The following is a 57671-nucleotide window of genomic DNA, read 5'->3' as shown; positions in this document are numbered from 1 at the left end:
ACAATTTTCTTCAGCCTCACGCGTGGAAGCGCCGAGATGGGGCAAAGTAACGACTGCCTGCTGTTGCTGCAGTTTCCGGCCGGGAAAATCACAAACATAGTACCGGATGACCCCGCTTTTGATACCAGTCAGCACGGCGTCTTCATCAACGATCGCGTCACGCGAAAAATTGAGCAGAATGGTGTTCTTCTGCATGCAGGAGATCAGTGAATCGTTGATCAGATGACGAGTGGAGTCGTTGAGTGGCACATGCAGCGAAATAAACTGACTGCGGCGTATCAGATCCTCGATCTGGTTTGCTTTCTGTACTTCGGCGGGCAAACTCCATGCAGAGTCGATGGTAATTTTCGGGTCATACCCGAGCACCTTCATTCCAAGTTTTATTGCGATATCGGCCACCTGCCGTCCGATCTTGCCCAGACCGATGACACCCAGTGTCCGCCCCGGCAATTCCAAGCCGGAAAACTGTTTTTTGCCTGCTTCAACCTGAAGGTTGAAAGACTGATCATCGCCTTCCAGTGTTTCGACGAAGCGTAAAGCCGGTATCAGATTACGCGATGCCATCAACATGCCTGCCAGCACCAGTTCCCTGACTGCATTGGCATTGGCGCCCGGCGTATTGAAAACCGGGATGCCGCGTGCGCTCATCTGGTTGACGGGGATGTTATTGGTTCCGGCACCGGCGCGCCCGATTGCAATGACGCTTTCGGGTATTTCCATATCGTGCAGGTTATGAGAACGTACCAGTATCACGTCAGGACCGGTAATGTCGCTGCCGATCTGAAAAAGATGCGGAGGAAAACGCTTGAGCCCGACCTGGGCAATCGAGTTCAGTGTAAGAATTCGGGTGATTCTTTGGGCATCATCAGGCATGGTTTTTCTCGAATTCCCGCATGAAGGTCACCAATGTCTGTACACCTTCCAACGGCATGGCATTATAGATCGAGGCTCGCATACCGCCGACCGACCGGTGCCCTTTCAACTGAATCAGGCCATGCGCCTGAGCCTGTTTCAGGAATGCGTCATCAAGACCGGGATCACTCAGTGTAAACGGAACATTCATCCTGGATCGATCTGCCTGGTTGACCGGGCAATGGTAAAAACTGCTGACATCGATCAGATCGTAGATCAGTTTGGCTTTGGCAATGTTACGCTGTTCAATCGCAGTCAGTCCGCCCTGTTTTTTCAGCCATTCCATGACGAGCCCCATGATGTAAATGGCATAAGTGGGAGGCGTATTGTACATTGAAGCATTATCTGCATGCGTTTTATAGCGGAACATAGCGGGCGTTCCGGCAAGCGGTGGAATATCCAGTAAATCCTCACGAACGATCACCACCACCAACCCGGCAGGACCGACATTTTTCTGTGCTCCGGCGTAAATCAGCCCGAATTTGCTGACATCGAAAGGACGCGACAGGAAATTGGAGGACATATCGGCAACCAGCGGAATGTTTTTGTTGTCACCGGCTACTGCGGATAAATCAGGCGTCCACTGAAATTCGACTCCGCCGATCGTCTCGTTGGACGCGTAATGTACATAAGCCGCATCAGGCGAGATATGCCATTGCGCCAGCGGTGGAACCGAGTTGAAACCATCACTTTCCGACGAAGCTGCGATCTGGACAGAACCGTAATTTTTGGCCTCACTGATGGCCTTTGCCGACCATTGACCGGTATTGACATAATCCGCTTTGCCCTTCTTGCCGAGCAGATTCATCGGCACCATGGCAAACTGGCTGGATGCCCCCCCCTGAAGAAAGAGTACTTTATAGTGATCCGGAATGCCCGCCAGCTCGCGCAAAGCAGATTCGGTTTCGTCCGCGATGGACATGAATTCTTTCCCGCGATGGCTCATTTCCATGACTGACATGCCACTGCCGTGCCAGTCCAGCATTTCTTCGCGAGCCTGCTCCAACACTTCCTCCGGCAGTACTGCCGGACCTGCACTGAAATTGTAGATTTTTCTCATTGGTTCACCAGGTTGAGCTAATCCTCATCCGTTTCGACGATTCTCTCCAGTCCGGCCAGTTTCTCACCTGCATCCAGATTGATCAGTGTCACTCCCTGAGTTGCCCGGCCCATTTCACGAATCTCACTGACGCGAGTGCGAATCATGACGCCACCCGTGGTAATCAGCATGATTTCATCACTGGACTCAACCAGTTGTGCAGCGACGACTTTACCGTTACGGACGTTGGTGTTAATCGCGATCATACCCTGAGTACCCCGGTTATGCCGGGTATATTCGGTAATAGGTGTACGTTTGCCGTAGCCATTCTCAGTCGCGGTCAATACCGCCATATTTTCATTATCTGCAACCAGCAGTGAAATGACCTGCTGCCCTGCTCCAAGCTTCATACCCCTTACCCCGCGTGCATTACGCCCGGTGGGACGCACATCGTTCTCATCGAAACGCATCGCTTTGCCAGCATCAGAAAAGAGCATGACATCATGCTTGCCTTCGGTCAGCGCAACACCGATCAGATAATCTCCCTCATCGAGGTCGATTGCAATGATTCCATTGGTACGCGGCCGTGAAAACTCTGACAACGGTGTTTTCTTGACCGTACCACCGGCAGTTGACATAAATACGTAACGGGTATCGTCAAATGATTTGACTGGCAGTACAGCATTGATCTTTTCATTCTGTTCCAGTGGCACGAGATTATTCACCGGCCTGCCCCGCGAAGTACGGCTGCCTTGCGGCACATTGTAAACCTTGATCCAGTAGACGCGCCCAAGGCTGGAGAAACACAGAATGAAATCATGCGTATTAGCGATAAACAGATTGTCGATGAAATCGTCCTCTCGGGTGGTAATTGCCTGCTTGCCGCGCCCTCCGCGTTTCTGCGCACGATAATCGTCCAGCAACTGGGATTTGATGTAGCCCGCATGTGACAGGGTCACCACCATATCGGCAGGCGTAATCAGATCTTCAGTATTCAAATTTTGCGCATCTATCACTACTTCACTGCGCCGGGGATCCCCAAACTGCCCTTTGATGGCCGTCAGCTCTTCCACAATGATGGTGGTAATCCGTTCCGGATTTGCCAGTATGTCGAGGAGATCCCGGATCTTGTCGAGTATTTCTCTGTATTCCGAAACGATTTTTTCCTGTTCCAGTCCGGTGAGTCGCTGCAATCTGAGATCGAGAATCGCTTGGGCCTGTGCATCGGATAAACGATAACCCTGGTCTGACATCCCGAACCCGGCTGCCAGCGTTTCAGGGCGAAATACTGCTGCATCGATCATTGCACGGAGAAGCATTTCTTCAACCAGCGAGGATCGCCATGTTCTGGCCATCAGGCCTTTTTTAGCCTCTGCCGGGGTCGGAGCAGCTTTGATCAGCGCAATGATTTCATCGACATTGGATAAAGCAACCGCCAGTCCTTCCAGCAAATGGCCGCGTTCCCGCGCCTTTCTGAGTTCGAATAAAGTACGCCGCGTCACGACTTCACGACGATGGCGCAGGAAATGATCCAGCATCTGCTTCAGATTGAGCAAACGGGGCTGTCCATCGACCAGCGCAACCATGTTGATGCCGAATGTATCCTGCATCTGTGTCTCTTTATACAGATTGTTCAGGACGACTTCGGGTACTTCTCCACGCTTGAGTTCGATGACCACGCGCATACCGGATTTATCCGATTCATCGCGCAGATCGGAAATACCTTCTATCCTTTTATCTCTTACCAGCTCACCGATACGCACCAGTAAATTGGCTTTATTCACCTGATAAGGCAGTTCATCGATGATGATACTGTGGCGATTACCTTTATCGAGCTCTTCAAAATGCGTTCTGGCGCGCATGATGACACGCCCTCTTCCGGTCTGGTACCCGTCTTTGATGCCGGATATACCGTAAATGATGCCTGCAGTTGGAAAATCCGGTGCCGGGATACAAGCCATCAATTCGGCGATATCCACGTCAGGATCACGCAGCAGCAACAGGCAGGCGTCAATGACCTCACCCAGATTATGAGGTGGGATATTGGTCGCCATCCCCACCGCGATGCCGGATGATCCATTGATCAGCAGATTGGGTATTTTGGCCGGCAGGATCAGTGGCTCCTGCTCGGAACCATCGTAATTGGGCCCGAAATCGACTGTGTTCTTGTCGAGATCAGCCAGTAATTCATGGGCGATACGTGACATTCTGATTTCGGTATAACGCATTGCCGCGGCATTATCACCATCGATCGAACCAAAATTACCCTGTCCGTCGACCAGCATGTAACGCAGAGAAAAAGGCTGTGCCATGCGCACGATCGTGTCATAGACAGCAGTATCACCATGCGGGTGATATTTACCGATGACATCCCCGACGATACGTGCGGATTTTTTATACGGGCGATTCCAGTCATTGGATAGTTCATGCATGGCATAAAGTACACGACGGTGTACTGGCTTCAGCCCATCGCGCACATCAGGCAAGGCCCGGCCTACGATGACGCTCATCGCATAATCGAGGTAAGAACGCCGCATTTCGTCTTCGAGACTGACGGGCAAGGTTTCCTTGGCGAATTGTTCCATGTATGAATCGCTTTAGTGGTGTGGTGAAATGGTTATCTCAGGATAGAGGCAGCAACTGTCCTGTTGGAATTACTGTTGATTCTGCTCTATACGGGAAGTTTTCTGCTCCAGCATGTCGATCAGCGCGGTAACGCCATCTTTCTGCAATACAGCACTGTATTCAGCCCGCTTCAGGGCCAGATCACTGACCCCGTCGACTACGATATTGATGATGCGCCAGCTTCCACCGGCCTCATGCATCACATAATCAAAATTCACCGGGCTGCCATCAGACCGGATGAGCTGGCTGCGAACCAACATCCGCCCTCGCGGAAGCTGTGTCTGTTCGATGATCTTGAATTGCTCTCCATCGTACTGGTTAAACCGGTCTGCATAAGTTGCAATACTGTTGGCCTGGAATACCCGGGTGATCGCCTGTTGCTGATCGGAATCGAGCTTGGCCCAGTGCGTACCCAGTACAGAGCGGATGATTGCCGCAAGATCATGCGTCTGCTCAATAACAGGAGTCAGAAGCTTCAGACGGCCGCTGTAACCAATTTCCTGACCCTGTTGCATGGCCTGGATCAGCGTATTCTGCAGAGTGATCACCACCCGTTCAGCACCCTCATTTTCGAGTGATTCTGCTCGCAATCCGGAAATCATCACCAGCATGGCGATTACCCATAGCGTCACTATTCTGCTAATTGTGTTCAGAAGTTTCATAACGTCGATTTTTCCAGTGCGCCCGCACTCCTCGCCAGTATCTGAAGGCGGAAGTCCAGGTCATCATGAGATAGAGTGTGCCGATCAGGGGCAATACAATCACCCAAAAGGGTGAACTCCGATAAAATCTGAGCACGGGTGTATAAACAATGAGCATAGCCAGCCAGGCAAGAATGCTGCTGACCACAAAAATCGTATCCGTATAAATGATCGCGGACAATGGCGCACACCAGAACATGCTGGACATGATCAATGTACACAGCAACAGTAATAACGATGAATAGTGCAGTTGCGTGAATGCAGTACGAGCAACGGTATTCCAGATAGCCGCCAGGCTGTCATAACCCCGATGGCTTTGTACAGCATGACTGAGTCCGATCCAGGTTTTGAAACCAGCCTGTTTGACTTGTGCAGCCAATGCACAATCATCGATCAATGCGTGGTGGATACTGGTAAAAGCATCGATGGATCGCAGTACACCAGTTTCAACCAGAATGCACCCACCCGCAGCAGCAGCCATGCGGGATTTCGACTCATTGGACAATTTAAACGGATATAACAGCTTGAAAAAAAATATAAAAGCAGGTACCAGCAGACGTTCGGAGAAACGCTGGACGGGCAACTCTGCCATGAGCGATACCAGCGACAAATTTTCCTGACGAGCCTTATTCAGTAACGCCCCCAAGATACCGGACGATAGACTGATATCTGCATCCAGCAGCAAAGTGTACCGGGTGCGTACCTGTTGCAATCCCTGATTCAGCGCCCACAGCTTTCCACTCCAGTTTTTTGGTGGAGTCGTCCCGGAAATGACTTCAACACCTCGTCTGCCTGCCAGGGATGCAGTATGATCTTCCGACTGATCATCGATTACGATGATTCGTAAACCCTCGCCTTGCGCCTGAAGCCTGTTCAAGGTCTGATCGATGAACTGCGCCTCATTACGGGCAGGAATCAGAACAGTAACGTCATCAAAAGATTGTTTCGCTTCCGGACTTGATGATGGTTCAAGCTGCTCCCGGGTACTCCATGCTCGCCATGGCGCCAGCAGAATAGCCCACCAGCATAACATACCCGCCAAAGACAGATACATTACCAATACAGCCATGACCTTCGATACGCGGGAATATGAATATCTTCAGGCAAACAAAGAAGTATCAGTTATCCGGACCAGATGAATGATCCGATGACGGTGCAACCGTTTTATGTTCAACAGTCACCGGTATGGGAAAAGGTTTCCGTTTATCGGTATTGTGCTGCGACTCACTGCTCGTTTGTAGCGGATCAAGTGCCATAGGCCCTTCTACGCGCGGACCACGCATGCTGACCCGTAATGCTTTAAGCGGATGAGCAAAGGTATCGTTGATGGCAGTGGGCTCAAACCCGCAGTGTGCCATACAGTTTGCACATTTGGGATTGTTGCCGACACCATAGCGATCCCAGTCGGTTTCTTCCATCAGCTCACGGAAACTTGTTGCATAACCTTCATCCACCAGCAGGTAGCAGGGCCGCTGCCAGCCAAACAGATTACGCGTGGGGTTTCCCCACGGCGTACATTTATAACTCTGATTACCTGCGAGAAAATCCAGATACAGGCTGGAATGATTGAATTTCCAGGGAAGCTTGCGTTTTTTGCCGATTTCAAAAATCGAACGGAACAACCGTTTGCTTACCGACCGCTGCAGGAATACATCCTGCCGCGGCGCATGCTCATAACTGAATCCCGGGGAAACATTGATACCTTCAACGCCGAGCTTGGTGGCTGTATCAAAAAACTCCGCCACTTCTTCTGCTGTTTCACTCTGGAACAAAGTGCAATTGACCGTCACCCGGAAACCACGCTGAAGCGCCTGTTCGATCACCGGAATAACCTTGTCATACACACCCTCTCTGCATACCGATGCATCGTGGCGCTCGCGATTGCCATCGAGGTGAATGGAAAATGTAAGATAGGGCGAAGGCTGATAGTCGTCCATGCGAGTATCCAGCAGCAGTGCATTGGTGCACAGATATACAAACTTTTTGCGCTGAATGATGCCCTGCACGATCTGCGGCATTTCCTTATGGATGAGCGGCTCCCCTCCCGCAATGGAAACGACCGGAGCCCCGCATTCATCCACGGCATGCAAACATTCATCCACACTCAGGCGACGGCGTAACGTTTCTTCCGGGTAATCTATCTTGCCACAACCCGCACAGGCCAGATTGCACTGGAACAGTGGCTCAAGCATCAGCACCAGCGGATAACGTTTGTTGCCTGCAAGTTTTTGTTTCAGGATGTAACTGCCCACCCGGTATTGCTGCAAAAAAGGGACGCTCATCGTTAAATTCTCTCCATTTTTTCATACCAGCCAATGTGCTGATCTTTTCCCTGATACAAAACCTGCAAAGCCATCTCTCTTCATCTCTTCAGATTTTGAGAGCAGATAATAAAAACAGGAAATTACTGCGAATGGCGGAAGCGGTGAGATTCGAACTCACGGATGGTTGCCCATCGCTGGTTTTCAAGACCAGTGCCTTAAACCGCTCGGCCACGCTTCCCTGTATCCGGTCAACTAAAAGCGGAATGATACCTTTCAATTGGCTATTTTACCAAGCCATTTCCTTTAAATTCGGCCAATGATCAGAAGAAATGAAGAAATTACAACCTGTATTGTGAACTATCCGGACTTAAGAGATAATGGTCACTTTTGTCGGCTTTTGTTGTCATGTGGTGCATAACATTGAGCTATGGTTTTTGAACAATCGAGGATGAAAATAAATGAAGGAAGCATTTAAAGATTTCAGCGCACCAGTGTTCAAGAATTTGACCAGTGCGATTCGTGCACTGGCCATGGATGCCGTCCAGAAAGCAAATTCCGGCCATCCGGGTATGCCAATGGGTATGGCGGAAATTGCAGAAGTATTGTGGAACCACCACATGCGCCACAATCCGACAAATCCTGACTGGGTGGATCGTGACCGGTTTGTACTATCAAACGGCCATGGTTCCATGCTGATCTATGCTCTGCTCCACCTGACCGGCTACGATCTGTCCATCGAAGACATAAAAAATTTCCGTCAGCTTCATTCCAAAACTCCAGGACACCCTGAATACGGCTACACCCCCGGTGTGGAAACCACCACAGGGCCGCTGGGACAAGGTATCACCAATGCCGTAGGGATGGCGTTGGCAGAAAAAATTCTGGCAGAAGAATTCAACCGGCCTTATTTCCCGATCGTCGACCACTACACCTACGTATTTCTGGGCGATGGTTGCATGATGGAAGGCATTTCCCATGAAGCCTGTTCACTGGCAGGAACATTGAAGCTGGGTAAACTGGTCTGCTTTTATGATGATAATGGAATTTCCATTGATGGACATGTCGAAGGATGGTTTACGGACAACACCCCCAAACGCTTCGAATCTTATGGCTGGCACGTCGTTCCAGATGTCAACGGACATGATCCCGTAGCAATACAGGCTGCCATCGAAGCCGCGAAGAAAGTACAGGACAAACCCACACTGATATGTTGCAAAACAGTCATTGGAATGGGTTCGCCCAACAAAGCCAATACCAGCCATGTTCATGGTGCTGCGCTCGGAAATGACGAAATTGCTGCAGCCCGCCCTCACATCGGCTGGAATTACCTGCCATTCGAAATTCCGCAAGAAGTTTACGATGCATGGGATGCGCGTGCCAAAGGTCAGGCGCTGGAATCCGCATGGAACAGCATGTTTGCGGAATACGGCAAAAAATATCCGGCAGAAGCCGCTGAATTTACCCGCCGCATGGCTGACGAGTTACCCGTCGGGTGGGCTGATCACGTTGAGGGCACTATTAGCCAGATCAATGCCAGGGAAGAAACCATCGCGACCCGGAAAGCATCACAAAATTCAATTGAGGCACTGGCACCGGTATTACCCGAACTGATTGGCGGATCAGCAGACCTGGCCGGCTCCAACCTCACCATGTGGTCTGGTTCCAAGGGAATTAGCACAGAATCTACCGGTAACTATGTTTTTTACGGTGTCCGGGAATTTGGCATGAGCGCCATCATGAATGGCCTGTCGTTGCATGGCGGAATCATCCCCTACGGCGGTACTTTCCTGATGTTTTCCGAATACGCCCGCAATGCTCTGCGCATGGCGGCATTGATGAAAATTCGTAACATTTTCGTGTTCACTCATGATTCGATCGGGCTAGGGGAAGATGGTCCGACCCATCAGCCGGTTGAACAAACTGCCACACTGCGCATGATTCCCAATATGGATGTATGGCGTCCGTGCGATACCGTTGAATCGATCGTTTCATGGGTATCCGCCATTGAGCGCAGAGAAGGTCCGTCATCCCTTATATTCAGCCGCCAGAACCTACCCTTCCAGAAACGGGATGCAGTAACGATCAGCCTGATCAGAAAAGGGGGATATATCCTCTCTGAAGCAGCAAACAGAAAGCCACAGGCCATTATCATTGCAACCGGCTCGGAAATCGGGTTGGCAATGGCTGCACAGAAAACACTGGCAGAAAGCGGTATTGCAGTTCGCGTCGTATCCATGCCTTGTACAAATATTTTTGACAGACAGGATCAGGCGTACCGGGACAGTGTTCTGCCCAAGGGAATTGCACGTGTAGCTGTCGAAGCAGGGGTTACCGATTACTGGCGTAAATACGTCGGCCTTGAAGGAGATGTAATCGGAATCGACAGATTCGGTGAATCGGCTCCTGCAGAAAAATTATTCGAATATTTCGGATTTACCGTTGAGAATGTCGTAAATGCCGTGAAAAGGGTTATATAAGGTAAACAAAATTCGTTTTTACTCGTAAAACAGATTTTTTATTAAAAATGTGGAGATAGAGGAATGACAATCAGAATTGGCATCAATGGTTTTGGTCGTATTGGCCGGATGGTTTTCCGGTGTTCCATAGAGGAGTTTGATGACATTGAAGTTGTCGCAATCAATGATCTGCTGGAACCGGATTATCTGGCTTATATGCTGACACATGATTCCGTCCACGGGCGCTTCAGAGGAGATGTATCCGTCAGCGGAAACAATCTGATTGTAAACGGCAAACAGATTCGTCTGACCGCCATCAAGGACCCGACCGAATTAAAGTGGGATGAAGTTGGTGCGGATATCGTGGTGGAGTCTACCGGACTGTTCCTGACCAAGGAGCTCGCTCAAAAACATATCCAGGCCGGTGCCAAGAAAGTTGTTTTGAGTGCTCCGTCCAAAGACGATACGCCGATGTACGTTTATGGTGTAAATGATAAAGCATACGGCGGAGAAGCCATTATTTCCAACGCATCATGTACCACTAATTGCCTGGCTCCGATTGCCAAAGTACTGAATGATACCTGGGGTATCAAGCGTGGCCTGATGACGACGGTTCATGCTGCCACCGCTACACAGAAAACTGTTGACGGTCCTTCCAATAAAGACTGGCGCGGTGGACGCGGAATTCTTGAAAATATCATCCCTTCCTCTACGGGTGCAGCCAAAGCAGTTGGCGTAGTCATCCCTGAACTGAATAAAAAGCTAACAGGTATGGCATTCCGCGTTCCTACCTCTGACGTTTCAGTAGTGGATTTGACAGTCGAGCTTGAGAAAGACGCATCTTATGAAGACATTTGTAATGCGATGAAAGAAGCCTCAGCTGGTTCAATGAAAGGCATACTGGGATATACCGATCAGAAAGTGGTTTCCACAGATTTTCGCGGAGAAACCTGTACATCGGTATTCGATGCAGAAGCGGGAATTCAGCTCGACAAGAATTTTGTAAAAGTGGTTTCCTGGTATGACAACGAGTGGGGATATTCCTGCAAGTTGCTGGAAATGGTACGAGTAATCGCCAGTAAATAACCGAAGAAATTTTTCTTCTCATAAACCGAACAACCCTGTTTTCATGGTTGTTCGATGGCCATGCTGTAATTGTCCTTGTGCCAGTTACAGCATTATTGCTTCTATATCGGAAATATCTTTGTACTGTGCAGAAAGCCTGGAAGGATATGAATGTTCACTAATCCGTAAAAACATATCTGTAAAAACATTTGTGATGGTCGCTCGTTCTGGTGTGGAGACCATGCCCGCAATTTTTAACCAAGCGATCAGAAGAATTTCTTTCTCTCACATTTTTGAAACCCGTAACCCGGCTAACTTGGAGTCAACGTGTCCGTTATTAAACTTGTCGATCTTGATCTGAAGAACAAACGCGTCTTTATCCGCGCTGATTTGAATGTTCCTGTAAAAGACGGGAAAGTGACATCAGATGCGCGCATTACTGCCTCGATGGCAACGATCAACCACTGCCTGAAACAAGGCGCAAAAGTCATGGTGACCTCTCATCTTGGACGGCCGGAAGAAGGGGTATGGACAGAAGAAAATTCTCTCCAGCCGGTTGCCGATGATATTGCCCGGAGACTGGGAAAGCCTGTCCGGTTGATCAAAGACTGGGTAGAGGGTGGATTTGAAGTTGCATCTGGAGAGTTGGTAGTCCTGGAAAATTGTCGGATCAATAAAGGTGAAAAAAAGAACCTCGAAGAAACCGCCAAGAAATATGCCAGTTTGTGTGATGTATTCGTCATGGATGCTTTTGGTACAGCACACCGTGCAGAAGCTTCGACACATGGTATCGCCAAATATGCACCGATTGCCTGTGCAGGTATTTTGCTTACCGAAGAACTCGATGCGCTGACAAAAGCCCTGCATCAGCCAGCACATCCGCTGGTGGCAATCGTAGGCGGATCAAAAGTTTCCACCAAACTGACCGTGCTGGAATCGCTTGCTGAAAAAGTTGATCAGCTCGTAGTCGGCGGGGGAATTGCCAACACTTTTCTCAAGGCCGCAGGGAACAACATTGGAAAATCCCTGTGCGAGGATGAACTGGTACCCGTTGCAAAATCCCTGATGGATAAAATGAACAAGCGTAATGCAACGATTCCCATCGCAGTAGATGTCGTCGTCGGAAAGAAATTCGCTGAAGATGAAGCTGCTGTTCTAAAAGCAGCCAACGCTGTTTCTGATGACGACATGATCTTTGATATCGGGCCTGAGAGTGCTCAAGAATTGGTCGACATCATCATGAAAGCCGGTACGGTAGTCTGGAATGGCCCGGTCGGTGTATTCGAATTCGATCAATTTGGAGAAGGAACACGCGCCATAGCCAAGGCAATTGCTGAAACGGATGCCTTCACCCTGGCGGGGGGCGGTGACACAATCGCTGCCATCCAAAAGTACGACATCTACGATAAAGTTTCCTATATATCCACTGCCGGAGGAGCATTCCTGGAGTTTCTGGAAGGGAAGAAATTACCTGCTGTCGAGATTCTGGAATTACGTGCGAAGTGAGGTCTGAGAAGATTTTCTTCCGGAAATTCCAGAAATGATGCGAAGAACAAAAATTGTAGCAACGTTAGGACCGGCTTCCAGTAATGCTGAAGTTCTGGGGCGAATGCTCGAAGCTGGTGTCGATGTTATCCGTATCAATTTCTCACACGGAACAAAAGATGAGCACATCGCTTCCGTAGAACTGGTTCGTTCGCTCGCCCGCTCGCTTGGCCGTACAGTCGGTGTACTGGCTGATTTACAGGGGCCAAAAATTCGTATCGGTAAGTTTGAACAGGGAAAAATTCGACTCAAAACCGGGGATGAATTCATACTCGATGCAGAATGCCAGCTGGGAAACCAGGAACGGGTCGGACTGGATTATCGGGAACTTCCTAATGATGTCGAAGCAGGCGCCACGCTCTTATTGGATGATGGACGTATCGTTCTGACGGTGGCCAAAGTCAGAGAAAGTGAAATCTTTTGTGAAGTGTTGCAGGGCGGGATTCTTTCCAACAATAAAGGTATTAACCGGAAAGGCGGAGGGTTGAGCGCACCTGCACTCACTGCGAAAGATTTACTGGATATCAAGACTTCCGCAGTCATTCGAGCAGATTATCTCGCAGTATCCTTCCCTCGCTCCGGTGACGATATCAGACGCGCGCGCGCACTGATGCAGGAAGCTCAGGGGCATAGTTTGCTCATGGCAAAAATCGAGCGCTCAGAAGCCATTCTGGCACTGGATGATATTCTGGAAGCGTCTGATGCCATCATGGTGGCCCGTGGAGATCTGGCAGTCGAAGTAGGAGATGCCGCTGTTCCCGCCTTGCAAAAACGCATGATACGATCTGCACGTGAAGCAAATAAGCTGGTAATTACCGCTACGCAAATGATGGAATCCATGATTTCCAACCCTATTCCGACACGCGCAGAAGTATCAGATGTTGCCAATGCCGTACTGGATGGTACCGATGCAGTCATGCTGTCCGCTGAGTCGGCCGCAGGGCAATACCCGGTTGAAGCCGTCGAAGCCATGGCCAGAGTTTGTCTCGAAGCAGAAAAGGAATATACACCCAGTTTGAGAGCACGCCGTTCCCCCGATACACAGTCAATCAGTATTGAAGATGCCATTGCGCGCGCTACCATGTACGCAGCCGGTTCACTCAATATCCAGGCAATTGCAGCATTGACACAAAGTGGTGTAACAGCGTTGTTCATGTCACGCAGAAGTTCGAAAGCACCCATCTTTGCACTCAGCCCGCAAGAAGATACCCTGGGTAAAGTCACCCTTTTCCGAGGCGTTTATCCCATAGAATTCGGACAAGGACTGTGTGATCCCGAAATCATCCTAGGCATGGCTGAAGACGAGTTACTCAAGCGTGGTGCGGTACGCGACGAAGATCTGATAATCATGACGATCGGTGAACCGGTTGGCAAAGCTGGCGGGACGAACACCATGAAGATCATCAAAGTAGGCAGTTCCAAGAAAGCTGCACAAGCAGTAAGAGAAGTGGCGCAACAACCCTTTTCTGATCCGCAGAATCTGTAAAAAGTAAACATATCACTGCCAGGCAGTGCCAGACTGGTGATGAAAGTAATTTATAATCAGCAGGTTTATAATTTTGATTCAGGCGTACCATTCATTATTTTTACTGCCACCTGCTGCTGAATGATTTTATTTCAGGAAATATAAAGCTCTAGTTTCGTCAGGAAATCAATACATTAATTTTATTTAAAGGAGACTTCAATGGCACTCGTATCTTTACGCCAGTTACTGGATCATGCAGCTGAAAATGGGTATGGACTCCCGGCTTTCAACGTCAATAACCTGGAGCAGATCCATGCGATCATGCAGGCCGCTGATGAATGCGACAGCCCGGTGATCATGCAGGGTTCAGCTGGTGCGCGCAAGTACGCTGGAGAAGCATTCCTGCGTCATCTGATTGCTGCTGCGGTCGAAGCCTATCCGCATATTCCCGTGGTAATGCATCAGGACCACGGTGCTTCACCTGCTGTATGCATCAACGCTATTCGCAGCGGCTTTTCCAGTGTAATGATGGATGGATCGCTGGAAGAAGATGGAAAAACTCCTTCATCATACGAATATAACGTCGATGTCACTTCCAAAGTAGTTGCAATGGCACATGCCGTAGGTGTTTCCGTGGAAGGTGAGCTGGGCTGCCTGGGATCGCTGGAATCAGGTCAGGGTGAAGCTGAAGACGGTCATGGTGCCGAAGGGCAGCTGTCACACGATCAGTTACTGACTGACCCCGAGCAGGCAGCCGATTTCGTCAAGCAAACTGGTGTGGATGCATTGGCAATTGCAATCGGGACCTCCCACGGTGCGTATAAATTCACCCGCAAACCCACAGGTGATATCCTCGCTATCCAGCGAGTCAAGGAAATTCATGAGCGTATCCCCAATACCCATCTGGTCATGCATGGATCCAGCTCCGTTCCTCAGGAATGGCTGGAAATCATCCGTGAATATGGCGGAGATATGAAAGAAACCTATGGAGTGCCGGTAGAGGAAATCCAGCAGGGTATCAAATATGGTGTGCGTAAAGTCAATATCGATACGGATATCCGTCTGGCAATGACGGGAGCAATCCGGCGCCATCTGGCGAAAAACAAAAGTGAGTTCGATCCGCGCAAATTTCTGAAAGATGCTACTGCAGCTGCCAAGGATATCTGTAAAGCCCGTTTCGAAGCTTTTGGGTCCGCTGGTCAGGCTGGCAAGATCAAACCCATCTCACTGGAAACCATGGCAAACCGTTATCTGCGTGGTGAACTGAAAGCCATCATCAAGTAATCCAAGAAAATCTTCCCACACCCCCGCAGACTTCCGGAAAAGCAATCAAACCGGACTGCGGGGTATTTTTTGCCTGATTTCATTACAGTTATTCGACAGCGTCCTGTTTTACTGCTGCAAGTTTCTCGAGTAAAACTTCCTGCGCACTGAATCTGTTGTTCTTCCTTGCAGATTTTCGTTTGTAGTGGCCGTCACCATTCATCTCCCATGCCTGTACGTTATCACGGAGATAGGGCTTCAGCCCCTCCAGGATTACCCGCTTCTTCAACCGCGGATCGAGTACCGGAAAACAAATCTCCACCCGACGAAAAAAATTCCGGTACATCCAGTCAGCACTTGCCAGATAGACGTTATGCTGCTTTGCATTGAGAAAATAGAAAATGCGGGTATGTTCCAGAAAGCGCCCGACGATGGAGCGCACACGAATATTCTCTGATAATCCCGGCACACCGGGGCGCAGTGCGCAGGCACCTCGCACAATCAGATCAATTTTTACGCCTGCACCGGAAGCCGCATAAAGTGCCTGAATGACAGACGGCTCCAGTAATGCATTCATTTTAGCGATGATGGCAGCAGGTTCTCCCGCGTTGGCATGCTTTATCTCCTGTTGAATGCTGTTCAGTATCTGCCCATGCAGACTGAATGGTGATTGCCAGAGATGCTTCAGCTTGCTCGCTTTGCCCAACCCGGTCAGTTGCAAAAATACTTCACTGACATCGGTACAAATTTCCTCATGGCAGGTCAGCAAGCCAAAATCCGTGTAAACACGGGCTGTGCCAGGGTGGTAATTACCTGTACCCAGATGGACGTAACGTTTCAACTGCCCCGCCTCACGCCGTACTATCATGGCCATTTTGCAATGCGTCTTGTGACCAAACACACCATAAATGACGTGGGCACCCACCTCTTCCAGCCGTTTCGCCCAGTTGATATTGGCTTCTTCATCGAACCGGGCCAGCAACTCTACCACTACCGTAACTTCCTTGCCCAGCCTGGCCGCTGCCACGAGCGCTTCCATCAGCGTTGAATCCGAACCGGTGCGATAAACAGTCTGCTTGACAGCAATCACATCCGGATCTGCATAAGCCTGCTGAATGAATTCAATGACCGGCTGGAACGACTGGTAGGGATGATGCAGTAATATGTCACCCTTACTGATCAGCTCGAAAATGTTATGTGCTTTCTTTTTCTGAGAAAAAAAAGGCAGACCGGGAATGAAACGTGGAAATTTGAGGTCAGGTCGATCGATCAGATCAAAAACCTGTATCAGCCGCACCAGATTGACTGGCCCGTTCACCTGAAACAGATCTTCGTTCCCAAGAGAAAACTGCCCCAGCAAAAATTCAACCATCTGTTGCGAGCAACTATCTGCCACCTCGAGCCTGACCGCATTCCCCAGATGACGTTGCGACAATTCACCCTGCAATGCAATACGAAGATTCTTTATTTCCTCTTCATCAACGAACAAATCACTGTTACGGGTGACACGAAACTGGTAACAGCCCACCACCCGCATACCCGTAAAAAGTTCACCCACATGAGCATGGATAATGGATGACAGGAATACGAAACTATAGGGGCTGCCACTGATTTCTTTTGGCAGCCGTATGACACGAGGCAAAATACGCGGCGCCTGAACGATTGCAACACCTGAATTACGGCCAAAAGCATCTTTTCCTTCCAATGCAACCGCGAAATTCAGGCTTTTATTCAATATACGCGGGAAAGGATGGAAAGGATCCAAACCGATGGGGGTAAGCATCGGCATCAGCTCGCGAAAGAAGAAATCCCTGATCCATTCGCGCTGGCCATCATTCCAGGAATCGCGCCGCAGGAAACAAATACCCTGTTCCACCAGTGCGGGAAGAATATTGTCATTGAGCAACTGATATTGCCGGGAGACCAGTTCACGCACCTGCTCGGATACCCGTTCGAATGCCTGGCCAGGCGCCATGCCATCCGCACCGGAACCAGGTGCATCCAGCTTGATTTGTTCTTTCAGCCCGGCAACACGAACTTCAAAAAATTCATCGAGGTTACTGCTGACGATACAAATGAAACGCAGGCGTTCCAGCAGAGGTGTTTCCTCATTCTCTGCCTGCGCCAATACCCGGCGATTGAATTCGATCTGACTAAGTTCACGGTTCAGAAACTGTTTGGCAGCGGGCATCTCCGGCTTGGCTACCGGTGCCATCTCTGGTTCATTATTTATCACAAAATCACTGCTCAAAATTGCTGGAATACGGAGAACTGATCACTATCGCCCGATGATCCGGCTTGATTTATTTATCAGGAGGAATATAGCCTGCCGGCTGGTCGGCACCTTCACCAAAGAAATAGGCTTCCATCTGGCTGGCAAGGTACTTGCGTGCCTTGATATCCGCCAGATTCAGCCGCATTTCGTTGACCAGCATAGTCTGGTGTTTGATCCACTGGCTCCAAGCCTCCTTGGAAACATTATCAAAAATCCGTTTTCCCAGCTCTCCCGGATAAGGAGGAAAATCCAGCCCTTCTGCCTCACACCCAAGTCTGATGCATTTCACACTTCTAACCATACTATTAATTTATTTAAGATTTATTACACACCCGTTTTTTATGAAATACGGATACTGTGTCGTGCAGGGTAAAGAGTGTATAACATTTTCCTAAACCGGATTCCTTTTCATTCGGGCGCTGGAAGTTACTCCTGGCTGCCTGCATGGAATCTGTCGGTTTTCAGATATTTTGCGGATCGAGTATTTTCCGGGTAACCGGGTGGCGAGCGGGCATACTGAGGCGGGCTGCCTGTTTCCTGATCCAGATGATGATGCCGGTTACTGGCAACAGCACGATGATCAGTCCGAGTGCACAAATAAAAATACGGTAAGAATCAAGCGCTCAAGTCGACCCGATTTGTCCGGCACACCTCCCGGTTTCCGATCAGAAGTCGAGTTTCACTGCCACCTCATAGCTCCTGGGTGCACCAATCAGGTACATGGGCGCGGAGGTTGCCCATTCGATGTAATCGGTATCGGTCAAATTCATGATCCGGCCGATGATTCTCGCGTTGCGATGCGCCTGCCAGGCAAGTTGTGTATCCAGGCGAACATGAGACTTGACCGGTACTGTATTCGCAGCATTGGCATAACGATCACCCACGTATCGTGTCGCCAGCATCCACTGGAAATCCGGATGAAAGTCCCAGGTCAGCCAGGTATTGGCGACCCATTTCGCAACGTTTTCCGGCCGGTTCCCTTTACGGGAAACACTGACACCACTCACCAGTTCGTTGAAATCGTCGTAACGCGCATCGACAAAAGCCATATTGCCCTGGAAGCTCCATTGCGGAGATAAACGGACACCAAGATTGACCTCCACACCGCGTGAAGATTGTGCACCGATCGGTATGGCATTGATCGGATTATCGGGATCTCTCGTCGATAGATGCTTGCGTTGCAGATAATAGCCGGCAATCGTTGCGGTTCCGCGCTTTCCCCAGAAATCGAATTTCATTCCACCTTCGATTTGTCTACCCGTACTCAGGCCGAAATCGCGGATACTGTTAAGGTTGGTAGTGGTCAGAACACCTGCCGGAGGAGAAGCAGCCGTACTGTATTGGGTATAAAAATTGAAACTGTCCGTGACATCGTAGACAAAACCTGCCCGCCAGGTAACCGGTGTCCAGTTGCGTGAAAAAGCAGCAGGTTCAGTGGCCGTTGCCGGGCTAAAATATCTGGAATCCAGTTGGATACTATCGATCCGGATCCCGCTCACAAGGTTGAAGCCGGGGAACAGCGTCAACCGGTTTTCAGCGTAACCGGCAACCGTAAACAACTTGTTGCGACGATCCTTGATCGGGCCGCTGGCACGAGGGTTATCAAAATAATCGCCAACGGTAAAATTGTAAGGGTCTATCGTATCGACGGCCAACCCACTTTCCGTACTTGGGAAGCGAGTCTGGTCATTGAACGCAATATCAGTTCCCGCCAGCCACCTGGCCGGGAGGCCGAATAAGTTCTGCTGATGGGAAAGTTCCAGGCGGTTACCGATCAGATTTTGTTTATGGTCCACTGCAAAAGAGGCAGAACGGTTGATGAGCGTGTTATCGCCATTCCAGCGATATACCTCCACATTCCTGTACTTGCGGTAGGCGTCATACCAATAAAAAGTATTTCGAACTTGCGTTGCCTCACTCAGGCGGAAATCCACAATATCCCGCACCCAAATGACCTGCTGATCGAAAACAGAATTTTCAGCGTTATAGTTTCTGAAACGGGTTTCCGGATCATATTTTCCTGCTGTAACAGGGTTCAGTATCGGCGTTCCCCAGTACCCTTCACGCGCCTCTATCTGATATTCGACTGCCACCGTGTTGGAAATCCGGCTGGTCAGATCGCTCAACAGAGAAAATGAAAAAACACCGGAATTATGTCGGGTCTTGTCGATGTAACCGTTTGAGCCCTTATAGCCCGCATGTATTTGCAGCCAGTTATTCGTATCACCGATACGGCCGTTGTAACCATAGGCCGCACGTCGATTCAGCCAGGAACCAAGCAGAACGAGTGATTCATGACCCTGCTGATCACGATTGGCAGTCCGGCTGATGTAATTGACCGATCCTCCCACGGCTCCCTGGCCATAGAGAAAGCTCGATGGCCCGCCCAGGACCTCCACGCGTTCGGTAATCCAGTTATCGATCGGGCGAGCGGCCACTGCGTCATACTGCACGGTAATCCCGTTGAATAGCTGGGTGATCTGAGCACCGCAGAAGCCGCGCATACAAACGGTGCCGGCAGCACCAGGCTGATCGGAGACGGTTACCCCGGGAGAACGCTCCAGGATTTGCTGAGTCGTTTGCGCGCCGCGTAACTCAAAGGTAGCGCGATCGATGATATTGATGGAGGCGGGGGTTTCACGCGGCGTCAGTCCAAGACGGCTGCCGGTAGTCGTGGGCGTGTCCAGCAGCAATCGTTCGTTGGGAATGGCAAGGGCTTCACTGCTGACAGTGATTTCCTTCATCGTTACCTTTGGTATATCCCCCGAATATTCCTGGCCGGTTGCATCTGGTTGTGCAATGACATCTTTGCAGACAAACAAGACGACCCCTATCCATATTGCGTATGTTTTGTACATACTCGTTTCCCTGGATAAAAAAGATCGCCGATTTTTACATACACTTACTATCGTGAGAATGTGACAAATTGTCGCACTTTCACATCACTCGCCGGATTGGAAGCTTACTGAACCAGTATCCTCCTGGCATATCTGGCAAGGCTGTTATCTGCAAAGGCAGGCAGGCAAACGACTTGAATCGGGACGAACGAATCAGTGGATTTCACAACGTCAATCCCATGACGTAGTCATCACATTTCTGTCCGCCCATATTGAATTTTCGGTATCCCAGCTTGCAAAAACCCATCCGGGTATAAAAACCGATTGCGGCATCATTACGAACATATACCCCGAGCAGCAAGCGCTCTGCCTTGCGAATACGGGCTTCGGCGATGGCTTCCTGCAGCAGCCTTCTGCCCAGACCATTTCCCTGAAACCTGCTGAAAACATAAATGCGTTTCAACTCCAGATCCCGAAGGGAAATATCTGCCAACGGCAATTCAGCCGGCGATACGACCATGTAGCCGATGGGCGCATTACCTGGACTGATTTCAGCAAGCCAGAGCTTATAACGGCTGTCGGCCAGCCAGCTCCGGTAACATTCGACAGAATGAGCACGGGCACAATGCGCCAGGATGTTGGATCCTGCAAGAACACCTGCGAAGGTTTCAAGAAACGTTGCCTGGCCAATAAGTGCAAGCGCTTCTTCATCACCAGATGAGCAAACCCGCACCCGGATTTCGGAACTCATCATCAGCACTTTTCTATGGAAAATTACTCGGTGCCGTTGGAAAACCGGGGAAGAATACTGCCTGCTTCCCGGTATTCCGGCCGTATCAGGCTGTGACCCCGCAATGCCGGAACAATCTGGTGTTCATCGGTACGGAAGGGCTCCACCGCCGGCCGCAACCCTGCCCGCCAGTCTTCCATGGATTCATCCATCAGAGACGCTCCCTGCCCGAATACCGGTTTAGGCTGTTGCCGTTTCTCGCGCCGCTTATATCTGCGGTATTGCTGCAGCTCCATGCAACTGACAAAAGGAAAACAAGGATATGCCCACTGCACGCCCGGATAGATCAGAATCGGCTGAACAGGAAAATAAGAATGAGGAAAATACTGCAAACTACTACTGATCCGGAACTCCTGGAACTGAGATTGTAATATCTGTCTGTTGCCAAGAGGGGCCTGACCAATTTCCGATTCACCAAAGCATGAACTGGAAAGAATCATCCCCGGAAACAATACTGACATCAGCTTGTATCTAAATTCCGGTGATCGCCAGATGCAAAACCGTCCATTCATGACATATCCTCCTCGGTACTCGATCCAGGCCCTCATTCATACCAACCGGAACTGAAATATTACCTGCCAGTATACGATTTCCCGGCCGAATATCTGTTCCGTATTGTTCTGCAGTCAGATTAACCGGACCCACCAGACAGGGATGAAATATGCGGAATTACAGCAAAGACGGCTCGTGCTCTGGATCTGCGTTATTTGAATAATGCTGCTAAAGATCAGGAAGTTACATTTGAGAAATGATCGGCTCAAGGATCGCTACAGATCAAATTTTCCAAACTTGAACGGCAGAATTTTTCCGAACACGTTGAATGCTGCAGCTTCTTTCTGACTGTACGTTTCTATACCAAAATTATGACTGTTATCGCTCCTGATCTCTATCGAGCCATCCAGTCTGAGCCTGATACGTTTTATCCGTAACATATCACCCTGCCGAATTGCATAAATTGCATCATCCACGAATCGATTGCAGGCAGTGTCTACCAGCACCTGATCACCATGCTGCAAAGTGGGCTTCATTCCATCTCCCTGTACATCGATGATTTTGATATGCTCCGGATTTAATCCGGCATATCGCCTCCAATCAGCCGGATTGACAGCGATACTGAGGATCATTTGATCATCAGGAATCATCTCGGTAACCTCACCTGGCGTATCACATAACTCTGTGTGAGCTACATAAACAACCTCTGAATTTTCCAGATCAGTATGGTTTCCAACTATGGATTGCCCATATTTCCCGTTTCTGCTCATCGGCTGCCTTGCCTGATACATTCCGGGTTGAGTTGCGTTCTCAGGTGAACTTCCTGCCTCAGCGAAGAAATCCGGATTCCTGCTCAGAAACTGGTGAATTTCAGACAGGATATTCTCGGGTGGAAGAAATTCTGTTTTCTTGCCACGCGGCCCACCTTTACCAGCAACTTCTCTGGATAACCATTTTTCACGTTTTGCCCGTTCCCTGCACTGACGTGGTGAAACCGGAATTCGTGTGACGAGATGCGGTGACAACTTTGCCAGCTCATCAGCCGAAAACCACACTCTAATGTTCGGATTCATGAAAGACGAACGAGAATGATAAACTCAGGAATCCTCAGAACATATATAATTTTTATTGTTTATAATCATGCCTATACATATGAAACTCAAAGAATGATGAAATTTCTCCTGGAATCCCTTGACAAGTAAGGATAAATATCCGAGCGTTGCGACGTACAGAGAGTGTGAAGTTATCAAATAGGTAAAAGAATTAAATTTAGTCTCAAAGAGACGATTTACTGTCGTCACAACTCTGGTGCGCGGTAACAGTCAAGTTCTGCCGCCATGGTTTTTATGTGCACGTAATTAATTCTGTCCAAGTCGATAGCACAATCGGTTACTGATTTGGCAAGTGACCGATATCCTTTCAAGAGACAAAAATATCTACATACATCTATTCATAGCGCAATGCCCGGTTGCAATATTTCCGGTTTCCCGGACTTACAGCAACAATGGACACTCTGCTCGTGTAATAGCGCAAGAGAGAACACAGTCCAGCTTACTAAGCTGACTGGTTCAATTTAAAAAATGACCTTATTTATTCACCTCATCCAAAAATTGCTCTGATACACCACATTATCAATGTCCGTAACCAGACTATAAATTGCGCTATCGGCACATACACCCTCTGTTGCCGGATCGGATTCATACAATAATAACCATAAAGCTGCAGCTTCCACAAATACTCAAGTTCAGCTTTTACTTTTCAAAAACAAGTGTGAAGGTGGGAGGTCTTCCATGTTTCCCGGTAATTACACCTCTGGCCACTAAAAAGTGGCCATGGTCGTACAAATCCACAGTTTCGGTCCACTGGCAGTAGAAGTAGCAGGGGAATCGGTCATACAGCCTGGCCGAAACCAGAAAAAAATACTGGAATTACTGGCGACGATCATCGCACTGGGTGGCCGCAATGTTAATGGTAACCTGCTCAAAGAGATTTTATGGCCCGATGCGGAAGGTGATCTGGCTGACCTTTCCCTGGGAACTTCACTACACCGGCTGCGCAAGCTCATTGGCAAGGAAGCTGTACTATTGAATACTGGTATGGTTTCATTGAATGACGGCTGTTGCTGGCTGGATTTATGGATATTCGAAACAATTTCCTGCAAACTTGAGAATGTACTGAAATGCAGCGATCAGCAGCCTCTGGCGACAGAACTGGTTGATCAGCTGATGACGCTTTATCGCGGTACCTTTCTGAAAAATTACGACTCCGGCTGGATCCTGCTAAAACAGGAACAGTTACTCGACAGGCTGATCCGCCTGCTCAATCTTTCAGCAGATTGTTATGAACAGCATGGTGAAAATGAACGTACCAGCCAGTTACTGAGCAAAATACTGGAACTGAGGCCATTGTCGGAAGCCAATTACCGGCGCCTGATGCAGCATTACATCAAACTTGGCTGGACAGACCAGGCGCTGCATATTTATCGTCAGTGTCAACGGATCCTGTCCGGGGGATTCAATATCCCGCTTTCCAGTGAAATCCATCGGCTTGCCAAACAATTGCAGACAGGGACATAACAGAGTGTTCCTTTACCCGAAAATTACGGGAACCAGTTCCGGCCATAAAAAATATCAATCTCCTGGAATGACCAACTTCTTTCATCTCGCAGCCATATTTGTGCAATTCTGAACCCCACCAATAAACTCGACTGTAATCATGCAATACCACGAGCCTGTCTGGATTCCCGCGCACCTGACAACCGGAGAACCCGATTCCTTCGCAGCATTCACACTGGAAGAACGACTGCCAGCCATTCTGGATAATCTGGCAAACCACGCTGACGCCCGTACAGATCAGGCTCTGCAACAACTGGCAGTAGAAATACGGGAAGGAGAAATCACACCGCTCCCTCCGGTAATTCTTGGCCTGTTTGATCAGGTGATCAAACCGTATACCGGGCGACGCTGGACAGACATGCCATTTCTGACAGTCGAACTTTATTTTTACGCCCGGATCCTGTTGGCCTTCGGCCATACAGCCACTACACTGGTGGATCCTTTTCACCCGATCAAAAACACTGTCAGCCTGCAGGCCATCGAATCCCTCACCACCATGACCGGTTACTGTGATTCCGATTGCGATATTACCGGACTGCTTCGCTGGTCGATGACCGGGAATACCGCCGATCTCAGTCAGCAGGTTGTCACTGATGCCGGTCAGATTTCATTGCTCGTAGACGAAAGTTATGTAGCAGGCGGATTGTTTGATTCCGGCTTGAACCGGATTGATTTCGTGTTTGACAACGCCGGAATGGACGTATTGACAGATCTGCTGCTGATTCTCCGCATCAGCAGGCATTGTTCACGCATCGTTGCCCATGTCAGGCCCTGGCCGATGTTTGTTTCGGATGTAACCATGACTGACATGAAATACCTGATCAGAAAACTGGTGACTTCATCCATTCCGGCAGCAAAAAAACTGGGAGAAGATATCACGCAGCTGTTACACCAGAATCGGTTGATCTTCCGCAGCAGCTCTGCTCTGGGCCTGCCTGTCTGCTTCTGTGAAGAGGAAGCGCTTACTCGTGAGACTTTTGAAAATACAGAGCTGGTCATCTTCAAGGGTGACCTGAATTACCGCTATTTCGTCGGCGACCGCCGCTGGCCACATACCATGGAAAAGCGCTACTTCTTCGAACGATTCAGCCAGCCGGCCATATGCCTGCGAACACTGAAATCAGAAGTGCTGGTCGGCCTCCCGGCTGACATCGCCACCAGAACCCTGCATCTGCAACCCGACTGGCTTACCAGTGGCCGCTACGGAATCATTCAGGTCTTCGCCCACTAACAACCATGACCCGGTATTCTGAATCACCAGCCAATAAGACTGGTGATTACCCCAGTTTCCGCTGTACTCACAACCCCTCATAACTTGCAGGGATCTCGCATTTCAAAGTGGTACCATCAGCCGGACTCACCCTGAAATGCCCCCATACGCCACTTGCAAACATATGCATCGGGCCATCGCGGTAGATATAACATCCTTCTTTTGCAGATCCGGATAAAGTAGCCGTCATCGCCTTGCCAGCAGATATCAAAGCAGAATGTGGTGAACCAAATCCGGGCATCATATCTGCATAATCAGCACCAAAACTTACGAACGCACGTTGACGGGCACGACCATATGGCTGCGATACACGGAAACGTACTTCTTCCCCCGCTTTTGCCTGAAAAACCGGGGTTGGAATATCCGCCCAGGAACTTAGTAAAAAGTTTTTTGGGAATTGAACCTGGTTTAAATCCGCCCCTGCACCAATATCGTTGAAGACACGGCGACCGTTACTGTCCATTCCTTGCCGTAACCTTGCCCAGAAAGGTGCTGCACGATAGTTGATCCCCTTCTCGCCATGATCATATGAATCATCACAAATCGGGCAATCCCCAACTGGCTCGGTTTTCCTGCTCCATGGTGATGGCCAGTGCCAATTAAGGCCATCCTGGTAAGCCAGGACAAATTCACGAAACATCTTTTTCTTGCGCTGTTCATCTTCATACTTAATCAGTGCTTCCGAACCCAGCTTCCATTGATCTTCCTCTGGAATCTCTTTTTCAGTTACCGGATCAAGATAAACAGCACCTTCAGGTTCTATCACCAGCGTGCCAATCAGGCCATGTGCCCCATGGTTGATTACATCACCAAAGGCCTTGATCGGAAGAGTGCCGAAAACGTAGGGCAACTTGTTAAGTTTGAATTTGCACTCTCCTCCCGCACAAGCCGGGCCATCTTTGGTTTTAGCCTCTGACTCCAGCTCCAGTTTTCCCGCGTAAAATGTATAAATCCGCTTCTGTCCGTTGTTCAGAGGCTCTGCACTGCGGTTCATACCAATACCCAGGTTACGAAAATAGACGGGGTCTCTGGTTGCCAGTAACGGGATCGATAACGATAATTTTGTCGATGGTTTGACATCTCCAGCAGCTGAACCGGTCGGCTGATCAACATTCAGCGGAACAATTCTCGGCATCAAGGCATCGCCAGCAGTGTCGGGCAGCTCCGTTTCACCTTCAGCCAACAGCAGATTATATAATTCCAGTGCTATACAATCGTTGGCGTTGGCACGTAAAACCAAGGGTTCCAATACTCCGGCATCCGCCTTTTGCTGATATATATTTTTAACATCCTGCAGTCTTATATTTGCCTCCCCCGGCGGCATAGTCAGCAGAATCAAGGCATCTGGATCAAAAAGCTTATTCTCCTTGTCGTAAAACATTTTGTTCTCTTTAGAAGAAACAAGCAGATCGACTCTCGTGGCAACCACTTTGAAGTTCTTCAATCTTGAACCACCAGGGCACCCAAGCGGTAATTCTCTACCCGTTTCAGGATCAGGCGCCGAATCTTCACCAAATATTTCCTTCTCATTGGTTATGACAATTTGGCCGTCTCCATGCCCTGGCAGTGGCTTCAATCTGTTTCCCACCAGCTTCTTGCATGATACCGGTACGCCTTCTACATCCCTTCCAAACAGATTCCTGCGTGCAAACCATTTATCAACTGCCGCAGCAAGATTCTCATCGGGTTGGCATCCTGCTGGATCCGGTGCAGATACCCCGTTATGTATTCTCAACAGACCCCAGGCTCCATTCCATAACGCATCTGCCGTACCAAGATGGTAGAGGTAATCATTCACGCTTGCGCCATTCGAAACATTCTGGAAAGGTGGCATCCGCATCTCAAAATGCTCTGAGATACCGATTTCCTGGGCAGAAACCAGTGCTGACGGGTTATCCTGTTTTTTTTGTACTTCTTCTGAGAACTGATGACTGGTTGAATAATCAATTATGCGTGGCCAGTACAACCCCTCAATTGCAAAGGTATGCTGTACCTCCTGGGCTCCCTGAACCATGCGGATTTGTATGTTCTCACCTTCATAAGCTTCCAGAATCGGTGTACAAGGGTCACCATGTTCACGCGAAGCAAAAACATAGGCCATATCACCGTTATTTCCTTCCTGCTGTTGAGAAACACTCATCCGTTTTTTGAAATACCCTTTGGAATCACGTTCCTGTGCATGCTCACCACAGTGGGTTTCCTCTGGAGTTTGCAGTTTTTTCTCCATTTTTCCGATACGCAATGGAATCGGTTCATGCTTATAGTTCACCAGATAAGGATTATGGTGATCCTTGGAGATTGCTTCCGGTTTAAAGGGCGGATCAACCGGTTTACCATGTTGCTTCCACCAGTGTTCAGCATGTCGCTTCAGATCCCGGAATAAGGCTCCTGTTGCGGAATTACGCACATTGGATTGGGTTTCACGGAGTAACCGGGCCATACCATCTGTGGAATGATCCCGCCAGGGCTGATATAAGGCAGGCTCATATAGCAAAGCAAAATCGGCCACGGCAAGTGCATATTCCCGGTGATTCTCATGCGTCAACCAGTCGACTGCTTCAATTATGGTCGCTTTTGAACCTACACCCTCTTCAAGAGCTTCTCCATTCGGTTTCAACCATGTCGAACCTGCCGGCTCTACGAGTAAAGCAGAATAAAAACCATGCTGCTGTATGGAAGAAGGTGCAAAATGGTCATGAGTAAACACCGTCCGTAAAGTACGGTCTATGCATTCCTTGTCAGCATGAGCCGGACAGGTTCTGTCTGGCGTAGCAGCACCATGCATGGCATGGGAGGTGTGGCCCTCATTTTTGCTGTTGACTGCCAGCAAAGGATCAGCAAACCAGCGTTGAACGGTTGTCTGATACCGATCAATCTGTTTGCCGTCCAAATCCTTACCAATTGCCAGTCGCTTACGTTCCCCGGCAGAGGTTACTGCCAGCCCGCTGGCTGCATGGATCCTTTCTTCGACTGCACCATGAGAGAAGGTGCCATCTTCATAATTAAACCCATTCCCTGAACCATCTGAAGAAGTAACATCAAATTTCACCAGATGAATATGCTGGCCGATGGTATCGGTTGGGGTAGCCACTTGAAAGTCATCCAGCTCAAGCTCTTTTTCTGTTCTGTTTTGATGCTTGAATTCGATGCACTCACCGGATGACGCGCGGAAAAAGAAAGGTTCCATATCATGCCGGCGCTGTCCTTCGATCTGTTCTGCATCCTTTGTCAACATATTGATGCGCGCCTGAGGATCATGCCAGCCTGCCCGGTTTACCACCAGATCGAGACCGATTGCAGATACCTCGTATTGCCGGTTTCCCTTGAATGCAGGATCGTGGCAAGGGTCTGCATACGGGGCACCTGGTGCAGATGGTGCACCATTCACATAAAAACGTGCACGCCGGCCTTCCGGTGTCAAAGACGGGTACCCGGATTTATCTGGATCATGATTAACATACGAACCATCCGCCAATCGGATTCTGGCAGCCTTCCCGGCATGAAAATCCATCGCCTGACGCTCGATCGATTCACCATCATGATCGAGCAAAACAATATCCGCCCGGGTCAGCTCCAGACGAAAATCACCCAGTGCAAGTGATTGTCGCAATACCATTGCTGCACGTTCATCAGCATCGGCTGGTAACTGATTCAATAAATCGTCAGACATAAAAACAGGCTTGCGTTCGCCATTTCTGATTACGTGCCGCGGCAAACCACCGTGCATCAGCAAACCATTCTCATCCCTGGCAAAATCCAGCGGTGGTTGCGGTGCTCTATGCCCTGGCTCTCCTGGAATATAGAAGGGATAACCCGGCATAGCGTACTGCTCCGACTGACCGACACGCGGATCCTGTGCATAAGTAGGAAGTGGCGGCAGCCCCTGATCAGGCAGTGGCAAGATGGCTGGCACCGGCGTACCAGCACCTGCAGCACCCGTTACCGGATCGGTTCCTGGCCGCTTTCCGCCAATTTTTGTCTTTTCTATGGATAGAGCCACCCGGGGCTGGCCGTAGAAATGGGCTTCAGGCTGTCCGTCGGGTAATGTACGGGTGCCGTCTTCGATTACGTCATGCACGCGCCACAGTCCCCACATACCCTGTGCAAAATGTGGATAAAGATGGCAATGAAAGATGGAATCACCGACTGTACGGTTACGGTTTCCGCTACCCAAGGTTTGATGTACGTTCTCGCCCTTACCGGCCCACTCTGACAAACCACCATCATAAATGCTATAGGAAAACCCCTGATGCGGTGCGATGGTCTGTGAATCGAGATAGGTGCCGGAATTTTTATCAGTCGAAGACAACCATTGATGCGCATGCAGATGAAAAACATGGGTTTCCTTCGGGCCTGCATGCAAGTTCCTGAATTTGACACGATCATTGAGATAGGAATGCGCTACGTTGGAAGGATCATCTTCAAAATGCTCCAGTAGCGCCGGATCTCCATTCGCCCACGATTGCAGGAAAAATTCCTCATAAAAACATTCTGCACACCCGGCAGCGGGCCCGATCCCTTTCCGGTTTGCCAATAAAATGGATCCCATTCCGCTGGCACCATAATTGATACCAAAACCATCTCCTACACCACTCAGCTGACGGCTTACAGCCAGTTCCTGAAAATTATTGGCATAAAACGTTTTGAGTTCATCATGAAAGACAACGGTAAATTCACGGAATGCGGGTGCATCAGGATTTTCCGGTTTATCTTCCCGAACAACCGCATTCAGGTCACCATAAATCAATTCATAACGCATACTGCCGGATTGATCTCTGCCAGCAGGCTTGAGCATATTCAGATACGGTGTGCCTTCTGAATCTGACGCGTCGTATTGCAAACTGCCTTTGCGCACGATGTCATCCTCTTTAAGGCGCGGCCATACCTTATCAAGAACAGAAGCAGTTACCTGGCTCCGGTACCATTTGCTGTTTTCGGGTTCGACGATGACCACACCGAAAAGCCCGTGCGTCAAACTGCCACCATCCCCTTCACCACCCGCCGGGGCCCCATGACTGGAAAACAAATGTGTCCCTTCATTTTCAAGTTTCCATCGGCAGGTAACCGATTCACCGGGATCGATCGATTGCAGTCCGTTACACCTCGGGTCAGTACCCGACAAACTGACCAGCCCGGGAATAACGAGATTGGCCGATCTTGTTTTTGGCCAATCAGCAGGGGGCAGATGCTGTGTCTCTCCGATATCTGTTCGCAGCTCTGCTTCATGTTCCGGAGGATCAATCGGGTCAATTCTTCCTTTTGCATCGACAAGATGCGCATAAGGCGAGTGTTTATCGATCAAGGTACATCGGCTGATATCCGGCTGCACTTTCATCAGTTTGTTGGTAAAAGTAATCTCCAGTACATCACCGGCGTTACCGCGCAACACCAAAGGCCGAGGTCTTTTACCTTCAAGCAGACGTACTTCTGAGGGACATGACAACCCTGGCAGCCACTCTTCACCTTGTTTAACGACCGTTATATCGCGCTTCAGGGCATAAACCATACCGTATGGATTCACCGATCCAAACCGGTTGTAATAAATCGGCTGGTCGATTGCCACAACATCAGCATGAACGATCCGCTTTCCTGATGGACCGAACGCACTGTTGTGATCTGTCACTTTACAAGCAGATATAAAAATACCCGCCAGGCATATCAGTGCAGTGCTGAAATTAAAATTTTTCATCATTGCCCTCCACTCGGTTAGCGAATATCAATGGCGTCAATCAACAGACAGCCAGGTCTGGTAAAACGAGTATTGTCAGGTATCGAATTCTGATCGGCTAGGTTATGTCCTGTTGCCACAACCCATCGTAGCGTCCCATGAAAATCGGCATTCTTATCAATTTCAACAAAGCATTCAGTCCAGTCGGTTTGATTGATATTACCCCTGTTCTCCTGTAGCTCCTTAACGCTGCAAATCCAGTAAGGAGGCAGTGGAGGGACACTTGTATCATCGTTTGGGAAACATAAAAGCACGGAAAATGAATCGGCGGGCAATGAAGAAAAACGTAAAAATGCATAACGAAACCATAACCGCTTATTCTTGGGGATCGTTACATTTGTACATTCCAGCCATGCACATTTGCCACCGCAGGTCAAAGTGCCATCTGCATGAAGTCGGGGCAACCAGGTATTTCCTGTCTCCAGACTTATTGAAGTGTTGCTTGCGTCAGCCGTTCTAAGGCCATTTGAATCGACAGCTCCGGGATCATCGATGCGAACAAACTTTCCACCTCCGGGAGATATAAATTTTTTCCCCTTCACCCCCTTATACTGCTGCTCTATTTTGACAAGCTTGGTCGACGAAACATTGAATCCAGTCAGACCCGTATTAGAAAAATCCGAAGGAATGCCCATACGCCCTCCTTTTGCGATAACTGAAAAAAGATATCTGCCATTACATTTTATTCATATGTACTATTTTTTAGTAAATATCTATAAATAAAATGTGATGAAAATCACAAGCCTGCAAATATAAAAAGGAGAGTGAAGAAGTCGTGTATTTCCCATATTCAACACTTACAGGAAAACTTGGGGAACCTCTGAAAAACGTCAGCGAGGCAGTCAGTACTGCGCGCATACGTATCAAAAGATATTACGGTAATGTGATATGGAAACGTCGATAGACTGCAAGGAAGGCTGTTGGGAAAACAGGCACAGTTCAGTTGTGCGAGATGAGGCGTTTACATGTGCCTGCAAACACTGAAATCAGAAGTGCTGGTCGGCCTCCCGCCTGAGATTGCGGCCGGAACTCTCCACCTCCACCCCGGCTGGCTTACCAGTGGCCACTACGGAATCATTCAGGTGTTTACTGGCTGAAGGAACCACTATCATCAGGACAAGCAGCCATGAAAAAAACATCAGCGCTGCTGTAATACCTCGCTTGAACTCCCATACACCTGACTTCCTGAAATCATCACCAGACAGTTGTTTGAAAGAAGGCTCACTGAAATCTGATTCAGGCACCCGTTTATCTTCAGCCCCGGCTTCGATCAGAAAATCTGCAGATTTACCTTTCAGAACGAGCTTTATTGCTTCATTCTGCATACGCTGGTAGCGGTTACGCTCCGTGACGAGACTGTTGTAATTCTTCTTGCAGAATTTATAGAGGTATAAATACCAAAGCCACACATAAATGCCCCCCATCAGGGACAGTATGACAACGGGGCCAAGGATGCCTCCCATGGCGACAGCCGCCTGCTTCATTTTGTCTGCATTGGCCAGGCTCACCATTGCGACACCCGCAACGAATGTCCAGAGGCTGAACGTAATTCTCCACTCAACCGTTTGCAGAATTTCCACACGCTTGAGATGGAGTTCCGCGATCTTCAGAAAAAAATCTTCCCGGTCCATATCATGCTCAAAAAGTAAACTGTCGCCAGTTTACCGGATATGCCGGGAATTTACTGAAACCGGGCGATTGACAGAAATCAAATAAGATTGAACAGCGACAATCCTGATACGCGGGTAAAGGTTTTCTGCGCCGCTTCGAGCAGTGCCTGCTGGCGTGTCATGTCGGATATGGCCTGTGCAAAATCCAGATCCTGCAGACGTGAGAGCGACTGCTGGTACTGAATCGCCGTGTCCTCACCGATCTGCTGCAGCGCATCGACTTCCTGCAGCCGTGATCCGACCGCTGCCCGTTTAGCCAGCACATTATCCAGCGCAATATCGAGATCCTGCAAAGCGGTACTCACTGCACCACCCAGAGCAGCACCACCGGGGGTTTCCAGTTCATCAATAAAATCCTCGATAGTCTGAAATAGACTCAAGCCCCCTGGCTCAAAAATGGCATCACCCGTTTCACTGACCGGCAGCTGTCGTGAACTGGAAACCTGTATCAGCCGCTGCTCCTGATCCCCCTTGTATTCCACGCCATTAGCCGTTTGTTCGAACGGTCTGGTGTTTCCCTTAAAACCGGAGAACAGATAATTCCCCTGCTCATCCTTGGTATTTGCCAGTCCCAATAATTCATCGAAATGACCACGCAGCTCAACAGCCATCATCTTCCGTTCACTGTCGGAAAATGCCGAGTTACCGACAGCCACCGCCATGGTGCGTACACTCTGGATCAGATTGGAAACGCTGCCGAGCGTGCTGTCAACCTGCTGGAGACTGTCGGCCGCCCGGTAGCGATTGTCAGCATATTGCGTGTTCAATGAAAGCGACTGCGCCAGTTCATGGGCACGCGCCGCGCCGATCGGATCATCCGAAGGCGTCATGATGCGTTTTCCGGTAGAAAGGTGCTGCTGCAGTCTGAATAGCGAATCCTGTTGCTGCAGCATGGATCGGGTGCCCTGGTCGTACAATGTGCTGGTGCTTACGCGCATGATAAATTCCTTTTTCTGTCAAAAAAGATCAGATTCTGAGCAGTGAATCGAACAGTGAATTACCAATTTCGATCACTTTGCTGGATGCCTGGAACATTTGCTGGTAACGCAACAGATTGGCAGCCTCCTCCTCCAGATTGACACCGGACAATGACTGTAATGCCTGATCTGTCTGATTGAGCATACTTTCCTGCGCCTTGCTGGTCACTTCCAGCTCACGCGTTTTGTTACCTACCTGACTGACCAGCCTGGCATAAGCAGACTGATAGGATGCCGTTCCACCCTGCAGGGTATTTTCCGTCTGCAGCCCAGCCAGCTTCAATGCGTTGATGTTATTCGTCACACCACCATCATTATTGTCTGCCGCGGCAATCTTAGCAGGATCACTGATTGCCACCCTGATGTTTCGGGCAGCTTGGGACGGGTCAGATGGATCCGTTCCCTCAAAAAAATTTGACCCCGCCACACTTTGCAGATCAAATCCTACTTGATGCTGGGTATTGAACGTATCGGCAATTCCCCATGCAAGCTGGTCAAAACTGTTTTGCACGGAATCCAGTGTTTCACTGCGGAACGCCAGCAGCCCACCCAGGCTGCCTCCCTGCAACTGGTGTTCTGGCAGTACTATTTCTCCACCCTGCTGATCCATCGCCACCACCAGACGCTGTGGATCACTCGATGAAGGCACCGCCTTGAGTGTCATGGCGCTTGAACCCACCACCAGTGACTGACCATTGCCGATGAATACGTTGTAATGGCCATTATTCTGACGCACGACATCGACATTGATGATCCGGCTAAGATCGCGCACCAGTGCATCGCGCTGATCAAGCAGATCATTGGCCGGTTGCCCGTTGGCGGAGCTTTCCACTGCCTGGATATTCATATTCAACCCGGCAATCTGTTGTGCGAGTGAATTGATTTCAGTCACGCTGCCGGTAATCTGGCTGTTCACCCCTTCACGCATTTCCGATAGCCGCTGATCCATCTGCTGAAACCGGGCTGTCAGTGCTTCAGCATTGCTCAACATCGCCTGACGGGAAGAAATGGAAGCAGGATTGGAAGCTACGTCCTGCACCGCATTGAAAAAATTATGCAGCGCCGGCGTCAGCCCGGAAGTCGTATCGGCCAGCAGGTTGTCGATCTGTTTGATCTCGTTGTAATGGCTGTCAAGCTGGCTGCTCTGGCTCTGCGCCTGCAACGACTGACTGACCAGATGCTGGTTGTAAATACGCTGCACCGTAGTAATCTGCACTCCCCGGCCAATGAATCCATCACTGTTAGCCAACGGAGTACTGGCGCTCTGGATAGCCTGCTGGCGGTTATAGCCTGGTGTTGTTGCATTGCTGATATTGTGGCTGGTCGTCAGCAACGCAACTTGAGCCGCCCGCAATCCGGAAACACCTACATTCATAATACCGTTTGCCATTTTTATCCTCGATTTTCGTGAATCATTTCTATCTGTTTACGGCAGAATTCCGACGGAATTGAGATAATTGTCATCACTATCCAGGCCATTTCCCCTTAATCCATCGTCATTACAGCACCGCGGAATACCGCATACCGACACAGCTTGCAGGAAATGTTTTTCCTCCCCCACTCCAGTTCCGCTATATGCTCAACGCATCACTGTTGATGATCTTCAAGAGTTTCTCCGCGTAGGATGGATCAGTTGCATAACCAGCCTGCTGCAATCCCCAGGCAAACGCGGTAGCACTACGGCTTTTCAGCACGGCTGCGTAACGGGGATTGTTCTGCAGTAATTTTGCATAATCACGAAAAGCATCTTCATACGAATCGTAAGTCCTGAATTTTTCCCTGAGCTTTTGTGGTTTACCATCCACGTACTCAGTAGTTACCGTTTCTACCACTCCCCCACGCCAATTTCCGCTTGCCTTGATACCAAACAGATTGAAACTTGGCTGATTATCCGCGCGGCGAATCTGATGTCTGCCCCAGCCGGTTTCCAGTGCGGCCTGCGCAATCATGAAATGCTCAGGAATCCCGGTCTCACGCGCCACCTTGCGTGCATGCGGCAACACATCCCGGACAAATTCTCTGGGATGAGCGGCGACTGACTCAGCAGAACCGATCCCTCCTGAGCTGGAAGCAATTCCCACTCTGCCTGCCGGCATTGTCGGTGAAACAGTAGAAAAGCTGGGTTTGACGGAAGACCGGTTGAGATTCGACCAGAGCTGAGAAGGCAAATCCTTTGTTTGCCCCGGCGCCAGTGAAACCAGCGGCTCCCCGCTCTTTCCGGTAATGGTCGTCAATAATGATTCCGCCTGATCGATAGCATTGCCCGGCGATTGTTCCTCACCCATCGTTTTCGACAGTTGCTGCACGAGCACATCAGCCAGACCGATGCCCTTCTCGGAAAGATTCTGTACCAGTTGCTGGTCGAGCATCTGCGTATAGAAACGCGACTGATCACTATCAAACAATCCGCCTTTGGGAGTTGCCTCGCGCATGCTCTTGACCATCATGTTGAGAAACAGCGCCTCAAACTGTTTCGCTGTTTGTTTCAACGCTTCCTGCGGGTCGTGCCTGGCTCGGGTACGTAATTGATCGACTGCCTGTGCATCGATGGCCAGTTGACCGGAAAGATCGGCTGAATTGATCATATAACTGTCACCATCAGAGGATTATCAAAGACACCTCTAAAAATCCGGTTATGCAGGATGAAGCGCAAGGCGCACGGAGCGCAACAACGAGGCATATCAAATAGATAGGCGAGGCAGCGAGCACCACGCAACGCCGCGATTCGCCTGAAAAACCAATTCTTAGAAGTGTCCATCAGATGATTTCCAGTTCCGCCCGTAAAGATCCGGATGCCTTGAGTGCCTGCAGAATTGCCAGCAGATCCTGCGGTGTGGCGCCAATGGCATTGAGCGCTTTCACCACATCGGCCAGACTGGCCGATCCCGGCAGCAGCATCAGATTTCCTTCTTCCGAACGCACCTCTATCTGCGACTGCGGCACCACAACCGTTTCTCCACGTTGTGCAAACGGCCCCGGCTGGCTGACGATCGGCTGGGTATTGATGATCACTGAAAGATTGCCGTGTGCCACTGCGCTGGATTCAAGGGTCACCATCTGATTCATGACAACCGAACCCGTGCGGGCATTAATGATGACCTTGGCTATACCCTGCGCCGGGATGACATCAAGATCTTCGATCTGTGAAATAAACGTAACGCGCTGATTGTTGTTCAAGGGTGCCCGCAGCTGAATGACGCGCCCATCCAGCGCCGTAGCGGTACCATACGAAAAGCGGCTGTTGATTGTATCGACGATACGCCGTGCGGTCGTGAAATCAGTGTCGCGCAGCTCCAGGTTGATGTACTCCCCCTGGCCCAGCACAGTCGGTACGGCACGTTCCACAATGGCACCGGCACTGATCCGCCCTGCTCCCAGATGATTGATCTGCACACTGCTGCCCGCTGAACTGGCGCCTGCTCCGCCAATCACCAGGCTGCCCTGAGCCACGGCATAAACCTGATTATCGATCCCTTTCAGGGGCGTCATCAGCAAGGTTCCGCCACGCAGACTCTTGGCATTTCCCATGGATGAAACGGTCACGTCGATCTGCTGTCCTGGTTTGGCAAAAGCCGGCAGCGTTGCCGTTACCATCACCGATGCCACGTTACGCAACTGCAGGTTGGTACCAGGCGGCAAGTTCACGCCCAGTTGCCCCAGCATGCTGAGAATACTCTGTACGGTAAACGGCGTTTGCTGGGTCTGGTCACCCGTGCCATCCAGGCCCACCACCAGACCGTAACCGATCAACTGATTGGCACGTACCCCCTGGATATTGGCCAGATCCTTGATACGTTCAGCAGAAACCGGATGAGAAACGATCAGGCAGACCGATAACCCGAAACTCAGGATCCATTTGGATAATGTCATGATGATATGTTCCCGTTATGCTCAGAAGGGTGAAATCGACAAAAAGAAGCGTGACAGCCAGCCCATGGTTTGCACTTCATCCAGATAACCGTTGCCCCGGTATTCGATACGCGCATCGGCCACCTGTATCGATGACACGGTGTTATTGATGATGTTGATCGGGTTGATCACGCCGGAAAGCCGGATGAATTCATGCCCCTGATTGATGCCGATCTGCTTTTCTCCACTGACCAGCAGATTGCCGTTAGGCAGAATGTCCAACACCGTAACGGCGATCGTGCCGGTAAAGTTGTTATTACTGGAGCTCTCCCCCTTGCCATCAAACTTGTTGCTCGAGGTGGCTTCCAGATCGAGATCCTGAAAAATCGACTTGAACGGCAAGCCAAGAAATGACGGTACCGAAAGCCCGATCTCACCTGCACGCTGAGCATTGCTGCCGGTTTTCTTGCTTGCATTGGTTTTCTCGTTGAGCGCAACGATGATGGTATCGCCGATACTGCGGGCGCGCCGATCCTCGAACAGAGGGATATAACGTCCTCTTCCCTGGTAGTCGAACACTGCCTGATAAATCCCTCCGCTGGTCTGGCTCGGAGGAATGACCGGCAGATCGGGCGGCCGCACCGACATTGGCTGCTGTACTTTCGGAGTGGGCGTTATCGCACAACCCGAAACCACACAGATCATGACGATAAGCACGGGTAACACCAGATGACCACGATTTCTCATAAACGATTCCATGACACCTGAACACTGTCCATCCACAAACTCAGGCGCTGCACGATCCGGTGAAAACACCGAAAAGCCTGAGTCTCCCATTGATATATCCGATCGATAAAATCTGACATCAGATGGATCAAAGCTGAGTCAACCGGGCCAGCATCTGATCGGAAGTCGAGATCGATCTGGAGTTGATTTCATACGCACGCTGCGTCTGGATCATCTCGACCAGTTCTTCCACCACGTTCACGTTGGAAGTTTCCACGAAGCCCTGATTCAAAAGCCCGATGCCATTGGTACCCGGAATACCGGGATTGGGCACGCCACTGCTCATGGTTTCAAGATAGAGATTCTCGCCGAAGCGCTGCAACCCGGCCGGGTTGATGAAGGTGGTCAGTTGAATGTTACCCACTGGCACTGGTAAAGCCGAACCCGGCGTCAGGACGGATACTGTGCCATCCCGCCCGATCGTGATATTCAGTGTGTTCGGCGGAATGGTAATGGACGGTTGCAGCGGAAAACCGCTCGCAGTCACCATTTGACCATCCTGATCGGACTGGAATGCACCATCACGGGTATAAGCCAGTGTGCCATCAGGCAGCAATATCTGGAAGAATCCCTCTCCCTGAATCGCCACATCACGCGTATTGCCGGTCTGCTGCAAATTTCCCTGCAAGAAGATATTCTCGGTTGCCACCGGCCGCACCCCGGTTCCCAACTGCAGGCCGGAAGGCAGGCGAGTCCGTTCGGATGACTGGGCACCCGGCTGACGGATGGTCTGGTACAGCAGATCCTCGAATACCGGGCGCATCCGTTTGAAGCCGTTGGTACTGATATTGGCCAGATTGTTTGCAATTACATCCATTTTGGTCTGCTGGGCATCCAGACCCGTTTTCGATATCCATAATGAGCGAACCATATCGTTATCCTTTCAGCGTAATTAAAAATTTACCAGCAATGTCACGACATCCCGGCATCTACCCGTATCAGCCTCTCAGTGTCATGATTTCACCTGCCTGCTGGGCATTCTGCTGGGCATTTTCGAGCATCTTCATTTGCATATCGAACTGCCGCGCAAGAGTGATCATCTTCACCATCTCGCTGATTACATTGACATTGCTGCTTTCAAGCGCGCCATCGATCAGGGCCACTTTTTCACTGACAGGCGCCTGACCTCCCTCTTTCAGCCGGAACAGGCCATCCTCTCCCCGAACAAGCTGCTCTGCCGGCGGATCGACCAGCTTGATCCGTCCGACGATCGAAACGGCGGTCATTCTCGAATCTGACGGCAGCACTGAAACACTGCCATCCTTGCCAATCGCGATGCGACTATCGGGTGGAATGGTAATGGGACCGGATTCTCCCTTGATGTTGAAGCCCTGTTGCGTCTGGAGAATGCCATTGGCGTCCATTTTGAGATTGCCGTGCCGGGTATAGGCTTCTTCCCCATTTTCAAGCTGTACCGCAATCCAGCCGGAACCCTGCACCGCCACATCCAGCGGGCGGTTGGTCTGCTGGATCGCACCCGGCGTGAAATCCGCACCCGTCGTCGAATCCAGCACGAATGCCCGGGTGGGCAGTGATTCCCCATAAACGGGCACTGCCCGAAAAGCGTCAGTCTGAGCCCGGAAACCCGTAGTCGAAGCATTGGCCAGATTATGAGAAACCGTTGCCTGCTGAGTCATCGTGTGCAATGCACCGGTCATCGCGGTGTAAATCAGTCTGTCCATTTTTGAATCGTCACCTAATCAGGGTTAAACAGAAAGCCATCAGATATTCATGATGGTCTGCATTACTGCATCCTGTGTCTCGATGGTCTTGGCATTGGCCTGATAGACCCGCTGCGTCATGATCAGGGTGACCAGCTCGGTCGTCAGATCAACATTGGATTCTTCCACTGCTGAAGATTGCAGTGAGCCCAGCACACCCGTCTCCGGAGTCCCCACCAACGGCAATCCGGATTCAGCCGTCTCACCCCACTGATTGCTTCCCAGCGGCTTGAGACCGTTAGGATTGGAAAAACCTGCCAGTACAAGTTGACCGACTGTGCGCGTGACGTTATTGGAGTAACTGGCTCTGATCTGGCCATCATCAGAAATGCTGTACCCGGCCAGGCGACCCGAAGCAAATCCATCCTGGCTCATCACATTCACCCCGAATTTGCTGCCAAACTGGGTGGAACGGGTTAAATCAAGCTCAAAAGCAAGCGGTGAAACGCCCGCACCCAGTACAGAAGCAGCCACATTAATCGTACTTGACCCGGTTGATGTCATGATCCCGGATGGATTAAAGCTCAAAGTGATTGGGCTATCCGTACCAGATAATCCAGTAGAGGGATCTACTACTGTACCATCCACGGCTGTATATACGCCCCAAGTGGATGCAGCTGTTTTCTGGAAATATAAATTTAATATATGGGAATTACCAAAACTGTCAAAAATTTCTCCCGAAGTAGAATGGGTATAGGTATCTGGATTAGCTACATTAAAAGGATCAGTCACTACATCAGCACGCGCATCCAGATTGACCCCTGTCATGAAACTGGTAGTCGGATTAGGCGTCATATCTGCTGTAGGCAACCGCAGATTGACCGGGATATTGGGGATAATCTGGCCGGATGCATCCGCTCCGAAACCAGTAACGTTGTAATTGCTCGCATTGACCAGAAACCCGTCCTTATCCAGATGAAACTGGCCGTTACGGGTAAAACTGATCGAACCGTTGTTATCCATCCGAAAAAAACCATTGCCGGTAATTGCGACATCCAGCGGGTTATTGGTAGGTGTCACATTCCCCTGATTAAATTCCTGCGCGACAGCTGCCAGTTGAGTACCAATCCCGATCTGATTCCTGCCGCCTCCCAGCGCATTGGCGTAAACATCAGCAAACTGCGCTTGTGATTGCTTGAATCCAACCGTGTTGGCATTGGCGATATTGTTACCCGTGACATCCAGCTTGGCTGAAGCTGCCTTTAATCCACTCAATCCGTGTTGAAAACCCATGATTTACTCTCCACTCAGAATATTTTCTTAACTGCATCCATACCGACATATCCCAGCCGGCCCACTTCCAGCAAAGCGCCATCCTTACCTGCCTGAGCGCTGCTGACTGAACCGAACGCCAGGGCCGAGGAAGATACTTCCTTGTCAGCGCGTATCGCCTTCAGTGCGAAGCTGTACTGTCCATCCGCCGCTGCGTTCCCGTTATTGGCCATACCATCCCAGACGAAGGTGCCTACACCTGCAGCCTGTGCGCCAAGATCGATTTCACGCACGGTAATGCCGGCACTATCCTTGACGGTGACGGTAAGCTTGTCCACCGACTCAGCCAGCTCAAACCCGCCTATCGCCGCCTGATTTTCCAGTTGCATGTCGGTTCCCGGAACCAGCACACCACGGCCGATCATAGTGGCTGCTTCAAACGAACGCCGAGCATCGGAATCCGCCACCAGTTTCTCCAGCGTGGTATTGAGTTTGTCGATACCGCTCACGGTGCTGATCTGCGCCATCTGACTGGTCACTTCCGCATTGTCCATCGGACTGAGCGGATCCTGGTTTTGCATTTGTGTCACCAGCAGCTTGAGAAACCGATCCTGAGGATCCTCCTCGTCTTTGCGATAAGACTTGATACTGCCGCTATTCGAAGCCAGCAGCTCGGATACGCTGGAATTGTTCTGTACCTGACTCATGGTGCGTTCTCTCCTTTTATTGACCGATTGTTAACGCTTTCTGCAGCAGTGTTTTGGTCACGTTCATCATGTCGACACTGTTCTGATAGGAGCGCGAAGCCGACATCATGTTGACCATTTCATCCACCACGTTGACATTGGGCAGAGTGACGTACCCCTTTTCATTCGCCATCGGATGCTTCGGGTCGTACACCACCCGCATGGGTGAAGGGTCGTTCACCACACCTGCCACTTTTACTCCCTTCGCCTTATCTGCCGTGACATCGATCGTGCGAAACACCACTTGGCGGGAACGATAGGCTTCTCCAGTCGAACTGGTAGCACTGTCTGCATTGGCAAGATTGCTGGCCACGACATTCAGTCGCTGCGACTGGGCTGCCATGGATGAACCGGCTACATTGAATACGCTGAATAGGGACATGGCTGTTAATTTCCTTCTTTGATGGCTGATAACAAGGTACGGAACTGGCCGCTGATAAATGTCAGCCCGGCGTCATAGCGCATGGCGTTATCCATAAACTGCATCCGTTCGGTGTCCATATCGACGGTATTACCATCGATACTGGGTTGCTGCGGCACACGGTACTGCTTTGGTACGGAGGTGATCGACCTGAAATCTGCCATACCGATATGTCCGGGTGCTGTAGTCGCCAGAGAGGAATGTTGTACCCGCTGCGGCGATTGAACGTTTTGCATCGCTTTGGCAAAATCGAAATCTCTTGCCTTGAAACCCGGGGTATCGGCATTGGCGATATTCCCGGACAGTAATTCCTGTCTGGTTGCCCGTAATCCCAGTGCTCTCTGGTTAAAACCAACCAGATTTTCCAGTTTGCTGATCATGCTTTCCTCCTGCAAAGTAGTCACTAATCATTAAGCAGGAATCGTGCCAGGCTGAATCGACCGTTTCCTTACGGTCAATGAATCAAACTGGCACATGATCACCCTTCAATTTCCAGGTTAACCGGGGCGGGGCAGCGATACCATGCGGAACGTAGCGGCAAAAATTGCCGCTGGCGGCAAAAATTGCCCGTAACCAGTCCTCTGGTATCAACCTTGTCCATCATGAAAATAAAATTTTTACTGATCGTTCTCGTGTATGCCCTGACCCCGATGGCGGCAACCGCCAGCGAAGATTCATCCGCATCGACGATACTCGAGGTCGTAAACGACTTTGTGCGCAATGAAACCCGCCATCTGCCCGGTAAAGTCATCATCAAATCGAACAGACCGGATACACGCCAGACACCGCGCTCATGCCGCCAGCCCCAGCCGTTTCTGCCGACGGGAGGACGGGTATGGGGAAAGTTCTCAGTGGGGGTACGCTGTCAGGATGAAGCCACCTGGACACTGTATGTTCCGGTTGAAATCGAAGTGATTACCCGTGTCGTGCATGCTGCACAGCCGGTCAGTATGGGAAAACAGCTGGAGGCTCAGGACATCGTTAGTAAAGAAGCAGATCTCGTGCGTATTCCCGGAGAAGTAGCCACCGATCCCGATCAGGTTATCGGCAAAGTAGCAACGACATTCCTCGCTTCCGGACAACCCATCCGCACGCACCAGTTACGTGCGCCGCACGTCATCTCGCGCGGGCAGAAAGTACGGCTCACTGCAACCGGAGCAGGATTTGCCGTCAGCATGGAAGGCGAGGCGCTTGCTGCCGCGGCCGCAGGAGAAGTCGTCCAGGTGCGCAACCACACCGGACGTATCATCAGGGGAATAGCACGGGCAGGGGGAGTAGTAGAAATAAAGCAGTAATCGTCCTTTTTCGTTATTTGTGCGAAAGATATCCAGGGAAAACAGTCAGCTCGATCATAAATGGTATAACCGATCCATCAGGCAAGACAGGTACAATGAAAAGTATTGCATTTCCTGTTTTGAGAAATAAGGAGGCTCGATATGACGATAAATAATGATCCGATGCGTGATGCAATCGTCGATACGGCAGTGGAGCTGGCTGCTCATACATCCTGGGAAGCGGTGCGGTTGTACGATATAGCAGCCAGGCTGGCTGTTTCCCTGGATGAAATCCGATTGTATTTTCGTGAGAAAGATGAGCTGATCGATGCCTGGTTCGACCGTGCTGACAGTCGTATGCTGAAGGAAGCCGAATCTGCCGGTTTTCTCGATCTGGTTGCGTCTGAACGTATCCATCATCTCATCATGATCTGGCTGGATGCACTGGCGGTACAGCGCAAAGTAACCCGGCAGATGATCATGTCCAAGCTGGAATTCGGGCATATCCATATTCAGATACCTGCTGTCATGCGTGTCAGCCGCACCGTGCAGTGGGTACGTGAGGCAGCACAGCGTGATGCCACATTCATGCGGCGAGCATTGGAGGAAAGCACGCTGACGACTATTTATCTGATGACTTTCTTTTTCTGGATGCGGGATGAATCAGAAAACTCGCGCCATACCCGCCAGTTTCTGAAGCGCCATTTGACCATGGCTGCCTGGCTGGGTCAGAAGGTGTATGGTAAAGATCCCGAAAAAAGTACAGTGCCACACAAACAGCAAATTCCGCTGCAGTTCGATTAAACCTGGAAACTGCAGTCTCGGACGCACCCGAGTGTGCGTCTGGCACAGGAGAGAAAGATGGACCCTGTGACACATACGTTGAGCGGTGCGTTGCTGATGAGAGCCGTTACTTCTTCGCATACTCAGTATGCTCAGCGATTGCCGTTGCGGGAACGTATCGTTGCCGGAAGTGTAGCGGCCGCTTTTCCGGATAGCGATGTCGTCTTGCGGCTGATCGATACCCTGACTTATCTCAACTGGCATCAGGGGCCGACGCATTCGCTCGTGATGCTGCCTTTCTGGGCATTCCTGCTGGCGCATCTGTTTTCCCGGTTTACCGGGGGACATTACCCATGGCGATCATTCTTCGTACCGGCGTGCCTGGGCATCATGATCCATATTCTGGGCGATCTGGTGACAGCATACGGTCTGATGCTGCTGGCGCCGTTTTCCACCTGGCGATTTTCTCTGCCCCTCGTGTTCGTCATCGATCCGTGGTTCACTGCGATCATCCTTGCCGGACTTGTCCTGAGTGCCATTTTCCCGACAAAACGGGTCTATGCAGTGGCTTCACTGATCGGTATCGTGGCGTATGTATCATTTTTATGGATGCTGCACGAGGAAGCCATGCAGGCGGGGAAAGTGCATGCCGCTGAAAAAATGCTCGATCAGCAGACAGTCAGTGTATTGCCACAACCTTTGTCGCCTTTCAATCAGATGGTGATTATTCGTGATGACACCGAGCTGCATGTCGCACGAATCAATCTGAGACGGAGCACTCTGCTTAAGTGTACTGATACAAGTAATCTGTTATGTAACATGACTGCAGCCTATCGCCCGCTGGCAATGGCAAACTGGCGATCATACCGCCTGCACGACAGCCGCTCTCCCGAGTATGCAGCCCTGTCGCACGAAGCCTGGCAGCAGCCGGTTCTGGCACCGTTCCGTCAGTTCGCACAATTCCCGGTTCTGGATGGCATCGACCATCCTGCACAAAACATCTGCGTTTGGTTCATCGATCTGCGTTTCCAGTTTCCCGGATTGCCGCCTTCCTTTCGCTACGGTGTATGTCGTGAAGAGGAAAACTCACTCTGGTATTTGCAGCGTCAACACGGTGCATTCTGGATCGATTGAAGCAGATGCTGCAGCCAGAACTCTGGGATCCGATGGCGGCAGGCTGAAGCGCGGCAAGTGGCAGGGCCAGACAAAAACTTGCCCGACGACGACGCCATCTTCACGCGTGATAACAACCGTTGCCGGACGAGGACGTAGCCCGGTGGGATTGGCGACAGCTTGTGACTCACCCGGATATCTGAACGCCGCACCACTGTCCGGACAGTTGCTGGTGAACTGGTTTGGTCGTGAGCGATCACCTGGATTAACGCAGAAATGGCAACGCAGATAGTTTTTCAGAAGTTCCTCAGCGTTTTTTCACCAACCTTGACGCGGGATGAATAAAAAGGCATGCATACTTTCTTTGTTACCTCTACCGGCTTTGGTGTCGGACTCACTTCAACCAGTTTAGGATTGGTGCGGGCGCTCGAATATGGCGGCCTTAAAGCGGGTTTTTATAAACCTGTCGCTCAGCAACATCCCGGTAATTCCAAGCTTGAATATTCCACTGAACTGATCTCGCGAACGTTGGGCCTGGCACCACCCGCTCCGCTTCCGTTAGCTACAGTTGAACATCTGCTGGGTGAAGGTCAGATTGACGACTTGATGGAAGATATCGTCCGGCGATTTAAGCAAGCCTCTGAAGGTTATGATGTGATGGTGGTAGAAGGTATGGTACCTACACGCCATGTCAGCTATGCCTCACGCGTGAATACCAGGCTGGCCAGCAGCCTTGATGCTGATATCATCCTCGTTTCATCTGCCGAAGATGATGCACTGCAGGCAATTACAGATCGTATTGAAATTCAGGCTCAATTTTTTGGTGGTGCTCAGAATCCTCGTCTATTGGGCGTAATCCTCAATAAAATTCGCACCGATCATTCTGATGATCTTTTTGAACAGCTAAAAAACCATTCCACCCTGTTCCATCAATCCAGCTTTCAGATTCTGGGTTGTATTCCCTGGGAGGATTCCTTGAATGCTCCTCGCATGGCAGACGTTGTCACACAGCTGCAAGCTCAGATCGTAAACGCGGGGGATAGTGAAAAACGCCGTGTACAGGATATCGTGCTGTTTGCCAGTGCCGCCCCCAATTCAGTGACATTGTTACGTCCCGGAGTTCTGGTGGTAACACCTGGTGACCGGGACGATATTGTCATGGCCGCCAGCCTTGCCGTACTGAATGGTGTACCACTGGCGGGGTTACTGCTGTGCAGTGATTTTCCGCCAGATCCGCGCGTGCTGGAATTGTGCAAAGGTGCACTGACAAAAGGATTACCAGTTTGTACCGTCACGACCAATTCATACGATACCGCCGCCAACCTGCATCGCATGAATCGGGAGATTCCGCTGGATGACCACGAGCGTGCTGAGCGCATCACCAACTTTGTGGCGAATCATATTCGTCAGGAATTATTGGTTAAGCGCTGTGGTGAGCCACAGGAACAACGCCTTTCTCCCCCCGCCTTCCGCTATCGCCTGGTCAAGCGGGCGCAAGAGGCTGATTGCCGTATCGTGTTACCGGAAGGGTACGAACCCCGCACCATACAAGCGGCAACCATTTGCCAGGAACGTGGCATTGCCCGTTGCGTGTTGCTGGCAAAACCTGATGCAGTAAAAGCGGTGGCCAGCGCACGTGGCATTACCCTGCCCGAAGGGCTTGAAATGATTGATCCGGAAAAAGTGCGCCGAAATTATGTGGCGGCTATGGTGGAGTTACGCAAGCACAAAGGATTAAATGAACCCATGGCGCTGGCGCAACTGGAGGACAATGTCGTGCTGGGCACCATGATGCTGGCGACGGGTGAAGTCGATGGCCTCGTCTCCGGCGCAATCAATACCACCGCCAATACCATTCGCCCCGCTTTGCAACTGATCAAAACAGCACCGGGTTTTAAACTTGTCTCCTCTGTCTTCTTTATGCTGCTGCCAGAACAAGTCGTCGTGTATGGAGATTGTGCGGTCAATCCTAATCCTACGGCTGAAGAACTGGCCGATATCGCACTGCAAAGTGCCGCGTCGGCACAGGCACTGGGTATCGAGCCACGCGTAGCCATGTTGAGTTATTCCACCGGTGATTCCGGCAGCGGGCAAGAAGTGGAAAAAGTACGCGAAGCCACTCGACTTGCCCGTTTGGCACGTCCCGATCTGCTGATCGACGGCCCTCTGCAATACGATGCCGCTGCGATTGCCAGCGTGGGCCGGCAAAAAGCACCTGGCAGCCCGGTAGCAGGGCGCGCTACCGTGTTTATCTTTCCGGATCTCAACACCGGCAATACCACTTACAAAGCCGTACAGCGCAGCGCCAACGTAGTCAGTGTCGGCCCCATGTTGCAAGGCCTGCGTAAGCCGGTGAATGATCTGTCACGCGGCGCATCGGTGGAAGATATTGTTTATACCATTGCCTTGACTGCCGTACAGGCGGCCAGTCAACGCTAATTCCATTTCTAAATCAAAACTAACTTTGTCGGCTTCGCCTGGCCGTATTATTTATACTGTCTGCGGCTCGCCTTCGTGTCATTTTTGATTTGGGAATGGAATAAGAACCTCTGATCTTGCGCGAAGGGTAAGGATAAGAACATTACCTGCGACCATAGCCGTAAATACAGAAAATCAGGTCTGATTTTCCAGAAATAATTCCTGTCCCAATGTGGCACGATCTGCTGCCGCAGCAGGGATTTCTTCCAGTTTGGCGATTTTCTCCAGCAAACGGCTCATGCCCCTGCGGTTGGCTATCTGAATGGAAAGACCCGGACGTGCATTGAGCTCCAGTACCAGCGGGCCCAGTTCCCGGTCGAGCACGACATCCACGCCCAGATACCCCAGTCCGACCAGATCGTGGCACTGTGCTGCCAGTGTCAGCAATTTATACCAGTGAGGAATTGCGAGCCCGCTGATGGTAGCACCGGTATCCGGATGCTGTTCAATCGGATAATTCTGCCAGATGGCATGGGTAGTGCGACCGGTCATCAGATCGATACCCGCTCCCACGGCACCTTGATGAAGATTGGCTTTACCATCCGACATACGAGTTGGCAGGCGCACCATGCAGGCCACCGGAATCCCTCTGAACACGATGGTACGAATATCCGGTACGCCGCGGTAGGAAACCGTTTCGAACAGCGGATCGAATTTGACCCGATATTCGATCAGTGCCTGATCAGGCTGTCCACCCAGGCTGTAGAGGCCACTGAGTATGTTCGAGACGTGATATTCGATGTCTTCCTCGGTCAGCAGATCGCCATTGCTCTGTCGATAACGGTTGTTGAGACGTCCGGTAATGACACAGATACCGTTTCCTCCTGAACCATGTGCCGGTTTGATCACGAAATCCTCGTGATCCTTGACGATATCTGGAAAACTGGCGACATCGTGCTGGATTTCGATGACACCATACAGTTCGGGCACCGCAATACCGGATGCAGTTGCCAGGTATTTGGTTCGCAGTTTGTCGTCCACCAGCGGATAAAGCGAGCGCTTGTTGTAACGCAGAATGAAATCAGCATTGCGCTGATTCATACCGACGACGCCGCTCTGCCTGAGTTTCTCCAGAAACCCGAACATGGTATTACGGCTTGTTCCGTGCGAACGCACGGAAACGCCAGAGCTCCATCAGCCGGTAGCCGGAGTAGCGGCCCAGCAGCAGAATCACAGCCAGCAACACCAGTAACAGTTCAGGAAATACGAAAAACATATACTGGAACTCGCTGATATTCATGGCCAGGTACCCGATCACTGCCACCAGCAAACTGCCCGACACCTGCTTGAATGCCTCCGCCGGTCCGGCCTCTTCCCAGGTCAGCGACATGCGCTCGATCGTCATCGTCATGATCACCATCGGAAACAGGGCCACGGACAACCCCATTTCGAACCCGAGCTTGTGCATGATGACGCTGACCCCCGCCATCAGCAGGACAACCATGGTCAGCACCGCCGCCAGGCGGGGAACCAGCAACAGCTTCAGCTGTTCGACATAAGCGCGCAACAGCAGCCCGAGCCCCACGATCAGGCTGAACAGAATCAATCCCCAGAACAATTCTGTTTCACGGAAAGCCAGTGCGATCAGAATGGGCATGAATGTACCAAACGTACGGATTCCGATGATGTTACGCATGAACACGACGACCAGCGCCCCCAGCGGCACCATCAGCAACACCTTGTACACGTTCTGGGTATGCACCGGTAAGGAATACAGCGAAAAATCCATCAGATGGGAGCCTTTCTCCGCCGAACGGAACCCGGCAATGTTGACGGTTTCCTGTAAGGTTCTGGCGACTGAATACTGGATTCCGGATTCGGAAGCCCCCTCAATCGAGAAGGAACGGTCATCATCGATCTGCCAGATGATGAAATTCGACGGCAGGCCCTCCTGGCCATCTTTGATATTCAGGGTGCGCCACTGCTCACCATCATAAACCTGCAGAAAATGTTCCAGATCCGCGTAGTCCTTGTCATCCTGCAAGCGTAATCCCCGAATGACACGGGATGGAATACGGGCACCGGCCAGCACCCAGCTCAGGGTTTTAGCCAGATTACGCGTACGGCTGACATGCTTCACCAGCAATTTCAGCTCCGGTATCGATGCTGCCGCATTCAATTGTTCAATCACCCGCTGTGTAAAGGAAATGGTATCGGCTGACTGCTGGCGCGCCTTGTCCAGCACTCCCTGAATCACCGGTGCCAGATTCTCTGGGTACTCGGGTGGTTTCGGGTAAACCGGTGCGGCATCCGATTTGGGTGCAACTTCCTCGTTTTCGAACAATACGGCCCGGTAAAACAGTAACTGTTTACCCTGCGCCCTTCGCTTGGCCCAGCGCGCAACACGGCCAGTGTTATCCTGTTCGATTGCCAGTCCGTAATCTGCACTGACGAAATCCTCATCGAGGATGGAATAACCGGCAGGATTGAAAGGCAGCGGCAGGGTTACCTTGATTGCACTGTCCGGTTTGGCACGAAAACTGATACGGGCCTCGATATTCCATACCTGCGCCTCTTCAGAGGCAGTCAAAGGCAGGCCGATTACCGCAGCTTTGTAATAAGCCAGCCCCAATCCCGCAAGACACAGTATGAATGCCAGCAGATACAGATGCAGTTTTCTCATTCGTGCTGCTGCCCGGGATCAGCTGGTTCACTGCCCTTTTTTTTCTTTTTGGTATGGCCACACACTGCCTTGGTGAGATAGGCACGTGCAGGATCGACTACCACATATCCGGCCAGCGCCTTGCGCCCGAGCAGTACCGGGTAATTCAAAGCACGCCGGTCGATCAGATCGAATTCGGCCTCCCGGATTTCATCAGCCAGACAAATCTCCATGGAGATCACCGGGCGCTCCTGCGAGGGACCATCATGCTGCTTGATTTTAACCATACGCACCAGCGGACGCTCGATCTCGATGGAACGCTCCGCCGTACCCTTCTTGAAGTCAAAAGTAAACCTGACCCATGTCTTGCCATTTCTCTTGAATACATTGATATCACGAGCACTCATGGAAGAAGTATTGGCGCCGGTATCGATCCGGGCAGGCGTCTTGATTCCCCAGGGCTCCAGACGGGTAAACTCTACCCAGCCAAGGATTTTCAGAGACTCCGGGATGACCGTGGTCTTTTCCGCTGAAATTGCGCCAAAAGGTATCAGCAACGATAAAACTGCGAACAGGCTGCACAACAGTGATCTGATTGAACGAATAGCCATCAGTTTCTTTCTGAAGTTTTTTGTAGTAGTTAAAGAATCACTCTCGGTACGAGTAGTTCCATCGGACAAAGACAGGACTGGTTTAACAGCCACATGATGAACGGGTAAAAGAAGCTGCCACAGACTAAATGAGAAAGCCACTTATAACCCGCAAACGGCCCAATTATACATGGGGATATCAGCAGAACCGCGCTTTTCTGAACATGGAGCATCACGGTTACAGCCGGTCATCGACCTTCGGTGCGAAGTACAGTAACTACGCCGTTTTCCTGCGATTGAACCAGAAGCCACCTGCGATCAGCAACAGCGTCAGCGCCTGCAGCGTAAGTCCTTGCTCGGTCGGATGGATGCCCAGCAGCGGCAGCGAAATGAAGCGCACCGCCGTCGCATCGAGCATACCTGCCTCCTGCAGGGCCGCGACACCGTTACCGACGAACACTACAGCCATGAACGCCAGCAGTACCGACATAACCGCAAAGAACGGTCCGATCGGCAACCGCACGCTATAACGCAGGATGGCGCCGCCGATCAGCACCAGCAGTGCTGTTGCGGCCATGATACCCCACAGTACTGAAGTATGACCTTCCACGCCAGCCTGCACCCACAGTGCCTCGTAAAACAGGATCACTTCGAACAGCTCACGATACACTGCAAGGAACGAAATGCCAGCCATTGCCCACAGCGTACGCTTGCCGAGTGCTACGTTTACCTGCTCGCGGATAAAGCGGCTCCAGGCCTGTGCATTCGCGCGACTGTGCAGCCACCAGCCCACGTACAGCAGCATTGCCGCAGCCAGCAGCGCCGTGATGCCCTCGGTGAGTTCACGGTTCGCACCCGAGATATTGATCACGTAGCTTGCCACCGCCCAGGTGATGACACCCAGCACCACCGCACCGATCCAGCCCGCATGGATGTAGGGCAAAGCATCGCGCCGTCCGGTCTTGATGACAAAGGCGATAATGGCCGACAGTACCAGGATCGCCTCCAACCCCTCACGCAGCAAGATCAGCAATGAACTCACGAAAGCTGTCATTGGCGACAAACTGCTGCCCGACAGCACGTCGTCGGCACGATTGAGCAATGCCTTGACTTTAACAACCTGAGCTGACACAGCTTCGGCAGACTGGCCGTCACCAATGGCTGCACGCAGTGCCATCATTTCGCGCTCGACCTCGGCACGTAACAGCGCATCCACATTATCCAGAGCGGATTCGACCAGCTCGAAACCTTCCAGATAGGCCGCAATCGCCAACCGACGTGCGCCTTCACGGTCGCCACGCGTATAGGCCTGCACCACTTCATCGAGTTTGGCGCGCGAGAACGCCAGCGGCGCTGGTGCAACTGCCTGTAGCGCCTGCGGCTGCTGTGTCAGGTAGGTACGCACCGCATCCAGTACCGTGCCGGCCTCGGCCTGATCGCCGGGTGCCTGATCAACCAGCGATTTCAAGCTGTCGAACGCGGCCTTTCCCTGGCCCTCGCGCCATGCAACCTCACCACGCGCAACAGCCTCCGGGTCGGCGCGCAGACTGCCTGCAAAGAAAGCAAGCGCCCAGCGATCCGCTTCGGAGAATTCGGTAAATGCACGCATCGGCGTGCCGCCCACACCGAGCGTGATGGTGTTGTAGAAGCCATAGAGACTGCGCTGGCGCATACGCGCCTCATCATGGAAATTGCTGGGGGCCGGCTCCATGCCCTTGGCCAGCGGCCCATCGCCATGACCTTCCGCACCATGACAAGTAGCACAGTGCTGAGCGAACAATTTAGCACCCAACATCAGATCCGGCGCCTGACGCGGCGCCACGCTGAGCTTCCACGCCTGAATCACACCCGCACGCAGTTGGCTGGCCAACGCAGAAACTTCACTGCCTGGCGCCTTGGCCTCGATACGTGCCAGCAGCGCGTGAGCCTGCTGCTGCAGCGCCGGCTGCTCCGGCACTTTGGGCAACTGCTCCAACAGCGTAATGGCCTGCGTGGCAAACTCGCGCTGCTCCTCGTACTCCTCAGCATTGAGTACCTTGCCGTCCTGCACGAACTCGGGATAATCCACGCCTACGTAATCGAGCATATGCACGATGGTCTGCGCCCTCTCGTCATCAGCGGGCGCAGCGGCGGCCGTGCCATGCAAGCTGACCATAAATATGAGCATTGCCAGCCACTGAACCAGCAGATTCGACAGAAAAAAAGGTTTGGACCTGTTCATCGTTTTATCTCCGAGCGCCCGGATTTGATTAATCCATTATTATAAGTTACTCGACCCGGAAGTGAAGCTCGCCAGCGCACCTCATACAGAGCAATCGTGCTACAAAAACAACTTATTGATATTTAATATTCTTTTACATATACCAAGATGAATGAAGCAACAACCAATTGATTTATAGAATTACTTATTTTTTCACCCGGTTGCCCTGACCACATGAAGCTCCACATTGACAAGAAAGGAAATTTCCTTACAATACAAACATTACTTTCAGGAGAACTGCCATGCCTACCATTCATGAAGTTGCCACGCTGACCTCCAAAGGCCAGATCACGTTGCCCAAATCCATCCGGCAGGCACTTGGCGCCGATACTGGCAGCAAGCTTGCGTTCGAGCTGCGTGGCGGCGAAGTGATCGTTACCCGTGCCGATACCGGGCACGAGGATCCCGCCATTGCTGCATTCCTGGCCCTTCTGGCTCGCGATATCGAGGCTGGCCGGAACATTCGTGGTTTGCCGGAAGATCTGATTCGCACGATGCTGGAGCATACGGGCCACAACGTAGTCCTGGGCGATGATTTCGATGAGGACGTAGAAATCTGATGCAACAGCATGGCTGGACGCTGTTGTTCCACGACAACCTGATCGAGCAGTTGATGAGGTTGCGTGCGGCTGTGCTGCGTGCGCAAGAGAACGACCCGGAGGACTTCGGATCCAACACCAACGTCAAGTTCTTCCGGGCCTTGATCCAGCTAATGCAAGACGTGGTGCCGGGCGATCCGGTGCGCGACGAATATCGTCAGGGCAATACCATGGGACCAACCTATCGCCACTGGCGACGGGCCAAACTCGGAAGGCGGTACCGGCTGTTCTTCCGGTACGACTCGAAGGCAAAAGTCATCGTGTACACCTGGGTCAATGATGAGCAGACCCTGCGGTCATCGGGCAGCAAGTCAGACCCGTATACCATATTCGAAAAGATGCTCGGACGCGGAAACCCGCCAGACGACTGGAACGCATTGATACAGGCAAGCAAACCGAATTGGAGCCAGCTGGAATAGGCATTCCTCATGTAACAAGAGACGGCCATGAACACGGTAACCCGATGAGCACCGCAGCACGCCTCGGCCACAGTTTCGGCCGTGGCAATTGTTGTCGGACAAAACAGTAGCAGCCTGCCAGTCCGACAGCGTGTTTAGCGTAATCGATGTCTCATCAATAACTATACCGCATACTCACCAAAAAATTACGTAGTGCACCGTACCAGTTGCCAGCGTTTGGATTGGTATTTGCACCTGCCTTACTTTCATTATCGTTGAACGTGTAACCGGCCAGAATCTGCCAACCTGACACGATTTAACCACTGACCTCGATGTCCACCCCTCGGCTGGTAATGCGGCCATCATCCAAATAGCAGCAACTGCTGCCCAGATCACCAGGAGTCGGTGGATAGGCCGGGTCTCGTACTGCCTGGCCATTGCGTTTGATGGAATAGAAAGCGCTGTATTCAATCATTCATCGAACAGACTGCCCTTGACACCAACACCTCATAACTGCGTCCGATGACAGGCTTGAGTGGCGTACCAGGTGGAAGCCCTTTGCGGTTACTCTCTCAGAGGAAAGCTCAACAAGCTCACAAGCACGGCACCGCCATCGACATGACGTATAACGGTCACTGGCGCGATTTCAGGCAGGATGTCCAGGGCTGCTTCCGGTGTCTCGATGCTCAGCGTGCTGGAGATACGCAGTTGCCCCAGTCGCGCATCAGCGACACGCAGCGGGCGGGTCAGGTAGCGGCTCAGCTCGGCCGCCACGTCGGATAGAGGGACATCGCGAAAGATCAGACGCCCCCGCTGCCAGGCCGTGATGGTCTCGATATGATCAGGGTACGGAGATACCAGACCATCTTGCGGCGATGCCACTGAAACCTGGCCCGCCGTCAGAAGTGCATGCTTGCGTCGCCACCAGGGGCCGGCGGAAAACTCGACCGACCCTGCCTGTACGGCGACCATGACACGATCTTCGTTGCGCCGTACGTCGAATTGCGTGCTGGTAACCAGCACGCGTGCATCGCCCGCTTCGACCAGGAACGGCCTGGCGGGATATCGTGGCTAATGGAAAACAAAGCCTCGCCACGATGCAGTTCGACAGTGCGGCGAGTATCATAAAAGGCAATAGAGATATCTGTGTCGGTATTCAGATCGATGTGTGAACCATCCGGCAGCCCGATTTGCCGGCGCTCACCTTTCGACGTAGCCAGCCGCTGGGTGAATGTGGGGAACAGCGCCCAGAGATCCGCAGTTCGAAGCGCCACATCCGGATCATGCTGCAGGGGATGTTCATCGTCGCTCAGCTCATGCAGAGACAGTACTTCATGGCGTGACTGCCGGCGAATTTCATCAACCAGCCGATTCTGGGCCGCCCGGCACAAGTACGCTTTCTGATCAATCTCAGCCGCGTGTTACCCGAACGTTTTGGATCGCCGCCAAGACACCAAGGTAAAGCCCAGCCCACCGTCCAGCATAGCATTGGGTAGAGTGGTGAAAGCTCTCGGAAGCGGGAAACTGCTGGATCAGCTCGGCGCAGTGCTCCAGAAGAGTCAGATACAGTACGGAGAACTAGCTGCGTGAAAAGCACCCAGACACCCACTGCTTGTGCAGCATTTGTTACCTCATCGACAGCTCGGGTATGCGCTGGAAGAGATTGTTTTCGATCGACGATCACGATCACACCAAGGTCTTTGGACAAGTTGTCGCTCCACGAAAATCGGAAACGCTACGCCTTGGTGCTAATGGCTAAAACATGAAGAGAAAGATCGTCAGATTGGAGCGGGTGAAGGGAATCGAACCCTCGTATGCAGCTTGGGAAGCTACCGTTCTGCCATTGAACTACACCCGCCTGTTTGTTTCCGAAGAGGATGAGATGGGCATGTTACCTTTACAAGACACCTCCACCCCGCTTTTCCGTTATGACAGGACTGAAAACTGCAGCGATCCGATAATTATAACAAGACATTCCCGGATCACACTGTTTTCAGATTATGAATCATTCGGCAAAACCCGTTGTTAAGGAACCTCTGAAAAACGTCGACGAGGCAGTCAGTTCAAGGCTGGCCCGTAGGGCGAGGCGCTGGCGCCGAGTAAAATATACATAATAAATGAGCATTTTAAGCCGATTTTTAACGCAGAAATGGCAACGCAGGTAGTTTTTCAGAGATTCCTTAAAGGCACGCCGGAGAACAAAGCAACCAATGTTTTGTAACATACCCAACTGCACCGAAGCCCGCGCGCTCATATCCAATCACCCTCATTGACAGCTTCTTGCACTACACTTATATTTCCTAATATATTTTATTTGTTTGAGGTGTGACATGTCGCAAATCACGCTTTATCTTGATGACGAAATCCAGGCGCTGATCGAGCAGCGCGCCAAAGCCAGTGGGCTATCCAAAAGCCGTTGGGTGGCTGAATTCATTACCAAATATGCCACACAAGAATGGCCGCAGGACTGTCTGGAACTGGCGGGACGTTTTGCCGATTTTCCGCTGCGTGAAGAGGCTAACCCACTACCTGTTTAGTCCCACTTTGTGATGGTATGGATTGATGATAAAACGTTCAGGTTCGTTTTGCCAGCATTTGATGATGTATTCGTAAGGTGTGAGTCCTCGTAAGGTTTTGAGTCGCCTGGCGAAGTTGTAGGCATTCAGGAAGCTGTAAAGATGCTCTCGCAACTGTTGATGATTTTCATAATGATAGCGTTTGACGGTTGCTTCCTTGAGGGTGCGGTTCATGCGTTCGACTTGACCATTGGTCCAGGGGTGATTTGGCTGGGTCAGGCGATGTTCCGTACCATTTTCCAGGCAGACACGGTCGAAGATATGCAAGAAAGCA

The 57671-nt window shown here is 51.0% G+C and carries 49 protein-coding genes, 2 tRNA genes and 1 pseudogene (1 of these 52 running past the window's edge); 15 read left to right on the top strand and 37 right to left on the bottom strand.

Features of this window, described 5'->3' with window-relative positions; translation table 11 throughout:
- The 7 genes from B5D58_RS05105 to B5D58_RS05075 form a co-directional block, all read right to left on the bottom strand.
- Nucleotides 1-873, bottom strand: the 5' portion of a protein-coding gene (locus B5D58_RS05105; protein WP_011110969.1) for a 3-phosphoglycerate dehydrogenase family protein. The gene continues 339 nt to the left of window position 1, outside the view; 873 of the gene's 1212 nt are visible here — the first part of the coding sequence; its start codon is at nt 871-873; its stop codon lies off the left edge, out of view.
- Nucleotides 866-1972, bottom strand: coding sequence for a 3-phosphoserine/phosphohydroxythreonine transaminase (gene serC / locus B5D58_RS05100; RefSeq protein ID WP_011110968.1), 1107 nt, complete (start codon nt 1970-1972; stop codon nt 866-868). Before serC ends, B5D58_RS05105 begins: the two co-directional genes overlap by 8 nt.
- Before the next feature lie 17 nt (nt 1973-1989).
- Nucleotides 1990-4536 (bottom strand): DNA gyrase subunit A, encoded by a 2547-nt coding sequence (gene gyrA / locus B5D58_RS05095; protein WP_011110967.1) that lies wholly within the window; start codon nt 4534-4536, stop codon nt 1990-1992.
- A gap of 69 nt (nt 4537-4605) precedes the next feature.
- Nucleotides 4606-5238 (bottom strand): ABC transporter substrate-binding protein, encoded by a 633-nt coding sequence (locus B5D58_RS05090; RefSeq protein WP_074671189.1) that lies wholly within the window; start codon nt 5236-5238, stop codon nt 4606-4608.
- Nucleotides 5216-6346, bottom strand: coding sequence for a glycosyltransferase (locus B5D58_RS05085; RefSeq protein ID WP_011110965.1), 1131 nt, complete (start codon nt 6344-6346; stop codon nt 5216-5218). Before B5D58_RS05085 ends, B5D58_RS05090 begins: the two co-directional genes overlap by 23 nt.
- Before the next feature lie 49 nt (nt 6347-6395).
- Entirely contained in the window at nt 6396-7559 is a 1164-nt protein-coding gene (gene hpnH / locus B5D58_RS05080; protein ID WP_011110964.1) for an adenosyl-hopene transferase HpnH, read from the bottom strand.
- A gap of 132 nt (nt 7560-7691) precedes the next feature.
- Nucleotides 7692-7779: transfer RNA gene (locus B5D58_RS05075), tRNA-Ser, on the bottom strand.
- 220 nt (nt 7780-7999) lie between these two features.
- Between B5D58_RS05075 and tkt the strand changes: the two genes are divergently transcribed.
- From tkt to fba, 5 genes are all read left to right on the top strand, one after another.
- A complete protein-coding gene (gene tkt / locus B5D58_RS05070) occupies nt 8000-10018 on the top strand; it encodes a transketolase (protein ID WP_011110963.1) in 2019 nt (672 codons plus the stop codon).
- A 63-nt stretch (nt 10019-10081) separates the two neighbouring features.
- The gene (gene gap / locus B5D58_RS05065) at nt 10082-11083 is read left to right on the top strand and encodes a type I glyceraldehyde-3-phosphate dehydrogenase (RefSeq protein ID WP_011110962.1); all 1002 of its coding nucleotides are present in this window, start codon (nt 10082-10084) and stop codon (nt 11081-11083) included.
- Nucleotides 11084-11389: 306 nt separating this feature from the next.
- Complete coding sequence (locus B5D58_RS05060; RefSeq protein WP_011110961.1) at nt 11390-12568, top strand: phosphoglycerate kinase; 1179 nt, start codon at nt 11390-11392, stop codon at nt 12566-12568.
- A 34-nt stretch (nt 12569-12602) separates the two neighbouring features.
- Nucleotides 12603-14093 (top strand): pyruvate kinase, encoded by a 1491-nt coding sequence (gene pyk, locus B5D58_RS05055; RefSeq protein ID WP_011110960.1) that lies wholly within the window; start codon nt 12603-12605, stop codon nt 14091-14093.
- Between the two features lie 198 nt (nt 14094-14291).
- Nucleotides 14292-15356, top strand: a complete 1065-nt coding sequence (gene fba / locus B5D58_RS05050; protein WP_011110959.1) for a class II fructose-bisphosphate aldolase — start codon at nt 14292-14294, stop codon at nt 15354-15356.
- 88 nt (nt 15357-15444) lie between these two features.
- Here fba and ppk1 read toward each other — a convergent pair whose 3' ends face one another.
- From ppk1 to B5D58_RS05020, 6 genes are all read right to left on the bottom strand, one after another.
- Entirely contained in the window at nt 15445-17550 is a 2106-nt protein-coding gene (ppk1, locus tag B5D58_RS05045; protein ID WP_011110958.1) for a polyphosphate kinase 1, read from the bottom strand.
- 88 nt (nt 17551-17638) lie between these two features.
- On the bottom strand, nt 17639-17911 hold the full coding sequence (locus B5D58_RS05040) for an oxidative damage protection protein (RefSeq protein ID WP_011110957.1): 273 nt from the start codon (nt 17909-17911) through the stop codon (nt 17639-17641).
- Nucleotides 17912-18275: 364 nt separating this feature from the next.
- Nucleotides 18276-20468 (bottom strand): TonB-dependent receptor, encoded by a 2193-nt coding sequence (locus tag B5D58_RS05035; protein ID WP_011110956.1) that lies wholly within the window; start codon nt 20466-20468, stop codon nt 18276-18278.
- Nucleotides 20469-20670: 202 nt separating this feature from the next.
- Nucleotides 20671-21201 (bottom strand): GNAT family N-acetyltransferase, encoded by a 531-nt coding sequence (locus tag B5D58_RS05030; RefSeq protein ID WP_011110955.1) that lies wholly within the window; start codon nt 21199-21201, stop codon nt 20671-20673.
- Nucleotides 21202-21221: 20 nt separating this feature from the next.
- The gene (locus B5D58_RS13555; protein WP_200809269.1) at nt 21222-21749 is read right to left on the bottom strand and encodes a hypothetical protein; all 528 of its coding nucleotides are present in this window, start codon (nt 21747-21749) and stop codon (nt 21222-21224) included.
- Between the two features lie 255 nt (nt 21750-22004).
- Complete coding sequence (locus B5D58_RS05020) at nt 22005-22802, bottom strand: S24 family peptidase (RefSeq protein WP_011110953.1); 798 nt, start codon at nt 22800-22802, stop codon at nt 22005-22007.
- 759 nt (nt 22803-23561) lie between these two features.
- Between B5D58_RS05020 and B5D58_RS05015 the strand changes: the two genes are divergently transcribed.
- Together B5D58_RS05015 and B5D58_RS05010 are read left to right on the top strand one after the other, a co-directional pair.
- Complete coding sequence (locus B5D58_RS05015; protein ID WP_011110952.1) at nt 23562-24305, top strand: bacterial transcriptional activator domain-containing protein; 744 nt, start codon at nt 23562-23564, stop codon at nt 24303-24305.
- A 139-nt stretch (nt 24306-24444) separates the two neighbouring features.
- Nucleotides 24445-25575 (top strand): damage-control phosphatase ARMT1 family protein, encoded by a 1131-nt coding sequence (locus tag B5D58_RS05010; protein WP_011110951.1) that lies wholly within the window; start codon nt 24445-24447, stop codon nt 25573-25575.
- A 67-nt stretch (nt 25576-25642) separates the two neighbouring features.
- On the opposite strand, the gene B5D58_RS05005 is transcribed toward B5D58_RS05010, so the two are convergent.
- From B5D58_RS05005 to flgB, 14 genes are all read right to left on the bottom strand, one after another.
- Nucleotides 25643-31303 (bottom strand): cupredoxin domain-containing protein, encoded by a 5661-nt coding sequence (locus B5D58_RS05005; RefSeq protein ID WP_011110950.1) that lies wholly within the window; start codon nt 31301-31303, stop codon nt 25643-25645.
- Nucleotides 31304-31320: 17 nt separating this feature from the next.
- The gene (locus B5D58_RS05000) at nt 31321-31977 is read right to left on the bottom strand and encodes a hypothetical protein (protein ID WP_011110949.1); all 657 of its coding nucleotides are present in this window, start codon (nt 31975-31977) and stop codon (nt 31321-31323) included.
- Between the two features lie 351 nt (nt 31978-32328).
- Nucleotides 32329-32973, bottom strand: coding sequence for a hypothetical protein (locus tag B5D58_RS04995; protein WP_011110948.1), 645 nt, complete (start codon nt 32971-32973; stop codon nt 32329-32331).
- Nucleotides 32974-33050: 77 nt separating this feature from the next.
- On the bottom strand, nt 33051-33950 hold the full coding sequence (gene flgL, locus B5D58_RS04990) for a flagellar hook-associated protein FlgL (protein WP_011110947.1): 900 nt from the start codon (nt 33948-33950) through the stop codon (nt 33051-33053).
- A gap of 28 nt (nt 33951-33978) precedes the next feature.
- Nucleotides 33979-35379, bottom strand: coding sequence for a flagellar hook-associated protein FlgK (gene flgK, locus B5D58_RS04985; protein WP_011110946.1), 1401 nt, complete (start codon nt 35377-35379; stop codon nt 33979-33981).
- 181 nt (nt 35380-35560) lie between these two features.
- Nucleotides 35561-36574, bottom strand: a complete 1014-nt coding sequence (gene flgJ / locus B5D58_RS04980) for a flagellar assembly peptidoglycan hydrolase FlgJ (protein WP_011110945.1) — start codon at nt 36572-36574, stop codon at nt 35561-35563.
- A 172-nt stretch (nt 36575-36746) separates the two neighbouring features.
- A complete protein-coding gene (locus B5D58_RS04975) occupies nt 36747-37859 on the bottom strand; it encodes a flagellar basal body P-ring protein FlgI (protein ID WP_011110944.1) in 1113 nt (370 codons plus the stop codon).
- A gap of 21 nt (nt 37860-37880) precedes the next feature.
- The gene (locus tag B5D58_RS04970) at nt 37881-38675 is read right to left on the bottom strand and encodes a flagellar basal body L-ring protein FlgH (RefSeq protein ID WP_011110943.1); all 795 of its coding nucleotides are present in this window, start codon (nt 38673-38675) and stop codon (nt 37881-37883) included.
- Nucleotides 38676-38712: 37 nt separating this feature from the next.
- Nucleotides 38713-39495, bottom strand: coding sequence for a flagellar basal-body rod protein FlgG (gene flgG / locus B5D58_RS04965; RefSeq protein WP_011110942.1), 783 nt, complete (start codon nt 39493-39495; stop codon nt 38713-38715).
- 67 nt (nt 39496-39562) lie between these two features.
- Nucleotides 39563-40306, bottom strand: coding sequence for a flagellar basal-body rod protein FlgF (gene flgF / locus B5D58_RS04960; protein ID WP_011110941.1), 744 nt, complete (start codon nt 40304-40306; stop codon nt 39563-39565).
- Between the two features lie 39 nt (nt 40307-40345).
- Nucleotides 40346-41578 carry a flagellar hook protein FlgE gene (gene flgE, locus B5D58_RS04955; RefSeq protein ID WP_011110940.1) on the bottom strand — a complete coding sequence of 411 codons (1233 nt, stop codon included), beginning with the start codon at nt 41576-41578 and terminating at the stop codon, nt 40346-40348.
- Nucleotides 41579-41592: 14 nt separating this feature from the next.
- On the bottom strand, nt 41593-42264 hold the full coding sequence (locus B5D58_RS04950; protein WP_011110939.1) for a flagellar hook assembly protein FlgD: 672 nt from the start codon (nt 42262-42264) through the stop codon (nt 41593-41595).
- A gap of 16 nt (nt 42265-42280) precedes the next feature.
- Nucleotides 42281-42685 carry a flagellar basal body rod protein FlgC gene (gene flgC, locus B5D58_RS04945; protein ID WP_011110938.1) on the bottom strand — a complete coding sequence of 135 codons (405 nt, stop codon included), beginning with the start codon at nt 42683-42685 and terminating at the stop codon, nt 42281-42283.
- A gap of 5 nt (nt 42686-42690) precedes the next feature.
- On the bottom strand, nt 42691-43104 hold the full coding sequence (gene flgB / locus B5D58_RS04940) for a flagellar basal body rod protein FlgB (protein WP_011110937.1): 414 nt from the start codon (nt 43102-43104) through the stop codon (nt 42691-42693).
- A 222-nt stretch (nt 43105-43326) separates the two neighbouring features.
- Here flgB and flgA point away from each other — a divergent pair, with 222 nt between their 5' ends.
- From flgA to pta, 5 genes are all read left to right on the top strand, one after another.
- Nucleotides 43327-44019, top strand: a complete 693-nt coding sequence (gene flgA, locus B5D58_RS04935; protein ID WP_011110936.1) for a flagellar basal body P-ring formation chaperone FlgA — start codon at nt 43327-43329, stop codon at nt 44017-44019.
- Between the two features lie 141 nt (nt 44020-44160).
- Nucleotides 44161-44802, top strand: coding sequence for a TetR family transcriptional regulator (locus B5D58_RS04930; RefSeq protein ID WP_011110935.1), 642 nt, complete (start codon nt 44161-44163; stop codon nt 44800-44802).
- Nucleotides 44803-44859: 57 nt separating this feature from the next.
- Complete coding sequence (locus tag B5D58_RS04925) at nt 44860-45915, top strand: metal-dependent hydrolase (protein ID WP_011110934.1); 1056 nt, start codon at nt 44860-44862, stop codon at nt 45913-45915.
- Complete coding sequence (locus tag B5D58_RS13545) at nt 45896-46186, top strand: hypothetical protein (protein WP_041356377.1); 291 nt, start codon at nt 45896-45898, stop codon at nt 46184-46186. The genes B5D58_RS04925 and B5D58_RS13545 overlap by 20 nt, the downstream gene beginning before the upstream one ends.
- A 59-nt stretch (nt 46187-46245) precedes the next feature.
- On the top strand, nt 46246-48333 hold the full coding sequence (gene pta / locus B5D58_RS04920; protein ID WP_011110933.1) for a phosphate acetyltransferase: 2088 nt from the start codon (nt 46246-46248) through the stop codon (nt 48331-48333).
- Nucleotides 48334-48507: 174 nt separating this feature from the next.
- Here the strand turns inward: pta and B5D58_RS04915 are convergent, their stop codons facing one another.
- From B5D58_RS04915 to B5D58_RS04900, 4 genes are all read right to left on the bottom strand, one after another.
- Complete coding sequence (locus B5D58_RS04915; RefSeq protein WP_011110932.1) at nt 48508-49458, bottom strand: alpha-L-glutamate ligase-like protein; 951 nt, start codon at nt 49456-49458, stop codon at nt 48508-48510.
- Between the two features lie 4 nt (nt 49459-49462).
- Nucleotides 49463-50995: an inactive transglutaminase family protein gene (locus B5D58_RS04910; RefSeq protein ID WP_011110931.1), complete on the bottom strand. Its 1533-nt coding sequence runs from the start codon at nt 50993-50995 to the stop codon at nt 49463-49465.
- On the bottom strand, nt 50992-51585 hold the full coding sequence (locus B5D58_RS04905) for an ATP-dependent zinc protease family protein (RefSeq protein ID WP_143023707.1): 594 nt from the start codon (nt 51583-51585) through the stop codon (nt 50992-50994). The genes B5D58_RS04910 and B5D58_RS04905 overlap by 4 nt, the downstream gene beginning before the upstream one ends.
- A 256-nt stretch (nt 51586-51841) precedes the next feature.
- Entirely contained in the window at nt 51842-53785 is a 1944-nt protein-coding gene (locus B5D58_RS04900; protein WP_011110929.1) for a cytochrome c/FTR1 family iron permease, read from the bottom strand.
- 281 nt (nt 53786-54066) lie between these two features.
- Here B5D58_RS04900 and B5D58_RS04895 point away from each other — a divergent pair, with 281 nt between their 5' ends.
- Together B5D58_RS04895 and B5D58_RS04890 are read left to right on the top strand one after the other, a co-directional pair.
- The gene (locus tag B5D58_RS04895) at nt 54067-54384 is read left to right on the top strand and encodes a type II toxin-antitoxin system PrlF family antitoxin (RefSeq protein ID WP_011110928.1); all 318 of its coding nucleotides are present in this window, start codon (nt 54067-54069) and stop codon (nt 54382-54384) included.
- Nucleotides 54384-54842 (top strand): type II toxin-antitoxin system YhaV family toxin, encoded by a 459-nt coding sequence (locus B5D58_RS04890; protein ID WP_011110927.1) that lies wholly within the window; start codon nt 54384-54386, stop codon nt 54840-54842. Before B5D58_RS04895 ends, B5D58_RS04890 begins: the two co-directional genes overlap by 1 nt.
- Before the next feature lie 295 nt (nt 54843-55137).
- On the opposite strand, the gene B5D58_RS13840 is transcribed toward B5D58_RS04890, so the two are convergent.
- From B5D58_RS13840 to B5D58_RS04875, 5 genes and pseudogenes are all read right to left on the bottom strand, one after another.
- Entirely contained in the window at nt 55138-55296 is a 159-nt protein-coding gene (locus B5D58_RS13840; protein WP_158297454.1) for a hypothetical protein, read from the bottom strand.
- A gap of 89 nt (nt 55297-55385) precedes the next feature.
- A complete protein-coding gene (locus B5D58_RS04885; RefSeq protein ID WP_050731227.1) occupies nt 55386-55703 on the bottom strand; it encodes a FecR domain-containing protein in 318 nt (105 codons plus the stop codon).
- A gap of 194 nt (nt 55704-55897) precedes the next feature.
- Nucleotides 55898-56095, bottom strand: a pseudogene (locus B5D58_RS14410) (FecR domain-containing protein); the annotation flags it as partial.
- A 136-nt stretch (nt 56096-56231) separates the two neighbouring features.
- Nucleotides 56232-56375, bottom strand: coding sequence for a hypothetical protein (locus B5D58_RS14545; RefSeq protein WP_425311375.1), 144 nt, complete (start codon nt 56373-56375; stop codon nt 56232-56234).
- A gap of 230 nt (nt 56376-56605) precedes the next feature.
- Nucleotides 56606-56679 (bottom strand) — tRNA-Gly (locus tag B5D58_RS04875).
- 472 nt (nt 56680-57151) lie between these two features.
- Here B5D58_RS04875 and B5D58_RS04870 point away from each other — a divergent pair.
- Nucleotides 57152-57358, top strand: a complete 207-nt coding sequence (locus B5D58_RS04870; protein ID WP_011110926.1) for a ribbon-helix-helix domain-containing protein — start codon at nt 57152-57154, stop codon at nt 57356-57358.
- On the opposite strand, the gene B5D58_RS04865 is transcribed toward B5D58_RS04870, so the two are convergent.
- A partial coding sequence (locus tag B5D58_RS04865; protein ID WP_143779548.1) for an integrase core domain-containing protein occupies nt 57347-57671 on the bottom strand: 325 nt, incomplete at its 5' end. The genes B5D58_RS04870 and B5D58_RS04865 overlap by 12 nt on opposite strands.

It is taken from the genome of Nitrosomonas europaea, from assembly GCF_900167395.1.
GTDB lineage: Bacteria > Pseudomonadota > Gammaproteobacteria > Burkholderiales > Nitrosomonadaceae > Nitrosomonas > Nitrosomonas europaea.
This window is presented reverse-complemented; position numbering and strand designations above follow the sequence as displayed.

Coding starts and splice junctions, on each gene's coding strand:
- serC (WP_011110968.1), bottom strand. CDS start 1,972: ATGAGAAAAATCTACAATTTCAGTGCAGGTCCGGCAGTACTGCCGGAG.
- gyrA (WP_011110967.1), bottom strand. CDS start 4,536: ATGGAACAATTCGCCAAGGAAACCTTGCCCGTCAGTCTCGAAGACGAA.
- B5D58_RS05090 (WP_074671189.1), bottom strand. CDS start 5,238: ATGAAACTTCTGAACACAATTAGCAGAATAGTGACGCTATGGGTAATC.
- B5D58_RS05085 (WP_011110965.1), bottom strand. CDS start 6,346: ATGGCTGTATTGGTAATGTATCTGTCTTTGGCGGGTATGTTATGCTGG.
- hpnH (WP_011110964.1), bottom strand. CDS start 7,559: ATGAGCGTCCCTTTTTTGCAGCAATACCGGGTGGGCAGTTACATCCTG.
- tkt (WP_011110963.1), top strand. CDS start 8,000: ATGAAGGAAGCATTTAAAGATTTCAGCGCACCAGTGTTCAAGAATTTG.
- gap (WP_011110962.1), top strand. CDS start 10,082: ATGACAATCAGAATTGGCATCAATGGTTTTGGTCGTATTGGCCGGATG.
- pyk (WP_011110960.1), top strand. CDS start 12,603: ATGATGCGAAGAACAAAAATTGTAGCAACGTTAGGACCGGCTTCCAGT.
- fba (WP_011110959.1), top strand. CDS start 14,292: ATGGCACTCGTATCTTTACGCCAGTTACTGGATCATGCAGCTGAAAAT.
- ppk1 (WP_011110958.1), bottom strand. CDS start 17,550: ATGGCACCGGTAGCCAAGCCGGAGATGCCCGCTGCCAAACAGTTTCTG.
- B5D58_RS05040 (WP_011110957.1), bottom strand. CDS start 17,911: ATGGTTAGAAGTGTGAAATGCATCAGACTTGGGTGTGAGGCAGAAGGG.
- B5D58_RS05035 (WP_011110956.1), bottom strand. CDS start 20,468: ATGTACAAAACATACGCAATATGGATAGGGGTCGTCTTGTTTGTCTGC.
- B5D58_RS05030 (WP_011110955.1), bottom strand. CDS start 21,201: ATGATGAGTTCCGAAATCCGGGTGCGGGTTTGCTCATCTGGTGATGAA.
- B5D58_RS13555 (WP_200809269.1), bottom strand. CDS start 21,749: ATGAATGGACGGTTTTGCATCTGGCGATCACCGGAATTTAGATACAAG.
- B5D58_RS05020 (WP_011110953.1), bottom strand. CDS start 22,802: ATGAATCCGAACATTAGAGTGTGGTTTTCGGCTGATGAGCTGGCAAAG.
- B5D58_RS05015 (WP_011110952.1), top strand. CDS start 23,562: ATGGTCGTACAAATCCACAGTTTCGGTCCACTGGCAGTAGAAGTAGCA.
- B5D58_RS05010 (WP_011110951.1), top strand. CDS start 24,445: ATGCAATACCACGAGCCTGTCTGGATTCCCGCGCACCTGACAACCGGA.
- B5D58_RS05005 (WP_011110950.1), bottom strand. CDS start 31,303: ATGAAAAATTTTAATTTCAGCACTGCACTGATATGCCTGGCGGGTATT.
- B5D58_RS05000 (WP_011110949.1), bottom strand. CDS start 31,977: ATGGGCATTCCTTCGGATTTTTCTAATACGGGTCTGACTGGATTCAAT.
- B5D58_RS04995 (WP_011110948.1), bottom strand. CDS start 32,973: ATGGACCGGGAAGATTTTTTTCTGAAGATCGCGGAACTCCATCTCAAG.
- flgL (WP_011110947.1), bottom strand. CDS start 33,950: ATGCGCGTAAGCACCAGCACATTGTACGACCAGGGCACCCGATCCATG.
- flgK (WP_011110946.1), bottom strand. CDS start 35,379: ATGGCAAACGGTATTATGAATGTAGGTGTTTCCGGATTGCGGGCGGCT.
- flgJ (WP_011110945.1), bottom strand. CDS start 36,574: ATGATCAATTCAGCCGATCTTTCCGGTCAACTGGCCATCGATGCACAG.
- B5D58_RS04975 (WP_011110944.1), bottom strand. CDS start 37,859: ATGACATTATCCAAATGGATCCTGAGTTTCGGGTTATCGGTCTGCCTG.
- B5D58_RS04970 (WP_011110943.1), bottom strand. CDS start 38,675: ATGGGAGACTCAGGCTTTTCGGTGTTTTCACCGGATCGTGCAGCGCCT.
- flgG (WP_011110942.1), bottom strand. CDS start 39,495: ATGGTTCGCTCATTATGGATATCGAAAACGGGTCTGGATGCCCAGCAG.
- flgF (WP_011110941.1), bottom strand. CDS start 40,306: ATGGACAGACTGATTTACACCGCGATGACCGGTGCATTGCACACGATG.
- flgE (WP_011110940.1), bottom strand. CDS start 41,578: ATGGGTTTTCAACACGGATTGAGTGGATTAAAGGCAGCTTCAGCCAAG.
- B5D58_RS04950 (WP_011110939.1), bottom strand. CDS start 42,264: ATGAGTCAGGTACAGAACAATTCCAGCGTATCCGAGCTGCTGGCTTCG.
- flgC (WP_011110938.1), bottom strand. CDS start 42,685: ATGTCCCTATTCAGCGTATTCAATGTAGCCGGTTCATCCATGGCAGCC.
- flgB (WP_011110937.1), bottom strand. CDS start 43,104: ATGATCAGCAAACTGGAAAATCTGGTTGGTTTTAACCAGAGAGCACTG.
- flgA (WP_011110936.1), top strand. CDS start 43,327: ATGAAAATAAAATTTTTACTGATCGTTCTCGTGTATGCCCTGACCCCG.
- B5D58_RS04930 (WP_011110935.1), top strand. CDS start 44,161: ATGACGATAAATAATGATCCGATGCGTGATGCAATCGTCGATACGGCA.
- B5D58_RS04925 (WP_011110934.1), top strand. CDS start 44,860: ATGGACCCTGTGACACATACGTTGAGCGGTGCGTTGCTGATGAGAGCC.
- pta (WP_011110933.1), top strand. CDS start 46,246: ATGCATACTTTCTTTGTTACCTCTACCGGCTTTGGTGTCGGACTCACT.
- B5D58_RS04915 (WP_011110932.1), bottom strand. CDS start 49,458: ATGTTCGGGTTTCTGGAGAAACTCAGGCAGAGCGGCGTCGTCGGTATG.
- B5D58_RS04910 (WP_011110931.1), bottom strand. CDS start 50,995: ATGAGAAAACTGCATCTGTATCTGCTGGCATTCATACTGTGTCTTGCG.
- B5D58_RS04905 (WP_143023707.1), bottom strand. CDS start 51,585: ATGGCTATTCGTTCAATCAGATCACTGTTGTGCAGCCTGTTCGCAGTT.
- B5D58_RS04900 (WP_011110929.1), bottom strand. CDS start 53,785: ATGAACAGGTCCAAACCTTTTTTTCTGTCGAATCTGCTGGTTCAGTGG.
- B5D58_RS04895 (WP_011110928.1), top strand. CDS start 54,067: ATGCCTACCATTCATGAAGTTGCCACGCTGACCTCCAAAGGCCAGATC.
- B5D58_RS04890 (WP_011110927.1), top strand. CDS start 54,384: ATGCAACAGCATGGCTGGACGCTGTTGTTCCACGACAACCTGATCGAG.
- B5D58_RS13840 (WP_158297454.1), bottom strand. CDS start 55,296: ATGATTGAATACAGCGCTTTCTATTCCATCAAACGCAATGGCCAGGCA.
- B5D58_RS04870 (WP_011110926.1), top strand. CDS start 57,152: ATGTCGCAAATCACGCTTTATCTTGATGACGAAATCCAGGCGCTGATC.